The organism is Bradyrhizobium sp. ORS 86 (assembly GCF_045571475.1).
Classification (GTDB): domain Bacteria; phylum Pseudomonadota; class Alphaproteobacteria; order Rhizobiales; family Xanthobacteraceae; genus Bradyrhizobium.
The window spans coordinates 1,706,396-1,764,066 of record NZ_CP120699.1; the positions used below are offsets into that span (position 1 = coordinate 1,706,396).

Annotated in this window: 47 protein-coding genes and 2 pseudogenes (1 of these 49 cut by a window edge); 35 read left to right on the forward strand and 14 right to left on the reverse strand. The window is 64.7% G+C overall.

From position 1 onward, the window contains the following. The first annotated feature begins 141 nt into the window (after positions 1 to 141). The 4 genes from fliI (at position 142) to P6U25_RS07875 (ending at position 3,679) form a co-directional block, all read left to right on the forward strand. On the forward strand, positions 142 to 1,467 hold the full coding sequence (gene fliI, locus P6U25_RS07860) for a flagellar protein export ATPase FliI (protein ID WP_407150930.1): 1,326 nt from the start codon (positions 142 to 144) through the stop codon (positions 1,465 to 1,467). Between the two features lie 109 nt (positions 1,468 to 1,576). Next, entirely contained in the window at positions 1,577 to 1,996 is a 420-nt protein-coding gene (fliJ, locus tag P6U25_RS07865) for a flagellar export protein FliJ (RefSeq protein WP_407150931.1), read from the forward strand. Between the two features lie 231 nt (positions 1,997 to 2,227). Continuing rightward, positions 2,228 to 2,773 (forward strand): sigma-70 family RNA polymerase sigma factor, encoded by a 546-nt coding sequence (locus tag P6U25_RS07870; RefSeq protein WP_407150932.1) that lies wholly within the window; start codon positions 2,228 to 2,230, stop codon positions 2,771 to 2,773. Between the two features lie 3 nt (positions 2,774 to 2,776). Next, positions 2,777 to 3,679, forward strand: coding sequence for an anti-sigma factor domain-containing protein (locus tag P6U25_RS07875; protein WP_407150933.1), 903 nt, complete (start codon positions 2,777 to 2,779; stop codon positions 3,677 to 3,679). 154 nt (positions 3,680 to 3,833) lie between these two features. Here P6U25_RS07875 and P6U25_RS07880 read toward each other — a convergent pair whose 3' ends face one another. Further along, positions 3,834 to 4,034: a hypothetical protein gene (locus P6U25_RS07880; RefSeq protein ID WP_407150934.1), complete on the reverse strand. Its 201-nt coding sequence runs from the start codon at positions 4,032 to 4,034 to the stop codon at positions 3,834 to 3,836. A 329-nt stretch (positions 4,035 to 4,363) separates the two neighbouring features. Beyond that, positions 4,364 to 6,499: a flagellar biosynthesis protein FlhA gene (flhA, locus tag P6U25_RS07885; RefSeq protein ID WP_407150935.1), complete on the reverse strand. Its 2,136-nt coding sequence runs from the start codon at positions 6,497 to 6,499 to the stop codon at positions 4,364 to 4,366. Positions 6,500 to 7,381: 882 nt separating this feature from the next. On the opposite strand from flhA, the gene P6U25_RS07890 reads away from it, so the two are divergent. After that, positions 7,382 to 7,828 (forward strand): hypothetical protein, encoded by a 447-nt coding sequence (locus tag P6U25_RS07890; RefSeq protein WP_407150936.1) that lies wholly within the window; start codon positions 7,382 to 7,384, stop codon positions 7,826 to 7,828. 109 nt (positions 7,829 to 7,937) lie between these two features. After that, on the forward strand, positions 7,938 to 9,173 hold the full coding sequence (locus P6U25_RS07895; RefSeq protein WP_407150937.1) for an MFS transporter: 1,236 nt from the start codon (positions 7,938 to 7,940) through the stop codon (positions 9,171 to 9,173). A gap of 95 nt (positions 9,174 to 9,268) precedes the next feature. Here P6U25_RS07895 and P6U25_RS07900 read toward each other — a convergent pair whose 3' ends face one another. After that, positions 9,269 to 9,817: a cupin domain-containing protein gene (locus tag P6U25_RS07900; protein ID WP_407150938.1), complete on the reverse strand. Its 549-nt coding sequence runs from the start codon at positions 9,815 to 9,817 to the stop codon at positions 9,269 to 9,271. 147 nt (positions 9,818 to 9,964) lie between these two features. Between P6U25_RS07900 and P6U25_RS07905 the strand changes: the two genes are divergently transcribed. Further along, positions 9,965 to 11,293: an aspartate aminotransferase family protein gene (locus tag P6U25_RS07905; RefSeq protein WP_407150939.1), complete on the forward strand. Its 1,329-nt coding sequence runs from the start codon at positions 9,965 to 9,967 to the stop codon at positions 11,291 to 11,293. A 106-nt stretch (positions 11,294 to 11,399) separates the two neighbouring features. Further along, positions 11,400 to 12,665 carry a D-amino acid dehydrogenase gene (locus P6U25_RS07910; protein ID WP_407150940.1) on the forward strand — a complete coding sequence of 422 codons (1,266 nt, stop codon included), beginning with the start codon at positions 11,400 to 11,402 and terminating at the stop codon, positions 12,663 to 12,665. Between the two features lie 33 nt (positions 12,666 to 12,698). Here the strand turns inward: P6U25_RS07910 and P6U25_RS07915 are convergent, their stop codons facing one another. Further along, positions 12,699 to 12,902, reverse strand: coding sequence for a hypothetical protein (locus tag P6U25_RS07915; protein ID WP_407150941.1), 204 nt, complete (start codon positions 12,900 to 12,902; stop codon positions 12,699 to 12,701). On the opposite strand from P6U25_RS07915, the gene P6U25_RS07920 reads away from it, so the two are divergent. Continuing rightward, a complete protein-coding gene (locus tag P6U25_RS07920) occupies positions 12,901 to 13,446 on the forward strand; it encodes a hypothetical protein (protein ID WP_407150942.1) in 546 nt (181 codons plus the stop codon). The genes P6U25_RS07915 and P6U25_RS07920 overlap by 2 nt on opposite strands. A 65-nt stretch (positions 13,447 to 13,511) precedes the next feature. On the opposite strand, the gene P6U25_RS07925 is transcribed toward P6U25_RS07920, so the two are convergent. Beyond that, entirely contained in the window at positions 13,512 to 14,150 is a 639-nt protein-coding gene (locus tag P6U25_RS07925) for a TetR/AcrR family transcriptional regulator (protein WP_407150943.1), read from the reverse strand. A gap of 152 nt (positions 14,151 to 14,302) precedes the next feature. On the opposite strand from P6U25_RS07925, the gene P6U25_RS07930 reads away from it, so the two are divergent. Genes P6U25_RS07930 through P6U25_RS07940 form a run of 3 tightly spaced genes read left to right on the forward strand, consistent with a single transcriptional unit; the run spans position 14,303 to position 18,114 of the window. Next, on the forward strand, positions 14,303 to 14,800 hold the full coding sequence (locus P6U25_RS07930; protein WP_407150944.1) for a (2Fe-2S)-binding protein: 498 nt from the start codon (positions 14,303 to 14,305) through the stop codon (positions 14,798 to 14,800). Then, on the forward strand, positions 14,797 to 15,843 hold the full coding sequence (locus tag P6U25_RS07935; protein WP_407150945.1) for an FAD binding domain-containing protein: 1,047 nt from the start codon (positions 14,797 to 14,799) through the stop codon (positions 15,841 to 15,843). The genes P6U25_RS07930 and P6U25_RS07935 overlap by 4 nt, the downstream gene beginning before the upstream one ends. A gap of 3 nt (positions 15,844 to 15,846) precedes the next feature. Beyond that, positions 15,847 to 18,114 (forward strand): xanthine dehydrogenase family protein molybdopterin-binding subunit, encoded by a 2,268-nt coding sequence (locus P6U25_RS07940; protein WP_407150946.1) that lies wholly within the window; start codon positions 15,847 to 15,849, stop codon positions 18,112 to 18,114. Positions 18,115 to 18,190: 76 nt separating this feature from the next. Here the strand turns inward: P6U25_RS07940 and P6U25_RS07945 are convergent, their stop codons facing one another. Further along, entirely contained in the window at positions 18,191 to 18,829 is a 639-nt protein-coding gene (locus P6U25_RS07945; protein WP_407150947.1) for a cupin domain-containing protein, read from the reverse strand. A 183-nt stretch (positions 18,830 to 19,012) separates the two neighbouring features. Between P6U25_RS07945 and P6U25_RS07950 the strand changes: the two genes are divergently transcribed. The 4 genes from P6U25_RS07950 to P6U25_RS07965 all read left to right on the forward strand — a co-directional run bounded on the left by P6U25_RS07950 (position 19,013) and on the right by P6U25_RS07965 (position 22,806). Next, a complete protein-coding gene (locus P6U25_RS07950) occupies positions 19,013 to 19,780 on the forward strand; it encodes an ABC transporter substrate-binding protein (protein ID WP_407150948.1) in 768 nt (255 codons plus the stop codon). A gap of 165 nt (positions 19,781 to 19,945) precedes the next feature. After that, positions 19,946 to 20,599 carry an amino acid ABC transporter permease gene (locus P6U25_RS07955; protein WP_407150949.1) on the forward strand — a complete coding sequence of 218 codons (654 nt, stop codon included), beginning with the start codon at positions 19,946 to 19,948 and terminating at the stop codon, positions 20,597 to 20,599. Next, positions 20,596 to 21,327, forward strand: coding sequence for an amino acid ABC transporter ATP-binding protein (locus P6U25_RS07960; RefSeq protein ID WP_407150950.1), 732 nt, complete (start codon positions 20,596 to 20,598; stop codon positions 21,325 to 21,327). The genes P6U25_RS07955 and P6U25_RS07960 overlap by 4 nt, the downstream gene beginning before the upstream one ends. A gap of 186 nt (positions 21,328 to 21,513) precedes the next feature. Next, positions 21,514 to 22,806 (forward strand): NAD(P)/FAD-dependent oxidoreductase, encoded by a 1,293-nt coding sequence (locus P6U25_RS07965; protein WP_407150951.1) that lies wholly within the window; start codon positions 21,514 to 21,516, stop codon positions 22,804 to 22,806. 354 nt (positions 22,807 to 23,160) lie between these two features. Here P6U25_RS07965 and P6U25_RS07970 read toward each other — a convergent pair whose 3' ends face one another. Then, entirely contained in the window at positions 23,161 to 24,753 is a 1,593-nt protein-coding gene (locus P6U25_RS07970) for a gamma-glutamyltransferase (RefSeq protein WP_407150952.1), read from the reverse strand. A 102-nt stretch (positions 24,754 to 24,855) separates the two neighbouring features. Between P6U25_RS07970 and P6U25_RS07975 the strand changes: the two genes are divergently transcribed. Continuing rightward, positions 24,856 to 25,629, forward strand: a complete 774-nt coding sequence (locus P6U25_RS07975; protein ID WP_407150953.1) for an enoyl-CoA hydratase-related protein — start codon at positions 24,856 to 24,858, stop codon at positions 25,627 to 25,629. 29 nt (positions 25,630 to 25,658) lie between these two features. Here P6U25_RS07975 and P6U25_RS07980 read toward each other — a convergent pair whose 3' ends face one another. Next, positions 25,659 to 26,672: an NAD(P)-dependent alcohol dehydrogenase gene (locus tag P6U25_RS07980; protein ID WP_407150954.1), complete on the reverse strand. Its 1,014-nt coding sequence runs from the start codon at positions 26,670 to 26,672 to the stop codon at positions 25,659 to 25,661. Positions 26,673 to 26,866: 194 nt separating this feature from the next. On the opposite strand from P6U25_RS07980, the gene P6U25_RS07985 reads away from it, so the two are divergent. From P6U25_RS07985 to P6U25_RS08010, 6 genes are all read left to right on the forward strand, one after another. Continuing rightward, complete coding sequence (locus P6U25_RS07985) at positions 26,867 to 27,745, forward strand: DUF2066 domain-containing protein (RefSeq protein ID WP_407150955.1); 879 nt, start codon at positions 26,867 to 26,869, stop codon at positions 27,743 to 27,745. Between the two features lie 315 nt (positions 27,746 to 28,060). Then, complete coding sequence (locus P6U25_RS07990) at positions 28,061 to 29,548, forward strand: FAD-binding oxidoreductase (protein ID WP_407150956.1); 1,488 nt, start codon at positions 28,061 to 28,063, stop codon at positions 29,546 to 29,548. A gap of 24 nt (positions 29,549 to 29,572) precedes the next feature. Then, positions 29,573 to 31,222: a hypothetical protein gene (locus tag P6U25_RS07995; RefSeq protein ID WP_407150957.1), complete on the forward strand. Its 1,650-nt coding sequence runs from the start codon at positions 29,573 to 29,575 to the stop codon at positions 31,220 to 31,222. 11 nt (positions 31,223 to 31,233) lie between these two features. After that, positions 31,234 to 32,979, forward strand: coding sequence for a ferritin-like domain-containing protein (locus tag P6U25_RS08000; protein WP_407150958.1), 1,746 nt, complete (start codon positions 31,234 to 31,236; stop codon positions 32,977 to 32,979). Next, the gene (locus tag P6U25_RS08005; protein WP_407150959.1) at positions 32,976 to 34,331 is read left to right on the forward strand and encodes a radical SAM protein; all 1,356 of its coding nucleotides are present in this window, start codon (positions 32,976 to 32,978) and stop codon (positions 34,329 to 34,331) included. Before P6U25_RS08000 ends, P6U25_RS08005 begins: the two co-directional genes overlap by 4 nt. After that, complete coding sequence (locus P6U25_RS08010) at positions 34,328 to 35,737, forward strand: NAD(P)/FAD-dependent oxidoreductase (RefSeq protein WP_407150960.1); 1,410 nt, start codon at positions 34,328 to 34,330, stop codon at positions 35,735 to 35,737. Before P6U25_RS08005 ends, P6U25_RS08010 begins: the two co-directional genes overlap by 4 nt. Positions 35,738 to 35,741: 4 nt before the next feature. Here P6U25_RS08010 and P6U25_RS08015 read toward each other — a convergent pair whose 3' ends face one another. The 3 genes and pseudogenes from P6U25_RS08015 to P6U25_RS08025 form a co-directional block, all read right to left on the reverse strand. Then, positions 35,742 to 38,336 (reverse strand): ATP-binding protein, encoded by a 2,595-nt coding sequence (locus P6U25_RS08015; RefSeq protein ID WP_407152458.1) that lies wholly within the window; start codon positions 38,334 to 38,336, stop codon positions 35,742 to 35,744. Between the two features lie 87 nt (positions 38,337 to 38,423). Next, positions 38,424 to 39,125: pseudogene (locus P6U25_RS08020) on the reverse strand (adenylate/guanylate cyclase domain-containing protein); the annotation flags it as partial. Between the two features lie 311 nt (positions 39,126 to 39,436). Beyond that, the gene (locus tag P6U25_RS08025; RefSeq protein ID WP_407152459.1) at positions 39,437 to 40,132 is read right to left on the reverse strand and encodes a GntR family transcriptional regulator; all 696 of its coding nucleotides are present in this window, start codon (positions 40,130 to 40,132) and stop codon (positions 39,437 to 39,439) included. Between the two features lie 213 nt (positions 40,133 to 40,345). On the opposite strand from P6U25_RS08025, the pseudogene P6U25_RS08030 reads away from it, so the two are divergent. From P6U25_RS08030 to P6U25_RS08070, 9 genes and pseudogenes are all read left to right on the forward strand, one after another. Next, a pseudogene (locus P6U25_RS08030) lies at positions 40,346 to 41,407 on the forward strand (MFS transporter); the annotation flags it as partial. A gap of 352 nt (positions 41,408 to 41,759) precedes the next feature. Continuing rightward, positions 41,760 to 42,824: a phosphotransferase gene (locus P6U25_RS08035; RefSeq protein WP_407150961.1), complete on the forward strand. Its 1,065-nt coding sequence runs from the start codon at positions 41,760 to 41,762 to the stop codon at positions 42,822 to 42,824. 4 nt (positions 42,825 to 42,828) lie between these two features. Next, on the forward strand, positions 42,829 to 44,145 hold the full coding sequence (locus P6U25_RS08040) for an aspartate aminotransferase family protein (protein ID WP_407150962.1): 1,317 nt from the start codon (positions 42,829 to 42,831) through the stop codon (positions 44,143 to 44,145). A gap of 28 nt (positions 44,146 to 44,173) precedes the next feature. Next, entirely contained in the window at positions 44,174 to 45,484 is a 1,311-nt protein-coding gene (locus P6U25_RS08045) for an ArgE/DapE family deacylase (protein WP_407150963.1), read from the forward strand. Positions 45,485 to 45,642: 158 nt separating this feature from the next. Next, positions 45,643 to 46,836 carry an adenylate/guanylate cyclase domain-containing protein gene (locus P6U25_RS08050; protein ID WP_407150964.1) on the forward strand — a complete coding sequence of 398 codons (1,194 nt, stop codon included), beginning with the start codon at positions 45,643 to 45,645 and terminating at the stop codon, positions 46,834 to 46,836. A 209-nt stretch (positions 46,837 to 47,045) separates the two neighbouring features. Continuing rightward, a complete protein-coding gene (locus P6U25_RS08055) occupies positions 47,046 to 47,408 on the forward strand; it encodes a hypothetical protein (protein ID WP_407150965.1) in 363 nt (120 codons plus the stop codon). A 220-nt stretch (positions 47,409 to 47,628) separates the two neighbouring features. Beyond that, positions 47,629 to 48,780 carry an efflux RND transporter periplasmic adaptor subunit gene (locus P6U25_RS08060; protein ID WP_407152460.1) on the forward strand — a complete coding sequence of 384 codons (1,152 nt, stop codon included), beginning with the start codon at positions 47,629 to 47,631 and terminating at the stop codon, positions 48,778 to 48,780. 28 nt (positions 48,781 to 48,808) lie between these two features. Then, positions 48,809 to 49,504, forward strand: a complete 696-nt coding sequence (locus tag P6U25_RS08065) for an ABC transporter ATP-binding protein (RefSeq protein WP_407150966.1) — start codon at positions 48,809 to 48,811, stop codon at positions 49,502 to 49,504. Between the two features lie 23 nt (positions 49,505 to 49,527). Continuing rightward, a complete protein-coding gene (locus tag P6U25_RS08070; protein WP_407150967.1) occupies positions 49,528 to 50,760 on the forward strand; it encodes an ABC transporter permease in 1,233 nt (410 codons plus the stop codon). A 58-nt stretch (positions 50,761 to 50,818) separates the two neighbouring features. Here P6U25_RS08070 and P6U25_RS08075 read toward each other — a convergent pair whose 3' ends face one another. Genes P6U25_RS08075 through P6U25_RS08085 form a run of 3 tightly spaced genes read right to left on the reverse strand, consistent with a single transcriptional unit; the run spans position 50,819 to position 53,713 of the window. Continuing rightward, positions 50,819 to 51,817: an SIS domain-containing protein gene (locus P6U25_RS08075; protein ID WP_407152461.1), complete on the reverse strand. Its 999-nt coding sequence runs from the start codon at positions 51,815 to 51,817 to the stop codon at positions 50,819 to 50,821. Positions 51,818 to 51,828: 11 nt separating this feature from the next. Continuing rightward, positions 51,829 to 52,770 carry an N-acetylmuramic acid 6-phosphate etherase gene (locus P6U25_RS08080; protein ID WP_407150968.1) on the reverse strand — a complete coding sequence of 314 codons (942 nt, stop codon included), beginning with the start codon at positions 52,768 to 52,770 and terminating at the stop codon, positions 51,829 to 51,831. A 19-nt stretch (positions 52,771 to 52,789) separates the two neighbouring features. Continuing rightward, positions 52,790 to 53,713, reverse strand: a complete 924-nt coding sequence (locus P6U25_RS08085) for a BadF/BadG/BcrA/BcrD ATPase family protein (RefSeq protein WP_407150969.1) — start codon at positions 53,711 to 53,713, stop codon at positions 52,790 to 52,792. Positions 53,714 to 53,827: 114 nt separating this feature from the next. Here P6U25_RS08085 and nagA point away from each other — a divergent pair, with 114 nt between their 5' ends. The 3 genes from nagA to P6U25_RS08100 form a co-directional block, all read left to right on the forward strand. Then, positions 53,828 to 55,000, forward strand: coding sequence for an N-acetylglucosamine-6-phosphate deacetylase (gene nagA, locus P6U25_RS08090; protein WP_407150970.1), 1,173 nt, complete (start codon positions 53,828 to 53,830; stop codon positions 54,998 to 55,000). Then, positions 55,001 to 56,203, forward strand: a complete 1,203-nt coding sequence (locus tag P6U25_RS08095; protein WP_407150971.1) for an aspartate kinase — start codon at positions 55,001 to 55,003, stop codon at positions 56,201 to 56,203. 638 nt (positions 56,204 to 56,841) lie between these two features. After that, positions 56,842 to 57,671 carry the 5' portion of an ABC transporter substrate-binding protein gene (locus tag P6U25_RS08100; RefSeq protein ID WP_407150972.1) on the forward strand. The gene runs 529 nt beyond the window's last position, so the window shows 830 of its 1,359 coding nt (coding positions 1–830); it begins with the start codon at positions 56,842 to 56,844; its stop codon lies off the right edge, out of view.

Genomic DNA, 57,671 nt, shown 5'->3' on the forward strand with positions numbered 1-57,671 from the left:
CTAACCGACTCTCGCGACTCGCCCTTCTTCTGACGGGCAAGCGACCTCAGTCATCAAAGACAGTGACGCAATGATTAATGATGCGGGTAAACACGAAGTTAAGCGGCAAATCCAAAAGCGCGGAAACTTAAGGTTTTCGCAATGAAGGCACTCGCGGAGCAGATCGGCGATATCGACGGCGTCAATATTTATGGCCGCGTCGTCGGGGTGCGCGGGCTCATGGTCGAGATCGCGGGGCCGATCCACGCGATGTCGGTCGGCGCCCGCATCGTGATCGACGTCGGCGCCGGCCGCGTCATCCCGGCCGAGGTGATCGGCTTCTCCGGCGAGAACGCGGTCGTGATGCCGTTCGGTGGCCTCGACGGCGTCAGGCGCGGCTGCCGCGCCGTGATCGCCAACGCGGCAAGCCAGGTGCGGCCGTCGCCGGCCTGGCTCGGCCGTGTCATCAACGCGATGGGCGAGCCGATCGACGGCAAGGGACCGCTGGTGCAAGGCGCCTCGCCGATGCCCTACCGCAACTCGCCGCCGCCGGCGCATTCGCGCAAGCGGGTCGGCGCCCCGCTCGATCTCGGCGTGCGCGGCCTCAATACATTCCTGACCTGCTGCCGCGGCCAGCGGCTCGGCATCTTCGCGGGCTCCGGTGTCGGCAAGTCGGTGCTGCTGTCGATGCTGGCGCGCAATGTCGATGCCGACATCTCCGTGATCGGCCTGATCGGCGAACGCGGCCGCGAGGTGCAGGAATTCCTCCAGGAGGACCTTGGGGAAGAGGGCTTGGCGCGCTCGGTCGTGGTGGTCGCGACCTCGGACGAGCCGGCGCTGATGCGGCGGCAGGCGGCCTATCTCACGCTCGCGATCGCGGAATATTTCCGCGACGAGGACAAGGACGTGCTGTGCCTGATGGACTCGGTCACGCGCTTTGCGATGGCGCAGCGCGAGATCGGTCTGTCGGCGGGCGAGCCGCCGACCGCCAAGGGCTATACGCCGACCGTGTTCACCGAATTGCCGAAGCTTTTGGAGCGGGCAGGGCCGGGCACGGGGGCCGGCACCATCACCGCGATCTTCACGGTGCTGGTCGATGGCGACGATCACAACGAGCCGATCGCGGACGCGGTGCGCGGCATTCTGGACGGCCATATCGTGATGCAGCGCGCGATCGCCGAGCGTGGTCGCTATCCGGCGGTCAACATCCTCAAGTCAGTGTCGCGCACCATGCCGCGATCCGCCGATCCGGCTTTCCTGCCGTTCATCACCAAGGCGCGGCAGGTGATGGCCACCTATGCCGACATGGAAGAACTGATCCGGCTCGGCGCCTACCGTCCCGGTTCCAGCACCGAGGTCGACGAAGCGATCCGGCTGCACGAACCGCTCGAAGCCTTCCTGCGCCAGGCCAAGGACGAGGCGACCAGCCTCGGTGATGGCTACCGGCAACTCGCTCAAATCCTGTCGGGTTTGGAAACGGAACGCTAACTTTGTCAGGCCATCATCCGCGGCAGACCATTAGCGATGCCGGCGGGGCCCAGCGGGAAGCCGGCTCTGTCCCGCGTTCAAAATCGGGACTTCTGGGGAGTAAGAGTCGATGAAGTCACGTGAAACGCTGATCCGGCTGAAGAAGTTTCAGGTCGACGAAAAGCGCCGCCGGGTCACCCAGATCGAAGGCATGATCGCCGACTTCCAGCGCATGTCGGTCGAGCTGGAGCGCGAGATCCAGGTCGAGCAGGAGCGTGCCGGGATCAACGATCCCACCCATTTCGCCTACCCGACTTACGCCAAGGCGGCGATCCAGCGCCGGGAAAATCTCACCCGCTCGGCCGACGAATTGCGCAGCCAGCTCGAGGACGCCAAGGCCCTGCTGTCGGAGGCATTCGAGGAGCTCAAGAAGGTCGAGCTGCTCGACGAGCGCGACCAGGCGCGTGAGCGCGCCGAAGAGACCGCCCGCGAGCAGGCCGACATGGACTCGATCGGGTTGATGCGCGCCCGTCTCGGCGTCATCGCCTGACGCATCCTCCAGCTTGCAAGACGATAACAGCCCGGGCTTTGGCCCGGGCTTTTGTTTGAGCTGTCCACAACCCGGCCCATTGGCTGGGTCGGCTGGCAAAAAAGTATGCTACGAGCGTTCAGGAGATGGCGACGGAAAGACAATTGGCGGCAAGACCATTGGCAACAGGACAGGCGGCACCGGGCGGTCGGCGACGACGCGATGGGGGAAGCGGGCTTTGGGGGACGCTGAATGCTGACCTCGGCTGAGCTGGTCTGGCTGGTCGCCGCCGTCGCCAAGGGGGACGAGGCCGCCTTTGAGCGGCTCTACGTCGCCACGCGCGCGAAACTCTTCGGCGTTGTGCTCCGTATCTTGCGACGTCAGGACCTCGCCGAGGAAGTCATCCAGGAGGCTTACGTCAAGATCTGGAACGGCGCCGGGCAGTTCAATCCAGCCCTCTCTTCCCCGATCACCTGGATGACGTCGATCGCGCGCAACCGCGCCATCGATGTCGCACGCAAGCGAGGCGAGGTCTCGCTCGAGGAAGAACCGGCGGCGATGGAAGTGGCCGCGGAATCGCCCGATCCGCTGGCGCGACGGGAGATGACGGAAGAGTTGAGGCGATTGCTCGAGTGCGTCGGTCGTCTGGAGCCGGATCGTCAGAAGCTCGTGCTGCTCGCCTACTACAACGGCTGGAGCCGCGAGCAATTGGCCGCGAAATTCGAGACGCCGGTCAACACGGTGAAGACCTGGCTGCGCCGGAGCATGATGGAAATCAGGGAGTGTCTTGGACTCTAAGTGATGGCCTATAGCGAAGACCATATCGTGCTCGCCGCGGAATATGCGCTCGGCACGCTCGATGCCGACGAGCGCACGCAGGTCGAGACCATGATGGCCGTCGACACGGAGTTCGCCGCGGTCGTGCAGGCGTGGGAGTTCAGGCTCGGGCCGCTGAACCAGATGGTCGGCCTGGTCGAGCCGCGGCCGATCGTCTGGGAGAACATCAAATTCGCGATCGGTCGTCCCGGCGAAGCGCAGGCGCCGCTCGCGCTACCCGAGCCGGTGCCTCCGCCGGAGCCATCGCCTGCGCCGCCACCATCGCCGCAAGTCGGGCCGGCCGAGACACGGCAGGCGCCGGCCGCCGACGAGAGCAACGTCATCGATCTCGCGGGTCGCGTGAAGCGCTGGCGCGGCATCGCGTCGGTTGCGAGCGCGATCGCGGCGGCGCTGCTCGTGATGGTCGGGTTACAGATCTTCCAGCCCGACGCCTTGCCGGACAGCCTGCGGCCGAAGCCGCTCATCCGCACCGTTGAGGTGAAGACGCCGGCGCCGGTGCTCACGCCATCAGCGCAATATGTCGCACTGCTGCAGGGCCAGGGCGGCGGCCCGGCCTTCATCCTGACCATCGACGGCGCGACCAAGAACTTCACGGTGCGCAAGGTCGGCGCCACGGCGGAGCAGGGCAAGAGCTTCGAGCTCTGGCTAATCTCGGACAAACTGCCGCAGCCTCGCTCGCTCGGCGTGATCGGCGCTGACGATTTCACCGAGCGGCCGGTGCTCGCGGGCTACGATCCCGACGTCATCAACGGCGCCACCTATGCCGTCACGATCGAACAGGAGGGCGGATCGCCGAGTGGGCAGCCGACCTCTGCGCCGGTCTTCACCGGCAAGCTGATCGAGACGGTGCCCGGCGGGCAGAAGTAGCGGTCGGCATCAGTCGGAAATGCACAAAAAAGAAAACGCCCGTGGGGAGCGGGCGTTTTCAACAGTCAACTTGGGGGTAGTTGGGGGTCTTAATATCCACGTAGCGACTTTGGGGGGCTGTAAAGAGCTACGTGAATTCCGTGAAATTCTCCTGTTAGCGGACGAGCGAGTTGCTAGAGCTTGTCACTGCAACCGGCTTGCCGGCCTTGATAACGCGCGCCGTCTGGGCATAACCGTCGTCCGACGCGTTGTGTGCCGAGATACCGAAACCGGCGACCAGGATACCCGCTATCAGGGCAACCACGACGATCTTCAGGTGCGTCATACGATCGGCGCTATAGATCGAGTGGTTCATGGAAGTCTCCTGCCGCCTTCCTGCTCTCTGCTCTTGTCGATGTGTCGCTTACGTTCGCTGCCGGGTTCAATCTCTCGCGCCCCGCTAACGTAGGATTTCTCCATTCCGTTCCCTAGGGGTGATCACAAGGCAGTGATGAGACGTGATCCTGCGCGACCAAAAACCGCGATGTGAAGGTCGACTAAGGCTACAAATACAATAATATCATATCCTTATAGGATAGATGCGTTGTGATGGTCGAGATAGGGCCGTTCCGGTCCAGTTCCGCACAAATCGGTTGCCTGTGACGGAAAAGCACTCCGCTTACGCAACTGATTTGCCTTGAAAACCTAGACGCTGCCGACCGTTTTCAGGCGTGCCCGCGGATGGATCTCGGCCTGCGACAGCACGGTCGTTTGCGAGCGGAACCGCTCGACCAACGAGCGGACGAACGGCCGGATCGCAGCCGACGTCACCAGCACCGGAGCCTCGCCTTCGCGCGCCGCCTGCTCGAAGGCGTTGCGCACCGCCGTCATGAACTCGGAAAGCTTCGACGGCTGCATCGCCAGGCTGCGGTCGTCGCCCTGACCGACGATCGACTCGGCGAAGGCCTGCTCCCATCGCGCCGACAGCGCGATCAGCGGCAAATAGCCGTTCGGCGAGGTGTTCTGCGCGCAGATCTGCCGCGCCAGCCGGGCGCGGACGTGCTCGACCATGGCGGCCGGATTGCGCGAGAACGCCAGTGCGTCGGCAATGCCCTCGAGGATGGTCGAGAGGTCGCGGATCGAGATGCGCTCGGCGAGCAGGAGCTGCAGCACGCGCTGGATGCCCGACACCGTGACCTGGCTCGGCACGATGTCCTTGATCAGCTCGCCCTGCTCCTTCGGCAGCTCCTTGAGCAGCTTCTGAACCTCGCCATAGGACAGCAGGTCCGCCATGTTGGTCTTGAGCAACTCGGTCAGGTGGGTCGACAGCACGGTCGCGGCGTCGACCACGGTGTATCCCTTCAGCGCGGCCTCTTCCTTCAGGCCGGCATCGACCCAGGTTGCCGGCAATCCGAAGGTCGGCTCGATGGTGTGGATACCGGGCAGTTGAACCTGGTTGCCGGCCGGGTCCATGACCATGAACTGGTTCGGCCAGATCTTGCCGCTGCCGGCGTCGACCTCCTTGATCTTGATGGCGTAGCTGTTGGCCTCGAGCTGCACATTGTCGAGGATGCGCACCGCCGGCATCACGAAGCCCATCTCGATCGCGAGCGAGCGGCGCAGCGCCTTGATCTGCTCGGTCAGGCGGTCGGTGCCGTCGGGGCCGTTCACCAGGGGCAGCAGCGCGTAGCCGAGCTCGATCTTGAGGTCGTCGATCTTCAGCGCGGCTGAAATCGGCTCGTCCGCGGCGGCAGCGGCGGAGGCCGCCGCGGCAGCCGGGGCCGCTGCTGCGGCGGCTTCGGCGGCCTTCACCGCCCGCTTCTGCTTGCGCGCGGACCAGGCCAGGGCCGCGGCGCCCGAGCCGAGCGCCATGAAGGGCAGCATCGGAATGCCAGGCAAGAGCGACAACACCAGCATGACGCCGGCGGACATGCCGAGCGCCTGCGGATAGCCGGAGAGCTGCCCCATCAGCGCCTTGTCGGCGGCGCCGGTGATGCCGGCCTTGGAGACGAGCAAGCCCGCCGCAGTCGAGACGATTAGGGCGGGCACTTGGGTGACGAGGCCGTCGCCGACGGTCAGCACCGTATAGGTGCGGGCGGCTTCGCTGAAGGAAAGGCCCTGCTGGGCGACGCCGATGATGATGCCGCCGACGATGTTGATGCCGACGATCAAAAGGCCCGCGATGGCATCGCCGCGGACGAATTTCGAGGCGCCATCCATCGCGCCGAAGAAGCCGCTCTCGTCCTCCAGCGCCTTGCGCCGTTCCTTGGCGGTCTTCTCGTCGATCAATCCGGCGGAGAGGTCGGCGTCGATCGCCATTTGCTTGCCGGGCATCGAGTCGAGCTGGAAGCGCGCGGCGACCTCGGCGATGCGGCCCGAACCCTTGGTGATGACCACGAAGTTCACGATCACCAGGATCGCGAACACGATGATGCCGATCACGAAGTTGCCGCCCATCACGAAGTTGCCGAACGCCTCGATGACGTGGCCGGCGGCTGCGGTGCCCTCATGGCCGTGGCTCAGGATCAGCCGGGTCGAGGCCATGTTCAGCGACAGCCGCAGCATGGTCGAGATCAAGAGGATGGTCGGGAACGACGAAAATTCCAGCGGCGCCTGGATGAACAGGGAGGTCATCAGGATCAGGACCGAGACCGTGATCGAGACTGCCAGGAAAAGGTCGAGCACGATCGAGGGCAGTGGCAGGATCAGGACGACCAGGATGGTGAGGACGCCGAGCGCCAGCGCGAGATCGCCGCGCTTTAAGATATCCCCGATGTCACTGAGGCTCGGGAAGCTGCCGCCTTTGCCCGCCGTGCCCTGACCCGCCGTGACATCGACCATGGTAGCCGCTCTCCCCCGCGATTGGCGGCTGCGGCCGCCAAGCGTCTGCGCGACGGCCGAAGGGCCGCCGTTTCGAAAGTGAGGCACCGCACTTGCGTTCACGGGGATCTCCGCCCGTCATACGCGATCGACGACACTCGACTTCACTCGGCAATTTTTGCCCGGTGTATGGTTAGCAAAGGGTTAATTCGGCTCTTGGGCTGGGTCGTTCTGCGCCGATCGGCGGGGGCGGCGAGGCCATGACGAGCCTCGGGCTCATCCCGAACCCACGCGATAACTCCAGCCGATTTTTGCAGGTCGGTGCGAGGCAGCGCTTCGAGACCGGTGCGCCCTGTCGTCTAATTCGCCGAATGCATCCAGTTGCGCCAATGCGTTGGCTGGATGTCGAGGTGCGTCCTGTTGGCGTCGTCGACCCATTCGGCGCCCTGTCTGTGACAAGGGAATACGAGCGCGTGGACAATCCCATCATAGTCGAGGACGCAGACCTCGAGGTCCCGGTCCGTGGGCGCGGTTGAGACGGGTAGCCATTCCGCTGACGACAAATGCATGGTGACCCTCCGACGATGCAGGGTTGATCGTTGTCTTCCAAGGCGTCCGGCATGGTGCCGGCACGCAGGCAACTCCTTCCGGTTCAGTTTGGACGGGCGTGCAACGAGTGTCCCGGGGCACGCGCCGCCATAGTAACGGGAATGGCAAACCGCCTGTGTGAACCGACACACATTGTAACAGCCTTCGTATCAGCCTTCCTGGCCAGCATGATCACCATCCAGCGAGCGATATTCCCGAACGGCCCGCTGCGGCAGGGATTGAACCTGCCGATCGCTGCGCCCGACGAAGTGCGAGGTCACCGTCCATCGAACAGGTTGCAAAATGTCAGGCCAAATGCTCCGCACTATTGCCGCGACCGGCAGGCACGGCCGCGCAACGATTGGCCTTGTCGCGGCCATCACCCTTGGCGTCACGACGGCCGCCGCCGCAAAACCCCCGGGCTTCGAAGCCGCGATGATCCGCATGATGGCTTGCGAGGGCGAGGGTGTCCGGATGGAGCTCTACCTGCCGCAATCGGTCGACCACCACATGCGAGGCGGACAATCCGTGATCGGCTACTACGCACTCGATCTGACTGATGTAAACAAGGGCAAGTCGCTTGAACCGGTTCGCGTCACCTTGAGCCGCGACGAGAAGTCCGTGACCGTCGATCAGTACCCCCGGGGCCTGCCGCCGACCCGCATTCCCGTCACCGGCGGCACCGTCGACTTCGACCAGCGGTTCGCGACACACGCGAAGTGCGGCCCGTTCCAGTCGCAGGATCCGAATTTCGGCAATTGATCCGGCTCGCATTCCCGTCGCGGGGCGCGCGTCCCGTTGTTCGCGCATGCCTAATCTCTCGGCATTGCGGCTTGACCTTGTGGCAAATGCCGACGAAGTTCCGGCTGCCGTGGCAATTTATTCTCAATTTTCTTCCGAACCTGCAACGTTCGTTCCCGACTCGCGCCGGGCATGGCTGAGGCTTGCCGTCGCCGTAGTCATCGGTTCGCTCGGCAGCGTCGGCATGTGGTCGGTCGTGGTGGCACTGCCGGTGGTGCAGTCCGATTTCGGCGCAACGCGCGGGACCGCATCGCTCGCCTTCACCATGGTGATGCTTGGCTTCGGCCTCGGCCAGGTGGTGACCGGCAGGATCAGCGATCGCTATGGCATCGTCGCCGCGATCGGCGTCGGGATCGGCATCCTCGGCCTTGGCTATATCGGAGCCGGCTACGCACCGTCGGTCTTGGCGTTCATTCTGCTGCATTTCGCCATCGGGCTGTCTTCGGCCGCGACCTTCGGTCCGCTGATGGCCGAGGCCTCGCACTGGTTCGACCGCTATCGTGGGCTCGCGGTCGCCATCGCGGCGAGCGGCAACTACATCGGCGGCACGCTGTGGCCGCCGGCGGTGAATTTCGGACTCCAGACGTTCGGCTGGCGGACCACCCACATCGCGATCGGCATCTTCACCGCGATCGCCATGGCGGTCTCGCTCGTCGCGCTGCGCCTGTTGATGGGGGCGGCGACCCAGCGCAGCCATGTCAACGCGCCGCCGCCGCGGGTCGACCTGAAGCTCTCCACCAATGCCCTGACCGCGATCCTGTCGGTGGCCTCGATCGCTTGTTGCGTCGCGATGTCGATGCCGCAAGTCCACATCGTCGCCTACTGCGGCGATCTCGGCTACGGTGTGGCGCGCGGCGCCGAGATGCTGTCGCTGATGCTCGGCTTCGGCATCATCAGCCGGATCGGCTCCGGCTTCCTCGCCGACAAGATCGGAGGCATCCGTACACTCCTGATCGGCTCGGTCGCGCAAGGGTCGGCGCTGTTGTTCTATCTATTCTTCGACAGCCTGACCTCGCTCTACATCATCTCCGCGATGTTCGGCCTGTTCCAGGGCGGCATCGTGCCGAGCTATGCGATCATCGTGCGCGAGGCGATGCCGGCGGCGGAAGCGGCGACTCGCATTGGCATCGTGATCTTCGCTTCGGTGTTCGGCATGTCCTTGGGCGGCTGGATCTCGGGTGTGATCTTCGACGCCACCGGCTCCTACGCCGCGGCCTTTGCCAATGGCCTCGCCTGGAATCTGCTCAACGTCACCATCATGGTGCTGTTGCTGCTGCGCGCGCGGCAGCGGCTGGCGCTGGCATAGAGCATGATCCGTCGCGCGTTTTCATGCGAAGCTTGTCCCGCATTTGATCCGTGACGGCGAGGCAGAAGCACACGCAAGACTTGCGGGCGCCGGGTTCAAAATGACGGCGGCGTGCAGGCCGAGATCACCTCGCAGGGCTTGGCGCCGATGCAGCGGAAGCGATGCGGGCGGCGGCTCTCGAAATAATAGGCGTCGCCGGCATTCAGCACCCGCCGCTCGTCGTCGACCGTGACCTCGAGCCGTCCGCTCACCACGATGCCGCCTTCCTCGCCCTCATGGGACAGCGGCACCCGGCCGGTATCGCTGCCGGGCTCGTAACGTTCTTTCAGGATCTGCAAGGCACGGCCGAACAGATTGTCGCCGACCTGGCGGTAGGAGATCGGCTTCTTGCCGATCTCGGTCAGCTCCTCGGCGCGGTAAAATGCCTTGCGCGGGCGCTCCGGCTCGATCGCGAAGAACTCCGCAAGCCCCATCGGGATGCCGTCGAGGATACGCTTCAGCGCGCCGACCGAGGGGTTCATCTGATTGGATTCGATCAGCGAGATCGTCGAATTGGTGACGCCGGACCGCTTGGCTAGTTCCCGCTGCGACAGCTTGTGCCGTGCGCGGATGAATCGCAGCCGTCCGCCGATATCGACGCTCATGGCAAGTCCTGTTGCAGGTGTTGCGGATCGAACAAATCCTCGCAGATCGCCCCAATCAGATCAATGGCTTGCGGTGCGGCAGAAAAGGACTTGTTGAGTGACGCGAAGCGTGGTCCGACTAAGCAAAACCAGCCATGGAGTGCCGCTGTGACCGTTCATCAGATTCCGAACACCATCAAGACCGATTCGTTCTGGATGCCGTTCACGGCCAACCGGCAGTTCAAAAAGACGCCGCGGCTGTTCTCCTCCGCCCAGGGCATGTACTACACCTCCGTCGACGGGCGACAGGTGATCGACGGCTCCGCCGGCCTCTGGTGCGTCAACGCCGGCCATGGCCGTCCGCAGATTGCGGCCGCCGTCGAGCGGCAGCTCGCCACGCTGGATTTCGCGCCCTCCTTCAACATGGGCCACCCGCTGGCGTTTGATTTCGCCGAGCGGCTCGCCGAGATCGCGCCGAAGGGGTTGGACCGCGTCTTCTTCACCAATTCGGGCTCTGAATCGGTCGACACCGCACTGAAGATCGCGCTCGCCTATCATCGTGCGACCGGCCAGCCGACCCGCACCCGGCTGATCGGCCGCGAGCGCGGCTATCACGGCGTCGGCTTCGGCGGCATGTCGGTCGGCGGCATGGTCGCCAACCGCCGCGCCTTTGCGACCCATCTGCCCGGCGTGGACCATATCCGCCACACCCATGATCTCGCCCGCAACGCCTTCGCCAAGGACCTGCCGGAGCACGGCGCCGAGCTCGCCGATGACGTCGAGCGAATGGTCGCCCTGCATGGCGCCGACACCATCGCGGCCGTGATCGTCGAGCCGGTACCGGGCTCGACCGCGGTGCTGCCGCCGCCGAAGGGTTACCTGCAGCGGCTGCGCGAGCTCTGCACCAAGCACGGCATCCTCCTGATCTTCGACGAGGTCATCACCGGCTTTGGCCGTCTGGGCACGCCGTTCGCCGCCAACTTCTTCGGCGTCACGCCCGACCTGATGACGACCGCCAAGGGCATCACCAACGGTGCCGTGCCCTGCGGCGCCGTGTTCGCCGACCGCAAGATCTATGACGGGCTGATGAACGGCCCGGAGGGCACGATCGAGCTGTTCCACGGCTACACTTATTCGGCCCATCCGGTGGCCTGCGCCGCCGGCCTTGCCACGCTCGACATCTACAAAGACGAGGGTCTGCTGACCCGCGGCGCATCGCTCGCCGATTACTGGCGCGATGCCTTGCATTCGCTGAAGGGCCTGCCGAATGTCATCGACATCCGCAATGTCGGCCTGATGGGCGCGGTCGAAGTCGCGCCGCGCAAGGATGCCGTCGGCACGCGCGGCTACGACATCATGGTCGATTGCTTCAACTCCGGCCTCTATCTGCGCCTTGGCGGCGATTCCATGGCGATGTCGCCGCCCTTGATCGTCGAGAAGAAGCACATCGACGACATGGTCTCGATCCTCGGCGACGCCATCAAGCGCGCGGCCTGATAATTGCTAGCTCGATAGTCGCTAGCCCTACAAAATGCTGTCGCCGTTGCGAAGCAGATTGGTTTCGCAGCGGCGAATGCATTTTCGCTGCAGGATGTGAGGAATAGTGAAGGTCCTTGTTCTCGGTAGTGGCGTGATCGGCGTCACCTCGGCCTATTATCTCGCCCGTGCCGGCCACGAGGTGACGGTGATCGACCGTCAGCCCAAGCCCGCGCTCGAAACCTCGTTCGCCAATGCCGGCGAGGTGTCGCCCGGCTATTCCTCGCCTTGGGCCGGCCCGGGCGTGCCGGTGAAGGCGGTGAAGTGGCTGTTGATGAAGCACGGCCCGCTGGTGATCCGCCCGAAGCCCGATCCGGTGATGTGGCTGTGGCTGCTCAAGATGCTGCGCAACTGCACCAGCGCGCGCTACGCGGTGAACAAGAGCCGGATGATTCCAATCGCGGAATACAGCCGCGATTGCCTGCGCGGCCTGCGCGACGAGATCGGCATCCGCTACGACGAGCGCGCGCGCGGCACGCTGCAGCTGTTCCGCTACCAGGCTCAGCTCGATGGCACCAGCGAGGACATCGCTGTGCTCAAGCAATATGGCGTGCCCTTCGAGGTACTCGACCGCGAGGGCTGCATCGCCGCCGAGCCGGCGCTGGCGCAGGTCAAGCAGAAGTTCGCGGGCGGGCTGCGATTGCCGCACGACGAGACCGGCGATTGCCATATGTTCACGCAGGCGCTGGCGCTGGAGGCCGAGAAGCTCGGCGTGCGCTTCAATTTCAACGTCGGCATCGACGGGCTGAACGCGGATGCGACGCGGATCACGGGAGTAGCGACCAGTGCCGGCGTGATGCAGGCCGATGCCTACATCGTCGCGCTTGGCAGCTATTCGCCGCATCTGGTGCGGCCGCTCGGCATCTCGCTGCCGGTCTATCCGGTGAAGGGCTATTCGATCACCGTGCCGATCAAGGATGCGGCCGGCGCCCCGGAATCGACCGTAATGGACGAGAGCTACAAGGTCGCGATCACGCGGCTCGGCGACCGCATCCGCGTCGGCGGCACCGCGGAGATCTCGGGCTATTCCACCAAGCTCTATGCCGCGCGGCGCGCGACGCTCGATCATTCATTGACGGACCTGTTTCCGCGCGGCGGCGATCTTTCCAGGGCGACGTTCTGGTGCGGCCTGCGGCCGATGACGCCGGACGGCCCGCCGGTGATCGGCGCGACGCGCTACGCCAATCTGCATCTCAACACCGGCCACGGCACGCTTGGCTGGACCATGGCCTGCGGCTCGGGCAGGTTGCTGGCGGATATGCTCTCGGGCAAGACGCCCGAGATCGACACCAAGGAGCTGTCGATCACGCGCTACGATCATCGTTTCGGGTAAGGCGTGGGTCCGGCGCGCCCATGATGGTCTGCGCTAGGCGATGTCGAACTCGCCCTGCATCCGCGTGACTTCCTCACGTAGCTGTTTCTCCTTCACCTCGTCCAGCGGGGTCTCGCGCGTGCCTCCAAGGTCCCAACTCGGGTCGTAGCCCTTGAGGCGGATCAGCTTCAGTCCTGTGACGCCGGATCGCCTTTCGAGCTCGGTGGTGAGTTCGTGCTGCATCAGAAGCGTCTTCATGGCGTTGGTTCTCCTCAGTCTTCTCGCCGGGTTGAACAGGAGAGGCGGCCGCAGGTTCCTTGCGCCATGCAGGACGCTGCTCAGTGGCAAACGCCTGTCACACCTTTGGAACGCGCCTGCGCGGGACACGTTTGGTCCGATCGAAACCAGGAAAGGACGTTACATGAAGAAACTGGCAACGATCGGTTTGGCCGCAGCCATGGCGTTATCGTCTTCGCTCGCTTTCGCGCAGGCCGGCGGCGCGGGTGGCGGTGCAGGCGGCGGAGCTGCTGGTGGCTCGAGCGGGAGCACCGGGATGAGCGGTACAGGTTCAGGTACAGGCACCGGCACGGGCTCGTCGGGCATGGGCGGCACGACCGGCATGGGAACCGGCTCGTCAGGCATGGCTCATCCGCCGGGCAGCACCACCGGCAACAATATGAACAACAACCCGAACACATCGACGCCAGGCGGTTCGACCAGTCCGAGCAACAACTCCGCGACAGGGAGCGGGACGTCGAACCTGCCGGGGAACAACACGACATCACCGAAAAATCCGCAGTGAATGCGAAGAGCCCCGCATCGAGCGGGGCTTTTCTTTTGGGCGTTCGGAGTGTGCCGCAGCGCAGGCTAGCGCGCGGGCTTGCGCCGCGCCTTCGTCTCGGCAGGCTTTGCTGTCGCCGCACTTGCCGGCCGCACGCGCAAGCCGTCAACGAACACGTCCAGCAGCCGTAGCGCAGTGGTCTGCCAGCCGGCCTGGTCGTGCATGTAGCACATGCCGATGAGGGCGCGCAGCACATCCTCGGCGCTGATGTCGGCGCGGATCTCGCCGGCTGCGACCGCGCGCGCGAGCAGGGTGCCGATCGCCTTGGTCAGGCGATCGAAGGAATAGGCGTGGAGTTCGGTCGAGCCATGCGCGACCAGCGCCAGCGCCGCCACCATGCCCTTCTTGGTTGCGACGAATTCGACATTGGCGCGCAGCCAGCGCCGCAGCGCTTCGACCGGATCAGGCGCGTTCACCAGTTGCTCGGCGAGATCGCCGAGCTGCTCGACCTCGCGGCGATAGACGGCTTCATACAGCGCCTCGCGAGTCGGGAAGTGGCGATAGAGCGTGCCGATGCCGACGCCCGCATGCCGCGCGACAGCTTCGAGGCTCGCCTCGCTGCCGCCGGCCGAGAACACCGCCTTGGCCGCTTCCAGCACACGCTCGCGGTTGCGCACGGCATCGGCGCGGGGCTTGCGAACAATTTCTGTTGAATGATCGGCCATTCCTTTTTCTTTTCACCCTCCCTTGTAAACGGAGGTTGCCTCCGTATATGGCGACCAGCATCCGGCCTGACAAGGCGCGCCGACCATCGGTCGGCAGCCACGGGACTGCGTTGCCTCGCTTCAACCCGACCATACACGGATCGGAGCCCTGCATGAATCTTCCTCTCAGTCTCACCATCAACGGGGTCCGCCGAGACATTGTGCTCGACGACCCCCGCGTCACCCTGCTCGATCTCCTGCGCGAGCGCCTCGACCTCACCGGAACGAAGAAGGGATGCGACCGCGGCCAGTGCGGCGCGTGCACCATCCTAGTCGACGGCCGCCGCATCAACTCCTGCCTCGCGCTCGCCGTCAGCCATGACGGTGCCGAAATCACCACCATCGAGGGCGTCGCGCAGGGCGACAAGCTGCATCCGGTGCAGGCCGCCTTCATCGCGCATGACGGCTTCCAGTGCGGCTTCTGCACGCCGGGCCAGATCATGAGCGGGATCGGCCTGATCCAGGAAGGCCAGGCCGGCGACGATCCGGAGCGCGTGCGCGAATGCATGAGCGGCAATCTCTGCCGTTGCGGCGCCTATGCCGGGATCACCGAGGCCGTGCTCGAGGCGACGGCCGAAATCAATGCTGCCAACCGGAGGCGCTCCGCATGATGAACTTCGACTATGTCAGGCCGGCCAGCGTCGCGGAGGCGATCGCGGCGGCATCCGAAAAGGGCGCGAGCTATCTCGCCTCCGGCACCAATCTGCTCGACCTGATGAAGGGCGGCGTCAGCCGGCCGAGCCGGCTGGTCGATGTCACGCGCCTTCCCGGGCTCGACCGCATCGAACGTCTGGCCGATGGCGCCTTGCGCATCGGCGCGCTGGTGCGCAATGCCGATCTCGCGCATGACACCGAATTCTCGCGCAGCTATCCCGCGGTCGCCGAGGCATTGCTATCGGGCGCGTCGGCGCAACTGCGCAACGCCGCGACCGTCGGCGGCAATCTGATGCAGCGGACGCGCTGCGCCTATTTCTACGACGCGGCCAGCGCGTGCAATCGGCGCTGGCCCGGGGCCGGCTGCGACGCGCGACACGGCGAGAACCGCCTGCACGCCGTGCTCGGCTGGAGCGAAGGCTGCATCGCCACCCATCCGTCCGACTTCTGCGTGCCGCTGGTTGCGCTCGATGTCGTCGTCGAGATCGAGGGCGCCGGCGGCCGGCGCGAGCTGCCGCTTGAATCGCTTCATCACCTGCCCGGCGAGACGCCGGAACGCGAGACCGCGCTGGAGCCGGGCGATCTCATCGTCGCGCTGCGCCTGCCGGCCGAGGCGAAGGATTTCGCCGCGCATGCGCGCTACATCAAGGTGCGCGAGCGCACGTCCTATGCCTTCGCGGTGGTGTCGGCCGCGGCCGCCCTGCGCATCGAGGACGGCGCAATCCGCGAGGCGCGGCTTGCGCTCGGCGGTGTCGCGGCCAAACCGTGGCGGTCGCGCGAGGCCGAGCAGGTGCTCGCGGGGCGCGCACCCGATGCCGCGCTCTATCGCGAGGCGGCGCGTGCCGCGCTCGCGGATGCCACGCCGTCCGGCGACAACGCCTTCAAGATCGAGCTCGCGCAGCGCATCATCATGCGCGCGCTTTCCCTTGCCGCCGCAGGCACGCCGGCGCGCATTCCCGCGCTGCCAGGCTCTCCCTTCTCATCCGTTGCAGGAGCGTAAAGCATGACGGTTGAACTCAATCTCACCCGCGATCCCGCCCATCTCAGGCATGGCTCGAACATCGGCCGACCGCTGACCCGCACCGACGGCGTGCTGAAGGTGACCGGCAAGGCGCGCTACGCCGCGGACAATCATCCGCCCGGCATGCTCTATGCCGTGATCGCGACGAGTTGCATCGCGCGCGGCCGCGTCAAATCGCTCGATGTCGCCGCCGCCAAGCGTCATCCCGGCGTGGTCGACGTGATGACGCCTTCGCACAAACCCGCGCTTGCCGAGGATCCCGACGCCAAGGGCAATCCGTTCACCTTCCGCATGGAGCTGTTGCAAAGCGACGAGGTGCGCTACGCCAACCAGGCGATCGCGGTGGTGATCGCGGAAACCCTGGAGGCGGCCACCGAGGGCGCGGCACTGCTGTCGCCGCGCTTCCAGGTCGAGATCGCCCGCGTCGGCCTCGACGCCGGCGAGCCCTACGTGCCGCCGGCGGTCGGGATCGGCAATCCTGCCGAAGTCCGTCACGGCGATATCGATGCGGGTTTTGCCGCTGCGTCGAAGCTGATCGACGCCACCTATGAGACGCCGGCGCAGTATCACAACGCGATGGAGCCGCACGGCATCGTCGCGGTGTGGGACGGTGACAAGCTGTTCATCGACACGCCGAGCCAGGGCATGGCGATGGCGCAGCTCCGCATCGGTGGGCTGTTCGGCATTCCGCCGGCCAACATCCACATCACGAGCCCCTATCTCGGCGGCGGCTTCGGCTCCAAGGGCCTGGTGTCGGGGCCGCAGGTGCTTGGCATCATGGCCGCAAGGCTAGTGGGACGTCCGGTCAAGCTGGTGCTGCGCCGCAGCCAGATGTATGGCCCGGTCGGGCATCGTTCGGCGACCCGGCAACGCATCCGCATCGGCGCCGACGATGCCGGCAGGCTGACCGCGCTCGATCATCACGCGCGGATCACCACGTCGAGCTTCGACGACTTCTACGAGCCTGCCGCCGATGCCTCGCACACGCTCTATGCAAGTCCTGCGATCCGCACCGCACATGACGCGGTGCGCGTCGATACTGGCACGCCGCTGTTCATGCGCGCGCCGGGTGAGGCGACTGGATCGATCGCGCTGGAGAGCGCGATCGACGAGGCGGCGTTCGCCTGCGGCATCGATCCGCTGGACTTCCGGCTGAAGAATTATGCCGAGGTCGAGCCGACCACCGGGAAGCCGTTTTCGTCGAAGGCGCTGCGGCAGTGCTACGCCCGCGGCGCCGAACGCTTCGGCTGGGCGCGACGCCCCTTGCAGCCGCGGCAGATGCGCGACGAGAACGGCTTCCTGGTCGGCTGGGGCATGGGCACGGCGACCTTCCCGGCGCTGATGTTCCAGGGCAACGCCCGCGCGGTGATCCGCGCCGACGGGCGCGGCGTGATGGAGAGCGGCGCGCATGACATGGGGCAGGGCGCCTGGACCGCGATGACCCAGATTTCGGCTGACGCGCTCGGCCTCGATCTCGCGCAGATCGAGTTCCGCTCCGGCTCGTCGGATCTGCCTGATGCCGGCATCGCTGGTGGCTCGGCGCATACCGCAACCGTCGGAGCTGCGATCCACAATGCCGGCGCGGCGGTGATCGCAAAGCTCGCTACGCTTGCCATGTCGGATGAGCGCTCGCCGCTGTTCGGCGCCGGCAATGCCGGCGTGGTCGCGCGGGCTGGGCGGCTGCATCGCCGCGACGACGATGATCGCAGCGAGAGCTATGCCGACATCCTCGTCCGTGCCGGCCTCGCCGAGATCGAGGCCAGCGGCACCGGCGTGGCCGATCCGGCGGCGCAATCGCAATATGCGATGCATGCGCATGGCGCCGTGTTCGCCGAGGTGAAGGTCGATCCGGAGCTTGGCCAGATTCGCGCGACACGGCTGGTCGGCGCCTTCGCCGCCGGCCGCATCATCAATCCGCGCCTGGTCCAAAGCCAGCTCTATGGCGGCATGATCTGGGGCCTCTCCTTCGCGCTGCATGAGGAGGCGGTGATGGACCGCAGGTCAGGCCGCATCCTGAATGCCAACCTTGCCGAATATCATGTGCCGGTGAATGCCGACGTGCCGCCGATGGATGTGATTACGGTCGACGAGCATGATCCGCATGTGAATGCGCTCGGCATCAAGGGCGTCGGCGAGATCGGCATCACCGGAAGCGCCGGCGCTGTCGCCAACGCCGTCTGGCACGCCACCGGCATCCGCGTCCGCCGCTTCCCGATCAGGATCGAGGAGGTGGTGATGGGGTTGGGTTGATGTCGTTCGGCACGACGAAGGATTAATTATCGTCGTCGTCCTGGCCTTCGCCGGGACGACGATGGATAGACGCGACTTACCCCGCCGCCGTCACGCAATTCACCCACAGCACCACGGCCTTCGCATCGGCATCCGGATTGGAGAAGCGATGCGGTCTCCGGCTGGCGAAGCGGAAGCTGTCGCCCTCTCTCAGCGTCCAGGTCTCGGCGTCCACGGTCAGCGTCATCTCGCCTTCCAGCACGAGCCCGGCTTCCTCGCCGTCATGGGTGTAGAGCTCGTCGCCGGTGCTGCCGCCGGGGGCAAGATGCACCAGGAACAGATTGAGCCGGCTCTCGCTGCCGGCCGGGCTCAGCAATTGTTTCGAGACACCGCTGCGCCACAGCTTTAGCTCGGCGCGCTGCGCCTCGCGCGTGACCACGCCATTTGCCGCCGCGTCGTCATTCGGCGTCGTACCGAACAGCGCGGCGATGCCGACGCCGAGCACGTCGGCGAGCGTCGCCAGCACGCGCAGCGAGGGTGACGACAGGCCGCGCTCGATCTGGCTGATGAAGCCGATCGACAGCTTCGCGCGCGCGGCGACCGTCTCCAGTGACATCTGCCGGGCGCGACGCAGGTCGCGGATGCGACGTCCGACCGCGAGGTCGACCGGCGGCTCGGCCGGCTTCCTTGCCGCGCGGCGCGCCGTCGCAGGCTCGCCTGCCGCTGCCTTGCGCATTCGCTTGCCGCCGCTCACGTCAGGCCGCTTCCTTCATGTGCATGAAAATCGCTTGCATTGGCCGCGGTTTCGTGACCACAATTTCATATTGGTGAAAATAGGCCGGAACGGCGTCGCCCGCAACAACAAGCTCGAAAACAAACGGGCGACGCGGCGCCGGTGTCAGCTTCGGGAGGTGTTGCGATGTCCTTTCAGCGTCTCGTCCAGGCCGCGATCGCGGCGCTTGCGCTTGCCTTGAGCGCACCGTCTCAGGCGCAGCAGGTCCTGAAGGTCGGCTCCACGCCGACCGGGATCCCCTTCACCTTCCTCGACACCAAGACCAACTCGATCCAGGGCATCATGGTCGATCTCGCCACCGAGATCGGCAAGGATGCCGGCTTTTCCGTGCAGATCGAGCCGATGCAGTTCTCGGCGCTGATCCCCTCGCTGACCTCGAACAAGATCGACATCATCGCCGCCGCGATGTTCGCGACCGCGGCGCGCAAGGAGGTGATCGACTTCTCCGACGCCGTCTACACCTATGGCGAGGGCCTGGTGGTGCCGAAGACAGACACCAAGGCCTACACCTCGCAGGAGGATCTGAAGGGCACGGTGGTCGGCGCCCAGGTCGGAACCGCCTTCGTGGATGCGCTGAAGAAGACCGGGCTGTTCAGCGAGGTGAAGGTCTACGACAACATTCCCGATATCCTGCGTGACGTGAATGCAGGCCGTCTCAAGGCCGGCTTCGCCGACTATCCGATCCTCGCCTACAATCTGCAGCAGGGCAATTTCGCCGACGTGCGCCTGGTCGATGGCTACAAGCCCGCCACCGTCGGCACGGTCGCGATCGGCGTGCGCAAGAGCGATACCGAGCTGCTCAAGAAGATCAATGCCTCGCTCGCCAAGCTGAAAGCCAACGGCAGCATCGCAAAGATTCTCGAGAAGTGGGGCCAGAAGGGCAGTGCTTCGTGAGAGCGGGTGACTCGTCACCCTGAGGAGCACGCACCTCGCGTGCGTCTCGAAGGGTCGACGGCCACTAGCCGGGCCCTGCATCCTTCGAGACGCGGCGAAGGCGCCGCTCCGCAGGATGACGGTAGCAATACTCGAGCGCGTGACGGACTTAGATACACTTAGCCGATGCAGAAATTCTTCAGTGACGCCGTCGAGTTCGTGCCGATCCTATTGCAGGGGGTCTGGCTGACGGTGGTCGTCACCGTCGGCTCGCTGGCGCTGTCGACCGTGCTTGGGCTGGTATGGGCGCTGATGCGGGTGTCCGGCATCGGCTTTTTCGTCGGTCTCAGCGCCTCGCTGATCAATGTGATCCGCGGCATCCCGATCATCGTGCTGCTGTTCTACCTCTATTTCGTGATGCCCGATTTCGGCATCGCGCTCACCGCGTTGCAGGCGGCGATCCTCGGGCTCGGCATCGCCTATTCGGCCTACCAGGCCGAAAACTTCCGCGCCGGCATCGAGGCGATCGACAAGGGGCAGATCGAGGCGGCGCAGACCATCGGCATGGGCTGGTGGCTCACCATGCGCCGCGTGGTGCTGCCGCAGGCGATCAGGATCGTGCTGCCGCCCTACGGCAACATCATGATCATGATGCTGAAGGATTCCTCGCAGGCCTCGACCATCACGGTCGCCGAGCTCGCGCTGCAGGGCAAGCTGATCGCCTCCTCCACCTTCAAGAACACCAGCGTGTTCACGCTTGTTGCGCTGATGTATCTGACCATGAGCATTCCGCTAATCCTGTTGGTTCGGCATTTCGAGACCAAGGCGAACCGCAAATGATCGAGCTGAAGGACGTTCACAAGAGCTTTGGCAAGGTCGAGGTGCTGAAGGGCATCTCGGCGTCGGTCGCGAAAAGCGAGGTGGTCTGCATCATCGGTCCCTCCGGCTCCGGCAAGTCGACCATCCTGCGCTGCATTAACGGGCTCGAGAGCTATGACCGCGGCGAGATCAGCGTCGAGGGTGCGCGGGTGCATCGCGACTCGCCTTCGATCGTGGCGATCCGCACGCAGGTCTCGATGGTGTTCCAGCGCTTCAACCTGTTCCCGCATCGCACCGCGCTGGAGAACGTCATCGAGGGTCCGCTCTATGTGAGGAAGGAGCCGCGTGAGCAGGCGATCGCGCGCGGCCGCGCGTTGCTGGCGCAGGTCGGGCTCGCCGAGAAGGCCGACGTGCATCCGCCGCAGCTCTCAGGCGGCCAGCAGCAGCGCGTCGCCATCGCCCGCGCGCTGGCGATGCAGCCCAAGGCGATCCTGTTCGACGAGCCGACGTCGGCGCTGGATCCTGAACTGGTCGGCGAGGTGCTCTCGGTGATGCGCAAGCTCGCCGACGACGGCATGACCATGGTCGTCGTCACCCATGAGATGGGCTTCGCCCGCGACGTCGCCGACCGCGTGCTATTCATCGACGGCGGCGTCATCGTCGAGCAGGGTGCGGCGAAGTCGGTCCTCAACCAGCCGCAACACCCGCGTACGCAGGATTTCCTGCGTCGCGTGTTGCACCCGTTGTGAGGGATCTATTGTGACGTTGGATCGTAAGGCATCAAAGGTTCACCTCTCCCGTTGTGGGAGAGGTCGGATTGCATCGCAAGATGCGATCCGGGTGAGGGGTTGCGCTCTCTCGTGGGACCTGAACCCCTCACCCGACGCTGCGCGTCGACCTCTCCCTACGGGAGAGGTGAAACGAGAGCTTGCAACATGACCCTCCCCACCCGCCTGCCGCTGCCGCCGAGCCTCTACGCCGACACCGCTGTCGAGGCGACGCCAACGCCGCCGCTCACCGTGGATACGACCGTACCGGTAGCGATCATCGGCGGCGGTTTCACCGGGCTCTCCACTGCGCTGCATCTTGCCGAGCAGGGCGTCTTCGCCACCGTGCTGGAAGCGCAAGAGCCGGGCTGGGGCGCATCCGGTAACAATGGCGGGCAAACCAATCCCGGGCTGAAGCACGACCCCGACCAGATCGAAGCTGATTTCGGCCCCGATCTCGGCCGCCGCATGATCGAATTTTCCTACGGCACCACCAACTTCACGCACGAGCTGATCCGCCGCTACCAGATCCCCTGCGAGGCGCGGCAGAACGGCACGCTGCGCGCCGCCTACAACCAGGCCAGTGCTGCTGCGATCGCGGCGACTGCGAAGCAATGCATCGCACGCGGCATGCCGGTGAAGTTGTTCAACGCCGCCGAGGTGCGCGAGATGACCGGCAGCGGCCGCTACCTCTGCGCGATGCTGGATGCGCGTGGCGGCGATCTGCATCCGCTGAGTTACGCGCGCGGATTGGCGCGTGCCGCGATTAGCGCGGGCGCGGCCGTCCATGGCGAGACGCCGGCGCTGCGGCTCGGCCGCGACGGCGGCCGCTGGCGGATCGAGACGCCGCGGGCGGTCGTCTACGCCGATAAGGTGCTGCTCGCGACCAACGGCTTCACCGACGACCTCTGGCCGGAGCTCCGCCGCAGCATCGTGCCGGTGTTCTCGTCGATCGCCTGCACCGCGCCGCTCTCGGACGAGGTCGCCCGCGCGATCATGCCGACGCGGCCGGTGCTCTACGAGAGCGGTCACATCACGGTCTATTATCGCATCGACCAGCGCAACCGCCTGTTGATGGGCGGCCGCGGCCCGATGCGCTGGATCAACAGCCCGTCCGACGTCGCCTATCTGATCCGCTATGCCGAGCGGCTGTGGCCGCAGCTCAAAGGTGTTGCCTGGACCCACGGCTGGAACAGCCGCCTCGCCATCACCGCCGATCACTATCCGCATGTGCACGAGCCCGCCGACAATCTTTTGATCTCGCTCGGCTGCAATGGCCGTGGCGTCGCGCTCTCGACCGCGATGGGGGCGCAACTCACCCGCCGCCTGATCGGCGGGAGCAAGGCCGAGATCGACATGCCGATCACGGGCATCAAGCCGATCCCGATGCACGCCTTCTGGCGCGTGGGCGTCACCACTGCGGTGCTGACGGGACGGGTGAGGGACCAACTCGGGGTATGATCGAGCAGTGCCGTCGAAACCCACGTCCCGCCGCGAGAATGCGGACTCCTATCAGTCGTCATGCCCGCGCAGCGGGCATCCAGTACGCCGCGGCCTTCCGGCTCTAGACCTGACGTCTCTGGAATACTGGATCACCCGCATGTGCGGGTGATGACACTGTGGTTGTTTGATTTGAGAATCGGAATCCAGCCGCACGTCAGTCCGGCGCAGTGACGTCCCATCGGGTCGACAGCGGCCTCAAGTCATACAATCCGACGAGCCCACCACGGATACTGGCTCGGCATGTCCTGTGAGACCTTTGCCCGGAAGGGCCGGCTTGCGCTTCTCGACAAAGCAATGATGGCTCTGACCGCTTCACGCCTCCGCCACCGCATCGCCCCAGGGCTGGAACGTCTCGGTAGCGCCGCTGTTGGTCGCACCATCGCGCAGCACGACGCTCGGGCAGGCGAACTTCATCGGCAAGGTCTGGATGCGCGCCTCCTCATAGGAGAAGCGCCCGCGTAGCGTGTCGCGCACCGTCTGCGGAAGCCGCACATCGCCGATCACGACGGCGCCTTCGCTGGCGTCGATCCGCGGCTGGTGGATTGCGGTGTCGAGGTCCATGCCGAAATCCATCACGAAGGACAGGAGTTGCGACACCGCGGGCAGGATGCGGCGGCCGCCCGATGCGCCGGCGGCGAGGCGACGTCCATCGGCGGCCTGCGCGATCACAGGCGTGTAGTTGGTCAGGCAGCGCTTGCCGCCGGCGAGCGAGTTGGGATTGCCCGGCGTCGGATCGAACCACATGATGCCGTTGTTCATGGTGAGCCCGGTGTTCGGCGTCACGAATTTCGAACCGAAGGTCGACAGCAGCGTCTGCGTCACGGCTGCCATGTTGCCGTCGCGGTCGACCGCGGCGAAATGCGTGGTGCAGGAGGGAGCGATCGCCTCCGCGCCGAGCGAGCGGCGGCCGTCGACGTCGCCCATGTCCTTCAGCCGCTCGCGATAGGCCGCCTGCAACGACTCGGCATAGGCCGCGTAAGCCGCGGCATCCGGGCCGCTGCGCCCGGGCTCGAACGCCTTCTGCAGCAGGCCGAGCGTGCGCGCCATGGTGGGCCCCGCGGTCAATTCCGGCGTCGCGTAGACTGTGCCGCCGCGATAGGGGATCGCCAGCGGCCCGCGCAGATGGGCGCGAAAGGCGGCGAGATCGCGCACCGACAGCGCGCCGCCGGCTGCCTGAATGTCGTCGGCGATGCTGCGCGCCAGATCGCCCTCGTAGAAGTCGCGCGGGCCGGCCGCGGCAAGCTGGGCCATCGTCGCCTTCAGCCTGTCCTGCGGCATCCGCACCACCGACTTGATGCCCCATGGCGCGCTCGGGGGCAGGCCGTCGTGCAGATAGGCGGCGGCGCTGGCGGGATAGCGGCGCAGGTCGGCGGCGGAGCTTGCTATCATCGCGGTGGTCCACCAATCGACTAGCAGGCCTTCGCCGGCGAGCTTCACGCTCGGCGCCAGCAACTCCTTCCACGGCATCCTGGCGTGGCGGCGATGCGCTTCTTCCATGCCCGCGACCACGCCGGGCACCGCGATCGATCCGGGGCCGTGCAGGTTGCGGTCGTCCTTGACGCGGGACCAGGGGAAGAGATCGGACGCGGCACCCGAGCCGGTCAGCGGATAGTCCTCGATGCGCAGACTGTCGGGCGCGCGCATGCCGTAGTCGATCACTTCGGTGCGGTTCTCGCGCGCCCGGTAGAGCACCATCGCGCCGCCACCGCCGGCGCCGCTCATCCAAGGCTCCACCACGCCGAGCGCAAAGGTGGTTGCAATCACAGCGTCGACGCAATCGCCGCCCGCTGCCAATACCTCCGCGCCGACCTCTGCCGCCTTGCGCGATTGCGCGGCGACGATGCCGCCCTTCGAGGTCACGGCGGGTTTGCGGATCACTTGCGAGTTGGAGAACTGATCGGACATGGCGCTGTTTTCGCTGTTCTTGTTGCGGGTGGATGACGTTAGCGTAGCATGCCAAGCAAGGCCACGGTGAGTGCAACAACAAGCAATTCCGGGGAGAGGAAAATGACCGCAGTGAAGCGCGAGCGGGACGGCAGTATCGGCATCCTGACGCTCAACGATCCCGCCAGCCTGAACGCGATGACGCCCGTGTTGCTCGGCGATCTCGCGACAGCGATCGGCGAAATGACCAGCGATGCCGAGCTGCGGGCACTCGTGCTGACCGGGGAGGGCCGCGGCTTCTGCTCGGGGCAGAACCTCAAAGCGTTCCAGTCGCTCGGTGACAATATCTATGTCGGCGTCATGAGGCATTATTGGCCGGCATTGCAGGCCTTGCGCGAATGTCGCGTGCCGGTCGTCGTCGCGGTCAATGGCGTTGCGGCCGGCGGCGGCTTCAGCCTTGCGATGTCCGGCGACATGATCCTCGCAGGTCGGTCGGCGAGCTTCATCCAGGTGTTCAGCCGGATCGGCCTGGTGCCCGATCTCGGCTCGACCTGGCTGCTGCCACGCCTGATCGGCCGCCAGCGCGCGCTCGACCTGATGCTGCTGAACGAGCCGTTGTCGGCCGAGCGCGCCAAGGAATGGGGATTGGTGCGCGAGGTGGTCGACGATGCAAGATTGCTCGACGAAGCCAAGGTGCTGGCGCGGCGTCTCGCCGACGGGCCGACCCGGGCGCTGGTCGCAACGCGACAGTTGCTCGAGGCAAGCGAGCACGCAAGCTATGCGGATCAGTTCCGTCGCGAGCTCGAGGTGCAGATGGTGATCCGTGAGAGCGCCGATGCGCAGGAAGGCCGCAAGGCCTTCGTCGAGAAGCGGAAGGCTCAGTTCACGGGACGTTAGGTCTTGATGCCGGCATCTTCGCCACCGCGCTAGCCGATCGCGATGGCGACCTTGCCGAAATGCGCGCCGCTCGCCATATGCGCGAACGCATCCCTCACCTGGTCGAACGCGAAGACCTTGTCGATCACAGGCTTGACGCCGTGCATGCTGATGCCGTCGCACAGCGCCTGCAGGTCTTCGACCGAGCCCACCGTGACGCCCTGCAGCCGCTGCTGCTGCATTACCATCAGCGGCAGCCGGGTGTCTGTTGTTGCGGGACCGGCGAGCACGCCGATGAACGCGATGGTGCCGCCGATCTTGGTGGCGCGGATCGATTCGTTCAGCGTGCCGACACCGCCGACCTCGACGACCAGATCGACGCCGCGCCCGGTCACTTCGCGCGCCTTCTTGCCCCAGTCGGGCCTCGCCTTGTAGTTCAGCGTGACGTCGGCGCCGAGCTGCTTCAGCCGCGCGATCTTGGCATCGCTGGAGGAGGTCGCGATGACGCGGGCGCCGCACATCTTGGCGAATTGCAGCGCGAACAGGAAGACGCCGCCGGTGCCTTGGGTGAGCACCGTCTGTCCCGGCTTCACGTCGCCGAGCTTGACCACCGCGCTCCAGGCCGTGAGGCCGGCGCATGGCAGTGCCGCGGCCTCGATGTCGCTCAGGTGATCGGGCGTGCGCACCAGCGCACGTGCCGGAAACAGCCGATACTCGGTCAGCACGCCGTCGACGCTGCCGCCCAGCGCCGCGCGCATCCGCGTCTCACTCGGTGCGCCGCCGAGCCAGTCCTCGAAGAAGCTGCCGATGACGCGGACGCCGGGCGCGAAAGCCGTCACGCCGGTGCCGACCGCCTCGACGACTCCAGCGCCGTCGGAGACCGGCACCAGCGGAAATTTCTGGCGCGAGCCGTAGCCGCCCTTGACCGTCAGCAGGTCGCGATAGTTGAGCGTCGCCGCCTTCAGCCGGACCAGAACCTCGCCGGGGCCGGCTTGCGGCACCGGCTTATCGACCAGCGCAAGCGCATCAACGCCCCCTGGGCCTTGCAACTCATAGCACTTCAAAGGACGTCTCCCGTAGCGGACTCTTGTCTCGGACGGCGCTTGCTGCGTCGCCGCGTGCTCTGAGCATATGTCAGGCCGGCCGGGCGTGGCCATAGCGTGTAACGCACCGCGCAACATGGTGCCTATGTCGGAACCTATTGGCGCCGTGGCGAAATGCGGTCAATCTGTGCGGACTCAGCGCACGGGAGGTGAGCATGGCTGCCTTGCTTGAGACGGGACAGAATCTGATCGGTATCCTCGTGCGTCGCATGGGTTGGACGATGGTCGCTGCAGCCCTGATCACTTGCGGCGGGGCGAGGGCGCAAGTGGCCAATGATCTCTACCGCGCGCAGACCGTCGTCACCGGCCAGGGCGAACCAAACCGGATCATTGGGTTCGGCGCGTGCCTGGAAGACGTGCTGATCAAGGTCTCCGGCCAGCAGGCGCTCGCAGGCGACAAACGGCTCGCCGCGTACAAATCGAAGGCCAAGGAGTTCGTCAGCGACTTCAGCTATCATGACCAGTACGCCGGCAAGCCGCATCACGACGAACAGGGCACCCGCGACCGCCCGTTCGATCTGACGGTGACATTTGACGAGCAGAAGATCGACGGCCTGCTGACCACGTTGGGCCTGAAGCCGTGGAAGGCGCAACGGCCGATGCTCGGCGTCTTCGTCGAGATGCAGCAAGGCCCGAAGGACTACATCGTCACCGCCGACGGCACGCAGGCGGACCTGCAGCGCGACGCGCTTTCGGCCGCGGCGGACAAGCGCGGGATGCGTTTCGTTCTGCCGAGCGCGGCCGCGCTCGCCGCATCGAACATCACCGCAGCCGGCCTCAATAAGGTGCCGTCAGAGAAACTGACCTCCGTTGTCGCGTCGCAGGGCGGCGAAGCCGCTTTGGTCGGACGGCTGGTCTGGAATGACAACGATCTCGGCTGGGCAACGCAATGGCGGATCGACTGGCACGGCAAGTCGTACACGTGGCAGATGCGTGGCGTGACCTTCGACGAGGCCTTTCGTCGCGGGATTGGTGGCGCTGCACAGGCCTTGTCGGGCAACGGTAATCCAGGGACGTACAATCGGTCCAGGTGAAAGTCGCAGAGTTGGTCAGTCGCGCGAATTGCCCTCGGTGCGATTGTGTCAGGAATATTTCAGCGGTTCGAGAACCGTGAGCGGATTGACTTATTGCCTGATCGGGCATTGGATATCCGGCATATTTCAGGGACGGTGATTTATACTCATGGCAACTCCAGGTTTAGTTACTGTGACGGTTTGTTTCAGCGGGTTTTCCCCATTCGCAAGATCAGCCTTCCAGACGGCATCGCGAGCTGAACGTCCCGATAGCAAGACGATCGGCTAGGCAGCGATATGTGGAAGAGTGCGAAGCTCAGGCATCGCGAGGCGAGAGTGGCTGGCCTCCGTGCGGCCCATTCGCCGGCATCGGCAATTCCGACACCTGAAGCGATCGCCGAGCTCCAATCGCAGCTTGAGGGCTCCGTGGTCCTGCCCACCGACCCCAATTACCATGCCGCGCGGCAGGTCTTTAGCCAGGAATTCCAGGTCCTTCCACAACTGATCGTCTATTGCGAGGTGTTCGAGGACGTCAGGCATTGCCTGAAATTTGCTCGGCGTCACAAATTCTGGGCGATCACGCGCTCGGGCGGGCACAGTACGGCTGGCTATTCGGTCATCTGCGACATGGTGATCGATCTGAGCCGCATGAATTACGTCGTCGTAGACGCGGCGGCCAAGCGGGCGGTGATCGGTGCGGGCGCCACGTTCGGCCATATCAATGCAGTGCTCAACGGATACCGGTTGCACATGCCGGGCGGCGCCTGCGAGGATGTGGCGATCGCGGGCTACATGCAGGGCGGCGGCTATGGCTTCACCTCCCGCGAATACGGCATGAATTGCGACAATCTGATCGATGCGACCGTCATGCTCGCGGATGGCAGCATCGTGCTGGCCAGCGAAACCGTGAACCAGGATCTGTTCTGGGCCATTCGCGGCGGGACCGGCAACAATTTCGGCGTGGTGCTGCAGGCCACCTACCAGTTGCACGATCTCTGGAAGGTCTGGGGCTTCGGTCTGCTGTGGCCGATAGAGCACGCGCCCGCGGCGCTCGTCGAGCTGCAAAAGAACTACATGACCAAGGGCGCCGCGGATCAGCTCGGTTACATGGTGATCGTCACCGCCCAGCAGGGCAAGAACGTCATGCTGATGCGCGGCACCTATCATGGAAGCCGCGAGGAGGGGATGGCCGCGTTGTCCTCATTGCTGGCGACCAAGGGCGTTCAGTTGCAGGTCGACATGGTCGACACCTACCTGGCGGTGAATCGCTACATCGTCGACAAGCCGTTTCCGATCCCCGACGTGCCGAACTCGGTGATGGAGGACAAGCAGAGCGCCTATGTCTCGCGACCATTGAGCCTCAACGACTGGCGCAAAATCATGAACCGCTTCGCGCAATCGCCGTGCCCGTGGAGCTGGTTCGTGATCGAGCCTTATGGAGGCCAGATCAACCGCGTCCGCAAGGGCGCCAACGCGTTCATCCATCGCGACGTATTGATGAACACGTTCTTCGGCCTGTTCTGGCGCACGCCGGAAGAAAAGGCTCCTTACGAGCAGTTCCTCGACGACTTCATGAAGATGTACGCGCCCTACTGCAACGGGCATTCCTATCAGAACTACCCGCGCCGCCAGCAGAAGGGTTTCGCGAAGGCGTATTGGGGCGACTATGACTCGTCATTGGTGGCGATCAAACGCAAGTACGACCCCGATGGCTTCTTCCATTACCAACAGGCCGTCGCGATGAAGGGTGGAGGCCGCAAGCCACCTTTGGTGCCGCCCACGCCGGGGCCCATCGTGCGCGAGCCCTATTCCCGCGGCGACTAGCTTCGATGCATTGGGGAGGGATGGATGGACCGCGTCGTCGAAATGTACTTCCTGCCTCCGATCGCGATCGCGCGGGTCGGCGGGAGCGATAATCCGCTGGAAGCGTTCGAATGGGACACTGACGTCTCGACGCACGGAGCCCATCAAACGATCATCAAGCCCTCCGTCACGCTGGATGTCGGCGCCGACGGCTCGCTTCGGCCGTATATTCCCAATGTCATCAGGTTCAAGGACGGCGATCAGCTCCGACCTGCGGCGCCGTTCTTCGAGCTATGGCTGAGGGTGCAATCGTCGCACGACGGCGAGGTCCGCGAGGAGAGAGCGACGCCGGCGCGGCTGGCGCAATTGGGGACGTCGATAGACAATCTGCAGTTCAACGTGACCGTGGCCAACTGCAAGGCGCAGCGGCGAACCGGATCTCCGGCGTGCTCCTATATCGCGCGGCTGGAGGTCAGTGGCACCGACCATGAGCGCAAGCCGCTGCTTGCCATCAGCCCGCACACGCCGGGTCAGGAGCCGTTGGTCTATCCGGATCGTCCGATACCGCTCGGGGCCTTTCAGGTCGTCAAGCCGGCGCCGGCGACGGCGATGGGCATCGACCTGTCGCAGGTCCGCGTCCGCTTCACGCCGGCGCGTGGCGAGGTCTATGGACCGCCCAATGCGATCGCGGGTCCGTCGTCGCCGGGGCAGCCCGGCGACATCATCGCCGCGGCGATCTTGCCCGGCGCGATCCACGAAATCGTGCCGGCGCGCAATCGCATACTCAACCCCAACACGCCGTGGTCGACCTACATCATGAACGCGCCGGGGCAGACCGATCCGCAGCCATGCGATTCTTACGATGGTGCCGATGTCGGCGATTGGCGCTCCTGGGGCGTGGTCGACGACACCTGCGACGGCGTCATCTCGGCGCAGCTCGTCGTCGCCGGCGCACGTTTCGTCGCGACCGCAAGGGTGCTGTCCGGTGTGCCGGACTACGCGCCAGACCGGCGGCCCTTCGCGTCGCTGGCCGCCGATCTCGCCGATCGCGAGCTGCCTCCGGTCGAGGTATCCGAGCAAACGATCGAAGAGACCAGCGCCGAGATTGCCGATCTGCTCGCACGCGTCTTCGAGACTGCGGGCCTGATGAATCTCGACGCGGTGCGCTACAAGGCGATCCAGAGCAACATCAACGATCCGCCGCCGCCGAACTATCCCGGGCTGCCGCAGATCGACAAGCGCATGATGACAAAGGACGACAAGCCGTACGTCGACCTCACGCCGATCCTGCTGGATTCCGATGAAGTCGCGCAGCAGAGCGATGGCGTCCCGTTCCTGCCATTGCCCTATTCCGCTGTTGCGATGGCGGCGCATGCGCCGCTCACCGACCTGATCACGTTGCGGGATTTCCTGCGCACCCGCAAGGAACATGTCCAACGATTGATCCGGCCGCCATATGGCCGCTTCGCCCAATTTGAGGAAGCGCCGGGGAAGATTCCCGATCCGAACTTCCGCGACTCCCGGGTGTCGCGCGATGGCCTTCATGACATGCGCATGCCGCCCTTCATGCGCGACTCCGACGAGAACGCGCTGTCCCTGACCTGGCGTGACTACGATACGCTGATGAGATTCATCGACTTGCTTGCCGAGCAGGCGGCGACTGACGCAACGTCGGGCCCGCCGCGGAAGGCGTGAGGACAACAACCATGGACAAGCGATCGGGGAAGATATTTCCGCGCAATCTCACCGCCCGCGCCGCCTATCAGGTGCCCGGCAATCCGGCCGTGACGCGGCTCGAGGATGCCGTCGGCAACTGCTACCCGGGTCTCGAGCTCGATGTTCGCAATTTCGACCGCCGGTTCTTTCCGGGCCTGGTCTTCGAATTCGTCGGCCGCGACGACAACAGCGCGCCTTATGACGAGCCCCAGCGCTACGGCGCGTGGCTCAGATATGTCGATTATCTGTTCGATCCCGAACTGCAGGCCGATAACGCCGACGCAAGACGGCTGCTGCTCGATATCGAACTGGCCGCCGGCACGCTCGGCGCGCACACCGACTGGTATCTCGAATGGGTCGAGCAAGGCGGCAAGCGCCTGTCGATGCGGCTGCACAACCCCGATAATCCGGATTATCCGCTCGACGGTCTCTACGTCTGGCGACTGCTGCGCGGGCTCGCGCCCGGTGCGCTGAAGATCGGGTTGAAACGGCGCGGTGCGGCCGACGCCGCCGAGGTCGTTCTCGATGGCTGGCGGCGGCACTTCACCGACCCCGTCACCGGCGTGATCAGCGGCGCCTATCTGCCGGGTGAACTGCTGCAGAGCCTCTGCTCGCCCTGGCAGCACGATTTTCGCGACTGCGCCTGCATGTACTGGGCCTCCAATCATCCGGACGCGGTATTCCAGGAGCTCGATCCCGGAGAGCCGACGCTGCCGAACGGTGAGGCGGCCAATCCGCTGCTGGCCAATCTGCGGGTCGACTGGCTGCGCGCCGAGCGCTCCCGCGACGTTTCGGCGGAAGCAGCGAACACTATCGCCAAGAACCGTCCGTACCAATTCGACCACTTCCAGATCAATCATGAGTGGCAAAACCTCAACGTCGTGCTCCACGACCGGGAGATCGATTCGGTTTATGTCCCGCTGCGCGAAAGGCATGCCAATCCGTTCGCGAGCCCGGAAGAGCTCGCCTGCGAATTACGCGACAAGCTCGGCCCAATGGAAATGGCGCTCGCGCTCGAATATCTCTATGCGCGCTTTTCGCTGCTCTCTTCAGAAGAGGCGGCGGGATCGCATTGGAGCACGATGAAGGACGACGTGACTTTCATCCGTGGCGGCCTGATGATCATCGCCACCTGCGAAATGCAGCACCTGCGCTGGGTCAATGAGCTGCTCTGGATGCTGCACGATGCCGGTCTCATCGCGTCCTACCAGCCGGTTTTGCGCCCGGCAAAGAAGTTGCCCGACGGGAAGGGCGGCTGGCGCGACGCTGCGTTGCGCCGCCTGACACCGGACGCGCTGAACGATTTCATCAACATCGAACGTCCCAGCGGCTTCCTCGATGGAGCCTACTCGAAGGTGATCGCGACGTTGCGATCACCGATCTATCCTGCCCATGCGATCGAGCTCGCCGAGCGGATCGACAGCGACGGCGTCGACCATTACAGCCGCTTCCGTGAGGTGGAAACGGCGCTCAAGGCCTATCAGGGCGCTGAACCGGCCTTGCCATATCTGCGGCGGGTCGAAATCGGTACGCCCGGTCAAGCGGCTGCGGCGCTCGCAATCTACCAGGACATCCTGCGCGACCTCGGCAAGGGCTACATGGATTACGCGCGCGGGGGGATGACGGAAGGGGCGCCGCTGGTCAATGTCGCGCGGCTGAAAATGAACGAGCTGTTGCAGGTCGGTGAAAAGCTGGCAGCGGACGGCATCGGCATTCCCTTCTGGCCACAGCAATGATCACGGCGAGCCTGTCCGACACGTCGCCCGACGTTCATCTGTTCGACACCGAATTCGGGCCGCACGCGCTGTTGGCCGACGCATCGCAGGTGTTCGCGCTCGACGAGGAGACCCGGGAAGAGCTGCTGCGCGCGGCCGGGCTGGGTCCCGGCGCCGTGCGCGAGGCGATGGGGCTGTCGCGCCCGCTCGCGAGGCCGATGACTGCGCCGCGCGATCCACCGCTGCGGTCGCTGTCGCTCGCGGTCGCGCAAGCCTGCAATCTCGGCTGCACCTACTGCTATGCGCAAGAGGGCGGGTTCGGCGGCAAGGCCAAGGAAATGGCATGGCGCACGGCGGAAACGGCGGTGCATCGGCTGTTCGCCGATGCGGAGAGGGGGGACACGCTTCATATCTCGTTCCTGGGTGGCGAGCCGCTTGCAGCGCGCGAGGTGCTCCGTGACGCGACCGAGCTTGCCACGCGGCTGGCGCGCGAGAAGGGCGCCAGCGCCAAATTCTCGATCACGACCAACGGCACGCTGCTGCGGCCGGATGACGGCGCGTTCTTCGAGCGGCATCGATTTGCCGTGACGGTCAGTCTCGACGGCATCGGGGCGGTACACGATCGGTTGCGGCCGTTCAAGAGCGGGCGCGGCAGCTATCAACGGGCGATCGAGAATGTGATGCCGTTGCTCGCGATGCAGCGTCGCATGCAGATTTCCGCGCGCGTCACGGTGACGCCGGACAATCTCGATCTGCGCGAAACCCTGGACGGGTTTGCCGAACAGGGATTCACCAGCGTCGGGTTCTCTCCCGTGCTGCGCTCGCCGACCGGCAACAGCGAGCTTGCGGCATCCGATTTCCAGGTCCTGCTCGCGCAGATGATCGCCTGCGGGCGGGAATTCGAACGCCGCGCGGCGCTCGGGCAGCGCTATCCATTCGCCAACATGGTTAGCGCGTTGCGCGAGATTCATCGCGGTACCCATCGTCCCTATCCCTGCGGCGCGGGCGCGGGGTATTTCGGCGTGTCGGCCGATGGCGACATGTTCGCCTGCCATCGCTTTGTCGATGACGAGGCCGGCGCGATGGGGCACGTCGAGACGGGCGTCGACCGGGTGCGTCAGCGGCAGTGGCTCGAGGAACGTCTGGTCGATCGGCAGGAGCCGTGCCGCTCCTGCTGGGCGCGCTACCTCTGCGGCGGCGGCTGCCATCACGAGGTGATCGCCCGGGGACGGCCGGCTTGCGATTTCATCAGGGGCTGGCTCGAGTACTGCCTGCAGGCTTACGTGAGGCTGTCCGTGCTTCGCCCTGACTATTTCAGTGGTGCCACGGCGCCCGAAAGCCGGGCTGCTGGCGATGCCCCGGCTCTGCCATGACGCGCGTGATAACGGCCGAGGTCTGCGTGATCGGGGGCGGGCCGGCGGGAGCGGCCTTCGCGGCACGGCTCGCGAGGCTCGGCCACGAGGTGGTTGTGATCGAGCGGAGTGCGTTCCCGCGTCCGCACATCGGCGAGGCGATGGCGCCGTCGATCTGGACTGTCCTCGATCTCCTCGGGATCCGCGATGCGATCGCGCAAGCCGGATTCGTGCGGGTCGAGAAATCCGTGCTGCGGTGGGCTGGTGACACGGATGAAGATGTATCACCGCCGCCCGGTCGCTTCGGTTTGATGGTCGAGCGCGGACGCTTCGACGCAATCCTCCTGGATGCGGCGAGGAAGGCCGGCGCACGCGTCCTTCAGCCGGCAAGGGCGAAGGCTCCGCGTGCGGGTTCTGAGGGATGGCTCGTCCCGGTCGAGGCAGGCGAAGGCAGCATGGTGATCGAGGCCCGGTTTCTGGTCGACGCCGCGGGCCGCTACTCCAACATCCGCAAGACGGATCAGCCGACGGGCCCGCGAACGGTGGCGGTGTCGGGGAATTGGCGGGATACATCATTCGCTCCCGGCCGCAATCACGTCGAAGCTGGAGCGACGTGTTGGTACTGGGGCGCGCCACGACCTGACGGTGCGTTTTGCGCGATGGTCTTCGTCGATGCAGACCAATCTCACGGCCGGCGCCGTCACGACCTGGAAGCCGACTATCGCGGGCGGCTTTCGGAGTCTTCGCTGCTGCGGGATTGCCTGCGCGGCAGGATGGAAGGTCGGGTGCGGCTTCACGAGGCCTCGCCGCATCAGAGCGCCATCTGCGTAACCGAGAATTCGATCAAGATCGGGGAAGCGAGCTTCTCGCTTGATCCGTTGTCGTCGCAGGGCGTTCAGGCCGCAATGAATTCCGGCCTTCAGGCCGCGATCGTGGTCCACACCATGCTCACACGTCCGGAAGACGCTCGGGCCGCGATGACCTTCTATCGAGATTCCCGGAAGGACACGGTTGAGCGGCATCGCGCAGCAGCGGCGCGTCACTATGCGGCGGTGGCGGGCATGACGTCGGCTCGCTTCTGGCACGAACGCGCGGCCGTGGTGCAAGCATCGGCGGCGCCGATGCCGCTGCGGGTGCCACCAATGTTCGCCGGACGGGCGCGCCTCTCGCGCGACGTTCGCATTGCCGATGTGCCAATCATCGAATGCGATCGGGTTACGTTGCGTAAGGGCCTGCATCATCCGGCGCTTGCCCGTCCGTTCGCCTACCTCGACGGCATCGCGGTCGAGACGTTGCTTGAGCGGATGGCACAGAGCGACAGCCTCGAGGCGCTTGGGCATCAATTGGCGCGAGACACCAGTCGTGAGCGCGGGCAGCGCATGGTGTCATGGTTGGTCGAACGCAGGATCCTTGTGGCGTCGGAATGACCGGTCAGGCGATGGAGGAGGTCTGCGGCATCAGGATCGCGCGCGCGGCGGCAAGGTCGACGCTGTCGAATCCCTCGTCGAAACGGCGATAAACCGCCTCCACGAGCGCCTTGCCTTCGGCGGCGCGTCCCAGCTCGCCCAGCAGGCGAGCCAGATCGACCGAGGCACGCAACTCCCATGCCAGCGCTGCGTGGTCGCGCGCGATGGCGATTGCCTTGCGCAAGCAGGCTTCGCACTCGGCAATCCGCCGCTCCGGCAATGCGAGCAGCAACATGCCTTCCACGCGATAGAGCTCGGCTTCGGCCCATCGCTCGTCAGTTGCCTCGAGCAACTCCTTGCCCTGTGCCACGATCGATAAGCCTTTCTCAGGCTGGTTCGCGTCGAGATAGGTTTCCGCGATCACAGTCAGGACATAGCCCTGGTACTGGCGGGCACCCGTCGCCCACCACAGCTCGGCAGCGCGCAGCATCTCCGGCAACAATTCGTCCGGCGGCACCTGCCCGCGCCGCGCGGCGGCGAGGAAGAAGCTCGCGCCGTGCTCCATCAGGTCGAACGACAGACGCCGGGCCAGATGGATCCCTTGAGTGGCCGATTCGATGACGCCGGGGTGGTCGCGCGCCAGCACGCGAAGCAGCGCGCTGTAGATCAGCGCTTGGCAAATGCTGGGCAGGTGCTTCAGGCTCTCGGCATGAGACAGAGCCTCCTGTTGCGAGGCCTCCGCCTGAGCGGGCCGCCCGAGCAGCCAGAGCGTGGTCGAGCGGAACGAGGCCGCGACCTCCTTGTGATCCAATCCAAAGGAGGAAGCGAGCGGACCATGCGCCACGGGATCGTATAGCGACAGCGATTGCTCGAAGTGTTCGAGCGCGGCAGGTTGGTATCCGAGCTGAAACTGAACGCATCCGATGCTGCGCAGCCCGATCATGATGTAGTTGGTGTCGCCCTGCTGCCGCGCGAGGGTCAGCAGTTCCTCGGCGACCTCTCCCGCCCGAATCGTCTCGGAATGGACGAGGTGGTAGGCATAGAGGCCGGCGAGCGTCAGCAGCAATTGCGCCGGCTCGCCGACACTCTGGCTCAGCGTGTAGGCGCGGCTGATGGCCTCGCCGGTTTCCGGCGCGGAATAGCCCTTGGTGCCGCGCAGGGCTCCCGCGCGCTGCAATTGCACCTGCAACTCCAGCCGGTCGCGCTCGGTGCCGGGTGGCAGTGTCTCGATGACGCGCAGTCCGTCATTCAGATAGGCGAGGGCTTCGACGTTGGCCGAACGCGCCGCAGCGCGGCCGCCGGCGAGCCGATAATAATCGGCGGCGCGTGCCGGGTTGCCGCCGTGCTCGTGATGCATCGCCGCAATCTCGGGCTGGGTTTCGACGATCTGCGGAAACCGTGTCTCGAGGGTGCTGACGATGCTGCGATGCACGTCGCGGCGTCGTCCGCGGATCATGAGCTGATAGGCCGAGTCGCGCAGCAGAGCGTGTTTGAAAGTGTAGACGGCTTCGGGCGGATCACCGCTGCGGTGGATGATGTTGGCGGCGATCAGCTTGTCGAGTGCGTCCATGAGCGCCGCACCGCGCATGCTCGAGACTTCCTCGAGCAGACGGTGCGAAAATTCGCGGCCGATCGCCGCGCCGATCTGGGCGATATCCTTCACCGAATTGAGCCGGTCCAGCCGGGCCAACAGTGAGTCCTGGAGGGTCGACGGGATCGCGATCGGCGTTCGTCCCGAAACGAGCTGATAAGAGTCGCCGTCTTCGCGAAGCAGACCGGACTCCATCACGGTTTTTGTCAGCTCTTCGACAAACAGCGGCACGCCGTCGGTCTTGACGATGATCTCTTCCAGGATTTGCGCCGGCAGCGTTTTCCCCCCGGCCACGCCGTGAACGATGGCAGTCGTTTCGTCCTTTGGCAGCGGGCTGAGATTCAGGACGGACAGATTCGCCTGGTTTTCCCAGGGAGAGATGAATTCTGGGCGGGCGGTGACGACGATGAGCGCGCTCAAGGCCGGCACCTGTTCGAACAGGCGTCCCAGTACGATGAGCGACGTCGGGTCGATCCAATGCGCGTCTTCGAGCAGTGCAAGCGCAGGGACGCGCCGGGCTCTTGCTGTGAAGAGCACGACCAGTGCCGAGATCGTGCGTTCCTTCAGTTCCGCCGCTGTCAGATCGATCGGGGCGTAACGGTCAGCCGCGGGGATCGAGAGCGCCCCGCCAAGGATCGGTGCGTACTCGCGAGCGTCGAGCCCATGGTGCACAAGCATGTCTTCGATCTTGTCGAGCTTCACCGTCGGCGGTTCGTCGTCGACCAATCCCGCCGCGCGCCCGATTTCACTCAAGATCGGATAGAGCGCATTGTTTACATGATGCGGCGAGCATTGATAGCGGATTGCGACATGGGGCGATGCGGCGGCGTGTTCGGCGAGCGTGGCCACGATGCGCGACTTTCCGATTCCCGCTTCGCCCGAGACGAGGACCACATGCCCTTCACCGTTCTGCGAGCGTCGCCAGCGGTCCCGCAGCAGCGCCGTCTCCTGCTCGCGGTTGACCATGGGCGAAAGCCCCTGCGATCGGAACGCTTCGAAGCGGGTGCTGGTCTGGGCGTCGCGCAGCACCGACCAGACCGGGACCGGCGTTTCGAATCCTTTGAGCGCGTGAACGCCGAGTGGCGCCAGATCGAAAGTCCTGCCGATCAATCGCATGGTGGCTTCCGCGATCACCACGGTGCCCGGCGCCGCCAGTGTCTGCAGCCGCGCCGCCAGATTCGGCGTCTCGCCAACGACGTCCCGTTCCTGACCGGGACCGTGTCCGATGAGATCGCCGACCACGACAATGCCGGTGGCGATGCCGATCCGCACCGCGAGCTTGCGTCGCGCCGGCGTTTCCAGCTTTGCGACGGCGTCGACGATATCGAGGCCCGACCTGATTGCGCGCTCGGCTTCATCCTCATGCGCGCGCGGGAAGCCGAAATAGGCGAGGATGCCGTCGCCCATGAAACGTGCCACGAAGCCGTCGTAGCGGGCGATCGCCCCCGAGCACGCATCCTGATAAGCACGGATCACGTCGCGCATGTCTTCGGGATCGAGCCGCGCTGAAATCTCGGTCGATCCCACGAGATCGCAGAACATCACGGTCAATTGGCGGCGTTCGGCTTCATCCGGGCCCGGCTCGCCTGTCGGCACCGGCGCTCTGCGCAGGGCGGCGATCGCCCTCAATAGACGCTTGCGGTTGCCAAGCGATACGCCCAATTCGACAAGATCGGCGTCGGTGAGGTCAGGCAGAACGTCGAATCCGATTTCCGCTTCGCGAAACGCGGTCTCATATTGCTCAAGACCTAGGCCTCGCAGCCACTCGACAACGTCCATGACCACTTCCTGCCACCACACGCTAAGGTCTTCCAACATCTCGCGGAAGTCCAGTGGATAAGTGGTCCGGCGAGATCAACCGACTTGGGAATGCCCCTGCTGACGGTACAAAGGGGCCCAGGGGAGCCGCGGAAATACGGAGGCCTCCTGCGGCTGCGGATGCAGCAATCGCACCTCAGAATACCGTCGGTAATGACTCCGTCGCGCGCGTCGTCCGCTCGACAGCTTTCGTTGCGATGTTCAAGCGTGAGCTCGGTAAGGCGCCACGACAATATCTGTAGCGGGCCGGACCCGAAGGTCCTGCTGCGCAATTCGCGCTTGTGAGGAAGGCCGTGGTTGCGGGTATGGCGTCAAGCCAACGCCTTCAATCCCGCGTGATTTGTCGCCGGCTCGTTCGACAGCAGAAGCCCGGACTGCAGCAGGATTTCCGCTGTGGCATTGATGTCGGCCTGGATGGCGGCTTCGGCGGCCGCAGGGTCGCGCTTCCGGAGCGCGCCGAGGATCTCGTAGTGATAGGCGATCATGGGCCGTCCGCCAGAGACATAGACTGCCGCGATCAGCGGGCCCATCCGCAGCCACATGTTCTCGATCATGTCGTGCAGCACGGGCAGGCCGGCGATTTCGGCGATCTTGGAGTGAAACAGACGGTTGAGCTTGATGGCGGTGACAGTATCGCCCTTGGTCCGCGCCTCCTCGTTCTCCTCGAGGATGCGCGTCAGCATCACCTCCGAGGTGCGGTCGATGCGCGAGGCGGCGAGCTGGGCGGCGAGGCCTTCCAAGCGTAGCCGGATCAGCCGCACCTCCTGCAACTGATCGACGCGCATCCGCGGGACGCGGATGTCCTTCAGCCCGCGCATTTCAAGCGCCCGTTCCTTGACGAGACGGAGCAGGGCGTCGCGCACCGGCGTGACGCTGACGCCAAGCTGATCGGCGAGGGCCCGGATCCGGACCTTGTCGTCCGGCTGGAGCTGCCCCTCGATCAGGGCAAGGGCAATCTGCGAGTACACGGTCTCGTACAGGCTGCTGCGGTCGACCTGTAAAAACATGTCCTTCACAAGGGGTTCCCTATCTCGCGACGTATCAGCCCGGTCACGATTCAACGTCCCAAGCTATATCAGCCCGCCTGTTTCGTAACCAGCATGCTGATGTTTGATGCATCAAAATGATCTTGACGCATCATGCATCAAATGAATACGAAGGAACCGCCGGAGATCACACGTTCAAAACCCGCGCACGAACTGGGGAGAAGGAACAGGGGCATGGTTGAGCGACAGCCGATCAGGGCGGCATTGGCCGCGTTTCTCGGGACCGCCATCGAGTGGTACGACTTCTACATTTATGGAACGGCCGCCGCGCTGGTGTTCGGCGACGTGTTCTTCGCCACCAAAGATCCCTTCATGGGCGTTCTGGCTTCGCTGGCGACGTTTGCCGTCGGCTTCGTGGCGCGGCCGTTCGGCGCGCTGATCTTCGGGCATCTCGGTGACAAGGTCGGCCGCAAGAAGAGCCTGATCATCACGCTGGCCGTAATGGGCATCGCGACCACGCTGATCGGTATCCTGCCGAGCTTCCATTCCATCGGCATCATGGCCGCGGTCATGCTCGTGCTGCTGCGTTTGGTTCAGGGCGTCGCCGTCGGCGGCGAATGGGGTGGCGCGGTGCTGATTGCCACCGAGCACGCACCGGCAAAATGGCGGACGTTCCTGGCGTCCGCGCCGCAATACGGCAGCCCAATCGGTCTCATCCTGGCGACGCTCGCGTTTCGCGCGGTGTCCGCGCTGCCCCAACAGGACTTTCAGTCCTGGGGCTGGCGCATTCCGTTCATCCTCAGCGGCGTGCTTGTGATCGTGGCCTTCATCATCCGTGCCGGCGTCAATGAAAGCCCCGAGATGCTCGCGCAACTCAACAAGGCGCCGTCCCACGACGTCGTTCCGGTCCGCGAGGTGCTGAAGACCAGGAAGAGAGCGGTGGTGCTCGGCATCGGCCTGAGCCTGCTCGGCATCGCCGGGTTCTATTTCATCACCACGCTGATGATCAGCTACACGACGACCTATCTGAACATCCAGCGCAGCCAGATCCTCGATATCATCTCCTGGGTCGGCATCGTCGAACTCGCTTCATTCCCGGTCGGTTCGTATATTGCCACGAGGATCGGCGAGCGACGCCTGCTGTTGCTGACGACCGGCGCGGCCTGTCTCTGGTCGGCTCCGATGATGATGCTGGTGGTGTCGGGCAGTGTTGCGAATATTGCGATCGGCATCCTGGTTGCGACCTTTCTGATTGGCGCCTACTACGCGGTGATCGCCTCTTATTTGCCGCGGGCATTTCCGGTGCGCATGCGCTACACCGGCATTTCGCTGAGCTTCCAGCTCTGCGGTGCGATCTTCGGTGGCACCACGCCGCTGGTCGGTGTCTGGCTGGCGCACGCCTATGGCGTCCAGTGGGGGCCGCTGGCCGCGCTGTTCGCGCTCATTGCCGCCGGGGCATTCCTGTCGATCTGGTTCCTGCCGGTCGAGGATGAAGCCGCCGCCACGAAGGTCGCGCTCGGCCGGGCGGATCGTTCCGTCTACGCCGTCAACGGCTAGACTGGACTCTCAGGCAGCATTCGCGGCAGCCTGTCGTGGCTGCCGCGCGAGCGCATGTCACAGCCTAATGATTGTATGTCGGAATGCCGGAATGAATGACGTGGCGATCCAGAGCGAATCTCGCGCTTCGGCCGGCGACGTGCTGTCGTCGCACTGGACGCTGCTGCCGCTCGCCGAGGTGGAGGCCCTGGTCGCGCGGATCTACGGCCTGTCCGGTTCGGTGACCCGGTTGTCGAGCGAGCGTGACGAAACCTTCAAATTCGTCGCCGCGACGGATGATGCCTACGTGCTCAAGATCGCCAACCCCGTCGAAGATCCGGCGTCGCTGGCGTTTCAGGACGGCGCGCTGATGCATCTGGAGGCGACGGCCCCGGATGTCCCGGTGCCGCGGCTGATTCCCACCCTGCAGGGCGTGTGCGGCCACGATCTGCCGGTGGCAGGCGGTGCGATCCGGAAGGTGCGCCTGCTCAGCTATCTTGATGGCGACCTGCTCTACCGTTTGCCGGCATCGAGCGCCCGCAACCACGATCTTGGTCGTGTATTGGCGGTGCTCGGTCGGGGGCTCGCCGGCTTCCAGGGGCGTCCGCCCGCCGGCAAGCTGCTCTGGGACATCAGCCACACCCTCGATCTTGCCGACCTCGTCGGCCATGTCGGCGGGGAACGGCAACCATTCGTGCGCGGCGTGCTCGATGCATTTGCGCGAGAGATTCCACCGGTGGCGGGCTCGCTGCCGCATCAGATCATCCACAACGACTTCAATCCCTACAACATCCTGGTCGATGCGACATCGCCGCTGGAGATCGCGGGAATCATCGATTTCGGCGACATGGTGTTTGCGCCGCGCGTCAATGATCTCGCAGTGGCACTGGCCTATCACCTGGCGACCGACGATTGGCAGGACCTCGCGGGCGCGATCCTGCGCGGCTACAGCACTGTGACGCGGCTCGAGGCTGATGAGGTCCACGTGCTTCCGGTCCTGATCAAGGCACGGGTGGCGATGTCGATCATCATCTCGGAATGGCGGGCCGCGAGCCGGCCCGACAACAAGGATTACATCCTGCGAAATCATCACGCTGCCTGGCAGGGCCTGCAGCGTCTGTCCGGATTGTCCGCGTCCGATCTCGAGCGGTTCGTCTCATCCAATTGCGAGGGTTAAGCACATGGCCATGGTCAACGCCTTCACTCCCGAGGACTTCGCCCGGCTCAATCCGGAAGAGCAGCGTCTGATCGAGCGGCGGCAGCGCGTGCTCGGCACCGCCTACCGGCTGTTCTATGAGAGACCGCTGCACATCGTGAAGGGTGAGGGCGTCTGGCTCTACGATGCGAGCGGCAATAAATATCTCGACGCCTACAATAACGTCGCTTCGATGGGGCACTGCCATCCACGTGTGGTCGAGGCGATCACCCGGCAGACCGGCATCCTCAATACCCACACGCGCTATCTGCACGAATCCATCATCTCCTATGCCGAGGCGCTGACGGCGACGTTCCCTACCGCGCTGAGCCAGGTGATGTTCGCCTGCACGGGCAGCGAGGCCAATGATCTCGCGGTGCGCATTGCCCGCCACGTCACCGGCGGCACCGGCATCATCGTGACGAGCCTTGCCTATCACGGCCTGACCAGCGCCGTTGCCGAATTCTCGCCGTCGCTTGGCGAGTTCGTGCATCTCGGCGGCCATGTCAGGACCGTGCCGGCGCCCGATTCCTACCGTACGGCGCCGGGCGACATGGCGGAGCGCTTCGGGCGCGACGTGCGCGCCGCGATCGCCGATCTCGAGCGGCATGGCATCAAGCCGGCGCTTTTGATCGTCGATACGATCTTCTCCAGCGACGGCGTGGTGGCCGAGCCCAAGGGCTTCCTGAAGCCCGCGGTCGACGCCATCCACGCGGCCGGCGGTCTCTTCATCGCCGACGAAGTGCAGCCCGGCTTCGGCCGCACCGGCGATGCGATGTGGGGCTTCCTGCGCCACGGCGTTGCGCCCGACATGGTCACGATCGGCAAGCCGATGGGCAACGGCTATCCGATGTCCGGCGTCGTCGTTCGGCCGGAGGTCGTGGCCGAGTTCGGTGAGCAGGCACGCTATTTCAACACCTTCGGCGGCAATCCCGTAGCGGCCGCGGCCGGCATGGCCGTGCTCGACATCATCAGGGATGAAGGGTTGCAGGCGAACGCCGCCGATGTCGGTGCCTATATGCGCCAGGGACTGCGGCAACTCGGCCGCGACTTCCCGCAGATCGGCGACGTGCGCGGCGCCGGCCTGTTCATCGGCGTCGAGATCGTCACTGATCCCTCGGCGAAAACGCCGGATGCGGCGACAACGGCGCGGTTGGTCAACGGCCTGCGGGAGCGCCGCGTTCTGATCAGCGCCTCAGGGCCGAATGCCAACGTGCTCAAGGTCCGTCCGCCGCTGGTGTTCTCGCGCGACAACGCGGACACCCTAATCGCGGCGCTGCGCGACGTGCTGGCTTCACTGTAGTGACAAGAGTCGAGAGGAAATTTCTCCCGTGAGTGCGAAACACGACCCCGCCCGGACCACGCAAATTGTTGCCGCGGTCGATGCCCTGTTCGACGAGCAGGTGCAGTTCCTGCAGCAGCTCGTCCGCATTCCCTCGCAGCGCGGCGAGGAAGCGGCCGCCCAGGACGTCATGGCGGATGCGATGGCCGGGCTCGGACTTGCGATCGACAAGTGGGTGATCGACGCCGACAGCATGCGCGATCACCCAGGTTTCTCGCCGGTCTCGATCTCCTACGACAAGTCGTGGAACGTGGTCGGCACCCACCGCCCGAAAGCCGCCACCGGCCGTTCGCTGATCCTCAACGGCCACATCGACGTGGTGCCGACCGGCGTTGCGACCTCATGGACCTACGGTCCCTATGAGCCCGTGATCAAGGACGGCTGGATGTATGGCCGTGGCGCCGGCGACATGAAGTCGGGGCTCACGGCCAACCTGTTCGCGCTGAAGGCGCTGCAACGCCTCGGGCTGCAACCCGCCGCCACGGTACACGTGCAGTCCGTGGTCGAGGAGGAGTGCACCGGCAACGGCGCGCTCGCCTGCGTCGTGCGCGGCTATACGGCCGATGCCGCCTTCATCCCGGAGCCACTGGAGCCGAAGCTGTTGCGCGGACAGATTGGCCCGATCTGGATCCGGGTCGAGGTCGCCGGCGCGCCGGGCCATGCCTCCGGCGACTTCGGCAAGGGAGCCGGCGCGATCAACAATGCCATCGAGCTGATCCAGGCGCTCGGTGAGCTCGAGACGCGCTGGAATGCGCGGAAGGACGACTATCCGCCATTCCAGAACCATCCCCATCCGATCAACTTCAACGTCGGCCGCATCGAAGGCGGTGAGTGGACATCGAGCGCGCCATCGGCCTGCGCCTTCGAGGTGCGGGTCGCGGTGTATCCCGGCCAGTCCCCGGCGAACGCCTGCGCCGAGTTCGAGCAGTTCATCGCCGATGTGTCGGCGCGCAATCCATTCCTCGCGACGCACCCGCCGCGGATTTCCTATCCCGGCTTCATGGCGGAGGGCTATCATCTGGTCGATGCCGAGCAGCAGGAGGCCGTGCTGCGCCGCTGCCATGCCGAGGTCTGGGGCGCCGAGCTCAAGGAGCACGCCTTCGCGGCCACCACCGATGCGCGCTTCTTCGGACTCTATGCGGATTGTCCGACGCTGGTCTACGGGCCCTACTGCCGCAATCCTCATGCGTTCGACGAATGCGTCGATCTGGAATCGCTGCGCAAGGTGACGAAAACGTTGGCGCTGTTCATCGCCGATTGGTGTGGCCTCGAGGCGATGGACAGCGAGGCCCGCCGGTAGGGCGTCACGCTCACCGGCCGGCGGCGTTCGGGGGCCGTCGGCCGTCGGCGTCCCGGCAACCTGATGCGCACAATCGCGGCGGAATGTGTTGACGTCGCCCAGCGGGAGCACGACATAGTCGGTACCGCCGGATCCGGGTCACCGCTCAGGAGCAGGGTATGAATGCGCCGCCAAATATCGATTCCGCCCCCAGGGATTCAGACAGCGACGTTGTGCACTGGCTGACCAATGAGACGCGCGAGGAGCGCTTCGTCGACAATATCTTCGCCGAGTTGTGTGTCCGGCTGCAGCGCGCGGGAATTCCGATCAAGCGGGCGTCCCTCCATCTCCTGATCCAGCACCCCCAATGGCTCGGCGCCCGGATCCTGTGGGTCCACGGGATACGGGAGGCCACGATTACGCGGGTCGATTACGACGTCAGGCAGCGACCCGAATATATCGGCAGCCCGGTTGCGGAGATCCAGGACGGCGCCAGCGAGATCCGGGAGAATCTCGAACGCGATCCGGCGCTCGGCCGCAAGCATGGCGTCTATGACGAGTTGCGCTCGAAGGGCCTGACCGATTATGTGGCGTGGCCGATGCACCATACGCTCGGAAAGCGGCATGCGGTGGCGTTCTCAACAGACCGGCCCGGCGGCTTCGACGACGCGCATATTGCGGGCCTGTTGCGCGTGATGCCGATCCTGTCGATGGTCAGCGAAATCCGCATGAAGAACCGGATGGCCCGCACGCTGCTCGAAACCTATGTCGGCTCGCATGCGGGCGAGCTCATCCTGGCCGGCGCCACAAGGCGCGGAAGCGGGACCACGGTGCGTGCCGCGATCATGATCTGCGACCTGCGTGATTTCACCCGGATCTCCGACAGTTGGCCGCGGGACGACGTCATCGGTCTGCTGAATGACTATTTCGACGCGATGTCGGAGCCAATCGCGCGACACGGCGGCGAGATCCTGAAATTCATGGGCGACGGTCTGCTTGCCATCTTTCCGCTCAGCGAGCCGTCGGCCTGTGCAAACCTGCTGCATGCCGTGACCGAGGCGCGTCAGGCCATGGCCGCCCTGAACGCGAAGAGCCGTGAGGCCGGTGGCGCGCCGCTGAACTTCGGCATCGGCGTCCACGTCGGAGACGTCATGTACGGCAATATCGGTTCGCGGACGCGGCTCGACTTCACCGTCATCGGCCCCGCGGTCAACATGGCTTCGCGCCTCGAGACCCTCACCAAGCAGGTGGGACGAACGGTGCTGCTGTCCCGCGCATTTGCCGACCTGGTGGCAAGCGATTTCGAGCTCGAACGCGTCGGCGAATTTCCGGTGCGCGGCTTCAGTGACCCGATCGAGCTGTTTGCATATTAGCGGTGAATCTCGACCAGATGACGGCAAAGGACCGTCCGCTATTTCTACGATTCTGACTTCTCTGTCAGAAACTAACTCACTCATGATCGCGAACATCGCGCGTCATTCTCCGAAAAATTTAGGAACTGCTGGAGATCAACTGCATTCAAGCGTTCGGCGCAGCCGACCGGCTTTGCGCCTTGGCGAACGCAAACGAAGAGGAGTTGATGATGAGAAGACTCGCAATCATCGCAGCAGGCGTATCATTGCTTGCGGGCACGTGCCCCAGCCAGGCCTCCGACCACCTGTTCACGGCGGTAGGTGCTGGCGGCCTGACGACGACCTCCAGCAACCCGTTCGTCAAAACCAATGGACGGTCGGCCGACACCGTGCCCGGTCAGGGAAGCCCGCTGTCCGGTGCAGATCACACAACCCCGGCGGTCGAAATGGGGTCGTTGCTCACGCACCACTTCACGCAGCCCAACACGAATGCCAATCCCGGCAACGGCACCCTGAAGACCCCTCCGCCGGTGACGGCAGGAAAGGTGGCACCCTCAGCCAACAGTCCGCATACAGCGGTCATCATACCCTGATCCGGCCGACAGCGATCGCTTCGGACCGCATCCCGCGGCGGCGCGCGTACGTCTCGGTTCTCTGAGCCGTCTCGCGCCGCCCGTGAAGCAGAACGAAAGGCGGCCACGCCTGTTCTCAAAAATGGAGCACCGCATCAGCTAGCGCGGCGAGATCACCATTCGCACGGACAAACAGCCGAAATTGTCTCGAAGCCTTCTGGCGCGTGTCGCACTGGGAGCGTTGGCGATTGCCGTCACCTATCCGCTGTGGGCCCCTGACAATTCGAGCTCCGCGATCGGGGATAATCGCGACGATCTGCGCTATGTCAGCATCGCGCGCGACAACGTCGTTCAGAATGTCACCGCCTCGGGAACGCTCGAGGCGGTCGACACGGTCGAGGTCAGCTCGCAGCTCTCGGGGCAGGTCGCCAAACTGATGGCTGACCACAATTCCCGCGTCCGGACCGGCGAGCCGCTCGCCGCGCTCGACGCCGCGACATTTGAAGTCCAGGTCAGGGAAGCGGAAGCCGCGCTTGCGATCGCGCTGGCCCAGCACGAGGAGGCCAAGGCCGCCGTCGAGGGCGCGCAGGCGCGCCACGAGGATGCCCTGCGCGATCTTCAGATCAAGAGCACGCTGAGCAGGAACGGCAGCGTTTCGCAGCGCGATGCCGAGCGCGCACAGATAGCGGCCCGCTCGCGTGCCGCGGAAGCATCCGCCGCCAAGGCAGGCGAGCAGATGCGGGCGGCCGGAGTCATGGCGGCGCGCGCCGCACTCGAACGGGCCCGGCTCGATCTGGAACGCAGCACCATCAAGTCTCCGATCGACGGGATCGTGATTCGACGCAGCGTGGAGCTTGGCCAAACCGTGGCTGCAAGCCTGCAGGCGCCGACATTGTTCACCATCGCGCGCGATCTTTCTGACATGCGCGTGAGTGCATCCGTCAGCGAGGCCGACATTGGCGCCGTGCAAACCGGGCAGCGCGCCTTATTCAGCGTCGACTCTTATCCCGGCCGCGCGTTCGAAGGCCGCGTCCTCGAGATCCGAAAGGCGGCACAGATGGTGCAAAACGTGGTGACCTATACCGTGATGATTTCGGCGCCCAACCCCGATGGCTTGTTGCTTCCGGGGATGACGGCTGACGTCCGCGTCATGGTTCAGGAGCAACAGGACGTGATGGTCGTTCCCAATGCCGCGCTGAGTTTTCGGCCGACCCGTGACCGTCCGGACAATCACGCCCCCGGGGAGGGGCTGATCTGGATCCGCGCCAAATCGGGCCATCTCGAGCCCACCGTCGTATCACTGGGCGCTACCGGAGATTCGCTGACCCAGATCATGTCGCCGGATCTCAAGGTCGGCGAGCGGGTCGCCGTCGGTTACCGGAGTAAACCCTGACAATGGGAGCCGCCCGGCCGGTTAGCGTATGAGCCTGCTCGTCACACTCGATCACGTCCACAAGCTGCATCGGCTCGGCGACCAAACCGTTCGCGCGTTATCGGATGTCTGTCTGGAGATCGATCGCGGAGATTTCGTCGCCGTCGTGGGGCCGTCCGGATCGGGGAAATCGACGCTGCTCTCGATCCTGGGTTGCCTCGACCAACCCACGCGCGGGCATTATCTTCTGCACGGCGAAAATGTGTTTGCGCAGTCGAAAAGCCGCCTGAGCGAGCTGCGAAACCGGCGCATCGGCATCGTGTTTCAAAATTTCAATTTGCTGCCGCGCCTGACCGCGCTCGAGAATGTCACGTTGCCGCTGTTCTATCGACGCGAACCGCTGCAAAATCCGGATGCGACGGCGCGTGCCGTTCTCGAACGGGTCGGTCTCGGCGCCCGGATCCACCATATGCCGGCCCAGCTCTCGGGAGGCGAGCAGCAGCGGGTTGCGATCGCACGGGCGATCGTCAACGGTCCCGACCTTCTCCTCGCCGATGAGCCGACCGGGGCACTCGACACAAGCACGCGTGATGCCATTCTCGCGCTCCTCCGCGAGCTGCAGCGCGCCGCGCTCACCGTCGTGCTCGTGACCCACGATCTCGAGGTCGCGGCATGCGCGCGGCGCGCGATCAGGCTTCGGGACGGAGCCGTCGTTGGCGACTCCCGACGTTGCGACAGTGCGTGAATATTGACAGGCGTGGGCCGCCAATGCGATCGCTCAGCTATGTTCATCTGGCGTTTCGGTCGGTGCGTGCGCACATCCTGCGCTCCATTCTCGCCGTGACCGGCATTGTCATCGGAGTTGCTGCTGTCGTGATTGTGGTCGCGGTGGCGGAAGGGGCACGTGCCGAAATCTCCGAGCAGATAAATTCGCTTGGCTCGAATCTGTTGCTGGTGAAGCCTGGCGCGCAGCTCGCACACGGCGTGCGGCAACAGGCGGGGACTATCCTCTCGCTCACGAGCGCCGATGCGCTGGCGATCGCCCGCGAGGTGCCCGACATTGTCATCGCTGCACCATTTGTCGGTGAGCAAAAGACGACAGTATCGGGCGACTTGAATTGGTCGACTCTGGTTGCGGGCGTGACGCCGGATTTCTTCGAAGCGCGAGGTTGGAGACTCGCGGAGGGTCAACTCCTCAACGATGATCACGTTACATCGGCTGCAAAGGTCGCGGTGATCGGCCGCACCGTCGCGCGCGAACTGTTCAAGGGCAGGGACCCGCTTGGCCATTTCCTGCGCATTGAACGCGCCTCTTACCTCGTGATCGGACTGCTTGCCGAGAAAGGCCAGGACTTCACAGGCCGAGACCAGGACGACGTCATGTTCATTCCGTTGTCATCCGCGAAAATCTTCACGATCGGGCGCAGCCAGGCCAACCCGGATGCGGTGCATACGATTCTCGTGAAGACCGAATCCGCTGAGGCGATGCAGTCAGCAGAATCGGCGATTGCCCGGGTGCTGCGGCAGCGTCATAAGATCGTGGGGCGCAAGTCCGACGATTTCAGCATTCAGAACCTTATCCAGGTCGCCCAGACGCACGACCGGGCCTATCGACAATTCACCTTGCTGGTGTCCACGCTTGCGGGAATCTCCCTTCTGGTTGGCGGCATCGGCGTGATGAACATCATGCTCGTATCGGTCACCGAACGGATCAATGAGATTGGAATTCGGTTGGCCTTTGGCGCCCGGCCACAAGACATCCGCTGGCAGTTTCTATTGGAAGCGGTGCTGCTGTGCACGATCGGCGGCTTGTTGGGGCTCCTTGCCGGCTATGCATGCGCTCGTGTCATCCCCTCGGCGCTCGGCTGGCCGATCGAGGTCAACGAACGGATGGCGCTGATCGCGATCGCCTGCTCGAGCGTCATCGGCATTGGCTTCGGTCTTCTGCCCGCCGAGCGGGCCGCGCGGTTGGATCCGGCAACGCTGCTCAGGTCGGGATAGGAGGAAAACCGGGTCAGGCAACTCAAGCCGCGGTCACCAGCCAACGAATAGTCAGCGATTAAAAGGTCTCGGTGATCTTGCTCAGGCGAGGGGGACGATCCGGGTCAAATCCACTTGCGCGCGCCGTCTGCTCGATCATCCGGTAGGCCGGAACCAGCATCGTGATCGGGTCGGTGGCGGGCTCGTCCTCGGGCAGCCACGGCAGCGAGCCGTGCGGTCCGCCGCAGAGATGCAGCGTGATCTTTTGCTCTCGCAATTCTTCCGCCAGTGCATCTACCGTTGCGGCCGTTTCATCCATGAGGCGCATCATGACAACCGGCGTGCGCGACGATAGCGCGGCACGCGGCCCATGCTGCAACTCGGCGGCACTCAGACCAACGGAAGGCAGACGCAGGATTTCCGAAAGCTTGAGCGCGATCTCCCGCGCCGATCCCAGGCCCAGGCCCCTCGCCGCCACAAACACAGCCGACGCCCTGGCGAGATCATCGGCGATCACGGACCAGTCGAGTGCCAGCGCGCCGTGCAGGCGCTCGGGCAGCTTGTCGAGAGCTGACCGCAGCGCATGATCTTCCGCCAGTTCGGCAACAAGTCCGACGCAGGCTGCCATCGAGCCGATCACGGTCTTGGTTGCCGCTACGGAGTGCTCCTGGCCGGCTTCGATCGGAATGACGAACTCGGCTTCGTCAGCTACCGGCGACGACGTCGCGTTGACGATGGCGATGGTGCGGGCGCCCGCGATGCGCGCCGACCTGGTGGCCGCGACAAGATCAGGGCTGCGCCCGGATTGCGAGATCACGACGAACAGCGCGTGGCGCAGCATCAACGGCGTGCGGAATGCCGTGATCACAGAGGGAGCGCTGGCTGAAACCGGAAGGCGAAGGCGTGTCTCGACAAGGTATCTCAAGAAGACCCCGGCATGCCCGGAGCTTCCCCGGCCGCACACGACGCACAGGGGGACAGAGCCGATTCCAGTTCGCCGTGCGATGTCGCGCGTGGCGGCGCGGTTACGGACAATTCTGGCGACAACATCCGCGCTTTCTCCGATTTCGTTTGCCATCGCGGATGTCGTCACGACTTGACTGCTCCGCTTGGCCTGCGCTCCGCCGTTACCTTGGGATGTCGATCGCCCTTGGCGAGTTCGGCAAACACGCGCCGAAGGTTGCCGTCACAGCTTTTCAGAACCGCGTCGGCATCATCCCTGTCGACACCCAACGCCAGAAGGACTGCCGTCTTGATGTCTCCCTCGGCCTGTTCAAGCGAGCGTGCCGCGTGCTGCGGATCGCAGTGCGCGATTTGCGCCACCATCGCCTCGGCACGCCGCTTCAGCTTGGCATTGGTCGGCGGCATGTTGACCATCATGCCGCGATACACCCGGCCGAGGCGCAGCATGATCCCTGAGGAGATCAGGTTGAGCACAACCTTCTGGGCGGTGCCCGCCTTCATCCGCGTGGAGCCGGCGATCAGCTCGCGGCCGGTCTCGATCAAGATCGGAAAATTTGCCGATGCCAGTAGCGTGGTGCCGGGATTGTTGGCGATACCGATCGTCACCGCGCCGAAAGAGCCGGCCTGCTGTAGTGCCGCGACCGTGAATGGTGTGGTGCCGCTGGCGGCAACGGCGATCACCACGTCGTGCGGCGTAAGCCGCGCGGCATTGATTTGGGTAACCGCAGCATCGACATCGTCCTCCGCCCCCTCGATGCTGGTGACGAACGCGCTGTCTCCGCCGGCGACGATGAAGCGGACGCGCTCGCGGGGCCAGGCGAAGGTCGGCATCAACTCGGCGCCGTCCTGCACCGCCACGCGGCCGGAGGTGCCGGCCCCGACATACACGATGCGTCCGCGGTCGCCCAGCGCGGCCTTGGCCGCGTCGGCGGCCGCAGTAATCGCGGGAAGGGCATGGCCGATCGCGGCGACGGCCGCAAGCTGGCCCTCCCACATGGCTTCCATCGCTGACGCCAGTGGCCATGCATCAAGGTCGGCAAAACGGGGGTCAACTTCCTCGGTAGCCATATAGTTGATCCATGCGCTATCAAACGCTGAACTTTGAAGCTTGTTCATGGTCAGTTTTTCCCTGGGGCAGGTCAATCCGCCCTCGCGCAACCAGTAACGCGCCCGCCGCTGCGTCGGCGTCGGGACCCTTCAGGCGGCCGCGTAGGTCGGGTGTCAGCCAGGGTGCAATGGCATCGGCGAGCCCGCCCACCAGCGAAAGCCGGTCGATTCCTCTCGCCAGGAACAGATCGAGCAGATCGCCAATGGCATCGGCCGCGCGTTCGACAATGCGACGGCCGACCGGGTCACCCTGATTGGCGTGCCGCATCACGATCGGGGCGAACGCAGCGTAGTCTGTGGCCCTGGCTTCCTCCGACCAGGCCACCGCCTGGTACGGATCATGATCGAATGCGCCCAGCACCTCCGCAAGCAAGGGGGTCAGCTCGCTGCGGCGATCCGCGGCCCGCAGCGCCAGTCGAACAACCTGCAGGCCGATATCGGCACCGCTGCCCTCGTCCGACACGGGAAAGCCGTAACCGGCAAGACGGATTTCGCGGCCGTCGATCAGGCCGACGCCCACTGAGCCCGTGCCGGCCACCACGATGGCCCCGTTCGCGCCGCTATGGGCGCCGAGACAGGCCGCTAAGCCGTCGCTGATAAAGATAACGGACGCAAAGGGATGGGCAATATTTTTGAGTGCCGCTTCCGCGCCGCGGCGGCCAAGCCCGGCGAGGCCAATTCCGGCGTGCATTTGCGCAAAATCCTCGCGCGCCAGCCCCGCCTGTGCGGCGGCCGCTTCGGTTGCCTCCATGATGGAGCGCCAGGCCTTTTCGACGCCAATCCGCGTCGTGGCAGGTCCCGAGCTTGCTTCGCCGAGCAGCCTGCCCTTGTCATCTTCAATCCGGGCGCGGCAGCGGGTTCCGCCCCCGTCAATTCCGAGATACGTGGTACCCTTCGTTGCCATCGGATGTTAACGCGAGGACTTCGGTCCGGGTCCCCCAACGCCTAGATGGGGGAATATTTGAGGTTACGGCACTCGTCTCACGGGTCTGTGACTGCCACTCTCGGATGAATGCTGATGGGCGACTGCTCCTCTTCCGACGTTCTTACGATTGCTGCGCCGCAAATTTTTGACGGTATCGCCATGCGCGGGCCGGGGTCGGTCAGGATTCTGAATGGTCGGATCGAAAGCATTGCATTCGGGGGGGCACAGCCGCGCGCGCCAATCGAGCTTCCTTCAGGTGCGATCCTTGCACCCGGCTTCATCGACATTCAGGTGAATGGAGGCGGGGGCGTTCTTCTCAACGAGCAGCCGACGGAGGCCGGCGTTCGGTGCATCGTCGCGGCGCACCGCAAGGCGGGGACCACGGGCTGCTTGCCAACCCTCATCACGGATCGAAGCGAGGTCATCGAGCGATTGGCTGCAGCAGCTCAGGCGTGCCTTGGAATTCCCGGCGTGCTCGGCTTTCATTTGGAAGGTCCGGCCCTCAACAGGGCTCGCAAGGGAATTCATCCCGAAGCCGAGATACGTGTGCCCGATCGGCGGGATCTTGCCGCCATCAAAAGCTTTGGAGGGTGCGGCCGGTCCGTTGTGACCTTGGCCCCGGAATGCGTACCCGCGGCCATGATCGACGAATTGATCGGCGTGGGATTGCGTATCGCAGCCGGCCACAGCGACGCCACCGCGGCCGAGATCAGGCTGGCGGTCGATCGCGGCGTCTCGGGGGTGACGCATCTGTTCAATGCCATGTCGCAGTTGCATGCCCGCGAGCCGGGCTTCGTGGGCGCCGCGCTCGGGGATGACCGGCTGTTTGCGGGGATCATCTGCGACGGCATCCATGTTGACCCTGCCTGCTTGCGTGTTGCCTTCCGCTGCAAGGGGCGCGACCGATTGATGCTGGTTACCGATGCCATGCCATTGGCGGGCACGAGCGATCGGCAATTCATGCTGCACGGAAGGCAGATCACGTTGCATGAAAATCGCCTGACCGGACCCGATGGCACACTCGCGGGCGCGCACCTCACCATGATCGAGGCGGTGCGCAACGCCGTTGCAATGCTCGGAATCTCCCTCGTCGATGCCCTCATCATGGCCTCTCGGACGCCCGCGGCATTTCTCGGCCTTGACTCCGAGCTTGGACGGATCGCGCCCGGCTACCGCGCGGACCTTGTCGCTTTCAATCCGAACTTCGAAGTCGTCGACACATGGATAGGCAGTGTCGGTTCGATGGGCGAGGCGAGCGAGGGTTAGATGGGTAGCCATCCCATCATCGTGCAGAAATATGGCGGTGTCTGTCTCGAAACGCCGGCAAGAATTCGCGCGGTGGCGAGCAGCCTCGCCGAGCTACATGGCCGTGGTTATCGGGTCGTGGCGATCGTCTCTGCCATGGGCACGACCACCGACCAACTGATCCAGATGGCTTATAAGGTGAGCCCTGCTCCCAATCGCCGTGAACTCGACATGCTGCTGACCACCGGCGAGCGGATCAGCATGTCCCTGATGAGCATGGCGCTTTCCGATCTCGGCGTGCCCGCGATCAGCTTTACCGGCAGCCAAGCCGGCGTGATGACCGATGACTCGCATTCCTCGGCACGCATTCTGGATGTGCGGCCCATTCGGGTGCGTGAGGAGCTTGATCGTGGGCGCGTTGTGGTGCTGGCAGGATTTCAGGGCGTGAACCCGGCGACGAGGGAAATCACCACGCTCGGCCGGGGCGGCAGCGACACCACGGCCGTTGCGATGGCCGCGGCGCTCAAAGCCGAGCGCTGTGAAATCATCAAAGAGGTCGACGGCATTTGCTCGGCCGATCCGCGCATAGTGCCGGATGCGATCCCGCTGCGGCAAGTGGACTTCGCATCCCTGTCCGAGATGTGCTTCTGGGGCGCAAAGATCCTGCATTTCCGCAGCGTCGAGCTGGCGCAAACTCAGGATGTGCCACTGGTTCTCAAGCAGTGGGGTGGCATTGAACACAGCACCGAAGTGATGAAAGAGGTTGCGGACATGGAAAACGGGAAGGTTCTCGCCGTCAACTCGATGGCTCGGGTCGAGCATGTGGAGATCGATTGCAGCGATCTCAATCACGGCTTTGAGAAATTCGCGCAGCATCTCAAGCAAAACAGCCTGTCGTGGCCGCAGCTCCTCGCCTCACGCTTCGCCATGGGAAAGACCAGCATGACCGTGGCCTCGGATTCAGAGTGGCTCGACGCGCTGTTGCGCACGCTGGAGGACGTCAAGGATTTGCGTAAGCAGCGCGAGGCTTCAAGCTCGGTGAGCCTCACTTGCGTCGGCGCCGTTTCGTCGGAATTGCCGTTCAGGGCATTGCAGGTTCTCGGACATCACGGGATTGTCCCCGACAGGTACGTGTTGTCGCCGCATTCGATCAGCCTGTTTGTCCCCGTGGAGAGCCGGGAGGCCGCCGTCAGGGCGCTGCATACGCTTGTCCAGCAGGCATAGCGTCGAGAAGTGTGGGATTGCTTCCGTTTACGCTCTGCTCTCCAATATTGCGGTGACGGACAAACAGACCTTCCATCAGCGCTTCCACTTCGCTCAGGTAGTGTTGGATACGCTTCGCCCTTCGGTCGTGCGTGGCCTTCCCAGCCATCGCTCGTTGCACCGATCCGCCTTCACCCTGCGGGCTTCGCCGCGATAGCTTTCGCACCGCGCTTGGCGTTTGTGGCACGCGCCTGCCAAGTCGAAGCTCGCTCACAATCGCTTTGTTGAACGTTCAGTAAAGTAGTTTGCTAAACATCGTAACGACACTAACCGTCTAAATCTTCTGTTATTCAGATAGACCGAATTGCTTCGGTCGAAGCAAACTCCTGCGCGCGCGAACGTCGCAAATATTTCGCCGGGGCGCGAGAAACCCGCTTGACGCCGAAAAAAATTTAGTAATACGTTTAGTGATATAGAAAAGCTAAACATCGCGCATCGAGCCGATGTGTAGGAGGAGCCCAAGCCATTCCGGAGCCGTCTCCGGAAGCGGTCCATATCGTCCTTCACTCATCGCTCCTCAACTCGGTTTCAGGGTCTTGGCGTCGTTCCGGCAGGGCGCGCCGAGCGGGTTAGATGCTTCAACGAGAGAGGAAACGGATATGCGGACATTCAATTGGTTGAAAAGCTCGGCGGCCACCACGGTTCTAGGGGCGGCGCTGCTGGGCGTATTCGGCGGAGGCGAAGCTGCGGCCCAGGGCAAGCAGCTCACGCTGTGCTGGGCGGCATGGGATCCGGCCAACGCGCTGGTCGAGCTTGGCAAGGACTTCACCAAGCAATCCGGCATCGAGATGAAATACGAGTTCGTCCCCTGGACCAGCTATGCGGATCGCTTTCTCAACGAGCTCAACTCCCACGGCAAGCTCTGCGACCTGATCATCGGCGACAGCCAGTGGATCGGCGGCGCCGCCGAGAACAAGTGGTACGTCAAGCTCAACGACTTCTTCGCCAGGGAGAAGATCTCGATGGACGACTTCGTCCCGGCGACGGTGGTCGGTTATTCGCAGTGGCCGAAGAATTCGACGAACTATTGGGCGCTGCCGGCAATGGCTGACGCGGTCGGCTGGACCTATCGCAAGGACTGGTTCTCGCGGCCAGAGATCCAGTCGGCGTTCAAGGCCAAGTACGGCCGCGATCTGGCGCCGCCGAAGACCTACGACGAGTTGAAGCAGATCGCGGAGTTCTTCCAGGGCCGCGAGATCGACGGCAAGAAAGTCTATGGCGCCTACATCTTCACCGAGCGCGGCTCCGAAGGCATCACCATGGGCGTGACCAACGTGCTCTACAACTACGGCTTCAGCTACGACAACCCGAAGAAGCCGTATCAGATGCAGGGCGTCGTCAACTCGGCCGAGGCGACCAAAGGGCTCGAGTTCTACAAGGAGCTCTACAAGTGTTGCACTGCGCCCGGCATGACCAACGCCTACATGCA

Excerpts from the sequence above, each read along its gene's own strand:
- P6U25_RS07955 (WP_407150949.1), top strand. The coding sequence starts at position 19,946 with ATGCAGAAATTCTTCAGTGACGCCGTCGAGTTCGTGCCGATCCTATTG.
- fliJ (WP_407150931.1), top strand. The coding sequence starts at position 1,577 with ATGAAGTCACGTGAAACGCTGATCCGGCTGAAGAAGTTTCAGGTCGAC.
- P6U25_RS08095 (WP_407150971.1), top strand. The coding sequence starts at position 55,001 with ATGGGTAGCCATCCCATCATCGTGCAGAAATATGGCGGTGTCTGTCTC.
- P6U25_RS08055 (WP_407150965.1), top strand. The coding sequence starts at position 47,046 with ATGAGAAGACTCGCAATCATCGCAGCAGGCGTATCATTGCTTGCGGGC.
- P6U25_RS07890 (WP_407150936.1), top strand. The coding sequence starts at position 7,382 with ATGCTCCGCACTATTGCCGCGACCGGCAGGCACGGCCGCGCAACGATT.
- nagA (WP_407150970.1), top strand. The coding sequence starts at position 53,828 with ATGGGCGACTGCTCCTCTTCCGACGTTCTTACGATTGCTGCGCCGCAA.
- P6U25_RS07925 (WP_407150943.1), bottom strand. The coding sequence starts at position 14,150 with ATGGCCGATCATTCAACAGAAATTGTTCGCAAGCCCCGCGCCGATGCC.
- P6U25_RS08085 (WP_407150969.1), bottom strand. The coding sequence starts at position 53,713 with ATGGCAACGAAGGGTACCACGTATCTCGGAATTGACGGGGGCGGAACC.
- P6U25_RS07965 (WP_407150951.1), top strand. The coding sequence starts at position 21,514 with ATGACCCTCCCCACCCGCCTGCCGCTGCCGCCGAGCCTCTACGCCGAC.
- P6U25_RS07870 (WP_407150932.1), top strand. The coding sequence starts at position 2,228 with ATGCTGACCTCGGCTGAGCTGGTCTGGCTGGTCGCCGCCGTCGCCAAG.
- P6U25_RS07880 (WP_407150934.1), bottom strand. The coding sequence starts at position 4,034 with ATGAACCACTCGATCTATAGCGCCGATCGTATGACGCACCTGAAGATC.
- P6U25_RS07900 (WP_407150938.1), bottom strand. The coding sequence starts at position 9,817 with ATGAGCGTCGATATCGGCGGACGGCTGCGATTCATCCGCGCACGGCAC.
- P6U25_RS08080 (WP_407150968.1), bottom strand. The coding sequence starts at position 52,770 with ATGGCTACCGAGGAAGTTGACCCCCGTTTTGCCGACCTTGATGCATGG.
- P6U25_RS08075 (WP_407152461.1), bottom strand. The coding sequence starts at position 51,817 with ATGGCAAACGAAATCGGAGAAAGCGCGGATGTTGTCGCCAGAATTGTC.
- P6U25_RS07875 (WP_407150933.1), top strand. The coding sequence starts at position 2,777 with ATGGCCTATAGCGAAGACCATATCGTGCTCGCCGCGGAATATGCGCTC.
- P6U25_RS07960 (WP_407150950.1), top strand. The coding sequence starts at position 20,596 with ATGATCGAGCTGAAGGACGTTCACAAGAGCTTTGGCAAGGTCGAGGTG.
- P6U25_RS08070 (WP_407150967.1), top strand. The coding sequence starts at position 49,528 with ATGCGATCGCTCAGCTATGTTCATCTGGCGTTTCGGTCGGTGCGTGCG.
- P6U25_RS07975 (WP_407150953.1), top strand. The coding sequence starts at position 24,856 with ATGACCGCAGTGAAGCGCGAGCGGGACGGCAGTATCGGCATCCTGACG.
- P6U25_RS07920 (WP_407150942.1), top strand. The coding sequence starts at position 12,901 with ATGGCGTTGGTTCTCCTCAGTCTTCTCGCCGGGTTGAACAGGAGAGGC.
- P6U25_RS07930 (WP_407150944.1), top strand. The coding sequence starts at position 14,303 with ATGAATCTTCCTCTCAGTCTCACCATCAACGGGGTCCGCCGAGACATT.
- P6U25_RS08065 (WP_407150966.1), top strand. The coding sequence starts at position 48,809 with ATGAGCCTGCTCGTCACACTCGATCACGTCCACAAGCTGCATCGGCTC.
- P6U25_RS07985 (WP_407150955.1), top strand. The coding sequence starts at position 26,867 with ATGGCTGCCTTGCTTGAGACGGGACAGAATCTGATCGGTATCCTCGTG.
- flhA (WP_407150935.1), bottom strand. The coding sequence starts at position 6,499 with ATGGTCGATGTCACGGCGGGTCAGGGCACGGCGGGCAAAGGCGGCAGC.
- P6U25_RS08040 (WP_407150962.1), top strand. The coding sequence starts at position 42,829 with ATGGCCATGGTCAACGCCTTCACTCCCGAGGACTTCGCCCGGCTCAAT.
- P6U25_RS07970 (WP_407150952.1), bottom strand. The coding sequence starts at position 24,753 with ATGTCCGATCAGTTCTCCAACTCGCAAGTGATCCGCAAACCCGCCGTG.
- P6U25_RS08005 (WP_407150959.1), top strand. The coding sequence starts at position 32,976 with ATGATCACGGCGAGCCTGTCCGACACGTCGCCCGACGTTCATCTGTTC.
- P6U25_RS07935 (WP_407150945.1), top strand. The coding sequence starts at position 14,797 with ATGATGAACTTCGACTATGTCAGGCCGGCCAGCGTCGCGGAGGCGATC.
- P6U25_RS08035 (WP_407150961.1), top strand. The coding sequence starts at position 41,760 with ATGAATGACGTGGCGATCCAGAGCGAATCTCGCGCTTCGGCCGGCGAC.
- P6U25_RS07915 (WP_407150941.1), bottom strand. The coding sequence starts at position 12,902 with ATGAAGACGCTTCTGATGCAGCACGAACTCACCACCGAGCTCGAAAGG.
- P6U25_RS07940 (WP_407150946.1), top strand. The coding sequence starts at position 15,847 with ATGACGGTTGAACTCAATCTCACCCGCGATCCCGCCCATCTCAGGCAT.
- P6U25_RS08025 (WP_407152459.1), bottom strand. The coding sequence starts at position 40,132 with ATGTTTTTACAGGTCGACCGCAGCAGCCTGTACGAGACCGTGTACTCG.
- P6U25_RS07945 (WP_407150947.1), bottom strand. The coding sequence starts at position 18,829 with ATGCGCAAGGCAGCGGCAGGCGAGCCTGCGACGGCGCGCCGCGCGGCA.
- P6U25_RS07995 (WP_407150957.1), top strand. The coding sequence starts at position 29,573 with ATGGACCGCGTCGTCGAAATGTACTTCCTGCCTCCGATCGCGATCGCG.
- fliI (WP_407150930.1), top strand. The coding sequence starts at position 142 with ATGAAGGCACTCGCGGAGCAGATCGGCGATATCGACGGCGTCAATATT.
- P6U25_RS07950 (WP_407150948.1), top strand. The coding sequence starts at position 19,013 with ATGTCCTTTCAGCGTCTCGTCCAGGCCGCGATCGCGGCGCTTGCGCTT.
- P6U25_RS08050 (WP_407150964.1), top strand. The coding sequence starts at position 45,643 with ATGAATGCGCCGCCAAATATCGATTCCGCCCCCAGGGATTCAGACAGC.
- P6U25_RS08010 (WP_407150960.1), top strand. The coding sequence starts at position 34,328 with ATGACGCGCGTGATAACGGCCGAGGTCTGCGTGATCGGGGGCGGGCCG.
- P6U25_RS08000 (WP_407150958.1), top strand. The coding sequence starts at position 31,234 with ATGGACAAGCGATCGGGGAAGATATTTCCGCGCAATCTCACCGCCCGC.